52 protein-coding genes and 4 pseudogenes (1 of these 56 cut by a window edge) are annotated in these 57025 nt (G+C 59.0%); 31 read left to right on the top strand and 25 right to left on the bottom strand.

The annotated features are described in order from the left end of the window. Positions 1-999 carry the 3' portion of a xanthine dehydrogenase family protein molybdopterin-binding subunit gene (locus tag BN1800_RS19270; protein WP_425299045.1) on the top strand. The gene continues 1245 nt to the left of window position 1, outside the view, so the window shows 999 of its 2244 coding nt (coding positions 1246-2244); the start codon falls outside the window, past its left edge; it ends in the stop codon at positions 997-999. A 342-nt stretch (positions 1000-1341) separates the two neighbouring features. On the opposite strand, the gene BN1800_RS19265 is transcribed toward BN1800_RS19270, so the two are convergent. Then, entirely contained in the window at positions 1342-1584 is a 243-nt protein-coding gene (locus BN1800_RS19265) for a DUF2934 domain-containing protein (RefSeq protein ID WP_087000226.1), read from the bottom strand. A gap of 18 nt (positions 1585-1602) precedes the next feature. Further along, positions 1603-2124 carry a sigma-70 family RNA polymerase sigma factor gene (locus tag BN1800_RS19260; protein ID WP_087000224.1) on the bottom strand — a complete coding sequence of 174 codons (522 nt, stop codon included), beginning with the start codon at positions 2122-2124 and terminating at the stop codon, positions 1603-1605. Between the two features lie 472 nt (positions 2125-2596). On the opposite strand from BN1800_RS19260, the gene BN1800_RS19255 reads away from it, so the two are divergent. The 8 genes from BN1800_RS19255 (at position 2597) to BN1800_RS19220 (ending at position 9859) form a co-directional block, all read left to right on the top strand. Beyond that, complete coding sequence (locus BN1800_RS19255; protein WP_087000222.1) at positions 2597-3931, top strand: PQQ-dependent sugar dehydrogenase; 1335 nt, start codon at positions 2597-2599, stop codon at positions 3929-3931. Between the two features lie 130 nt (positions 3932-4061). Then, positions 4062-5363 (top strand): hemolysin family protein, encoded by a 1302-nt coding sequence (locus BN1800_RS19250; RefSeq protein WP_087000220.1) that lies wholly within the window; start codon positions 4062-4064, stop codon positions 5361-5363. A gap of 114 nt (positions 5364-5477) precedes the next feature. After that, positions 5478-6122: a lysophospholipid acyltransferase family protein gene (locus BN1800_RS19245; RefSeq protein ID WP_087000289.1), complete on the top strand. Its 645-nt coding sequence runs from the start codon at positions 5478-5480 to the stop codon at positions 6120-6122. Further along, entirely contained in the window at positions 6119-7069 is a 951-nt protein-coding gene (locus BN1800_RS19240) for a phosphatidate cytidylyltransferase (protein WP_087000218.1), read from the top strand. Before BN1800_RS19245 ends, BN1800_RS19240 begins: the two co-directional genes overlap by 4 nt. Then, the gene (locus tag BN1800_RS19235; RefSeq protein ID WP_087000216.1) at positions 7066-7455 is read left to right on the top strand and encodes a hypothetical protein; all 390 of its coding nucleotides are present in this window, start codon (positions 7066-7068) and stop codon (positions 7453-7455) included. Before BN1800_RS19240 ends, BN1800_RS19235 begins: the two co-directional genes overlap by 4 nt. Continuing rightward, complete coding sequence (locus tag BN1800_RS19230; protein ID WP_087000213.1) at positions 7455-8099, top strand: CDP-alcohol phosphatidyltransferase family protein; 645 nt, start codon at positions 7455-7457, stop codon at positions 8097-8099. Before BN1800_RS19235 ends, BN1800_RS19230 begins: the two co-directional genes overlap by 1 nt. Positions 8100-8214: 115 nt before the next feature. Continuing rightward, positions 8215-8847 carry a LysE family translocator gene (locus tag BN1800_RS19225; RefSeq protein WP_087000212.1) on the top strand — a complete coding sequence of 211 codons (633 nt, stop codon included), beginning with the start codon at positions 8215-8217 and terminating at the stop codon, positions 8845-8847. Positions 8848-8944: 97 nt separating this feature from the next. Beyond that, entirely contained in the window at positions 8945-9859 is a 915-nt protein-coding gene (locus BN1800_RS19220) for a DMT family transporter (RefSeq protein ID WP_087000210.1), read from the top strand. Positions 9860-9889: 30 nt separating this feature from the next. On the opposite strand, the gene BN1800_RS19215 is transcribed toward BN1800_RS19220, so the two are convergent. The 4 genes from BN1800_RS19215 to BN1800_RS19200 are packed head-to-tail and all read right to left on the bottom strand — an operon-like array spanning position 9890 to position 14359. Then, positions 9890-10966: an ABC transporter ATP-binding protein gene (locus BN1800_RS19215; RefSeq protein ID WP_087000208.1), complete on the bottom strand. Its 1077-nt coding sequence runs from the start codon at positions 10964-10966 to the stop codon at positions 9890-9892. 9 nt (positions 10967-10975) lie between these two features. Further along, positions 10976-12064, bottom strand: a complete 1089-nt coding sequence (locus BN1800_RS19210) for a carbohydrate ABC transporter permease (RefSeq protein ID WP_087000206.1) — start codon at positions 12062-12064, stop codon at positions 10976-10978. Continuing rightward, positions 12057-13055 (bottom strand): carbohydrate ABC transporter permease, encoded by a 999-nt coding sequence (locus tag BN1800_RS19205; RefSeq protein ID WP_425299044.1) that lies wholly within the window; start codon positions 13053-13055, stop codon positions 12057-12059. Before BN1800_RS19205 ends, BN1800_RS19210 begins: the two co-directional genes overlap by 8 nt. Positions 13056-13081: 26 nt before the next feature. Beyond that, positions 13082-14359: an ABC transporter substrate-binding protein gene (locus BN1800_RS19200; RefSeq protein ID WP_244564557.1), complete on the bottom strand. Its 1278-nt coding sequence runs from the start codon at positions 14357-14359 to the stop codon at positions 13082-13084. Between the two features lie 259 nt (positions 14360-14618). Here BN1800_RS19200 and BN1800_RS19195 point away from each other — a divergent pair, with 259 nt between their 5' ends. Genes BN1800_RS19195 through BN1800_RS19185 form a run of 3 tightly spaced genes read left to right on the top strand, consistent with a single transcriptional unit; the run spans position 14619 to position 17562 of the window. After that, positions 14619-15629, top strand: coding sequence for a Gfo/Idh/MocA family protein (locus BN1800_RS19195; protein ID WP_087000204.1), 1011 nt, complete (start codon positions 14619-14621; stop codon positions 15627-15629). 11 nt (positions 15630-15640) lie between these two features. Further along, on the top strand, positions 15641-16738 hold the full coding sequence (locus BN1800_RS19190) for a Gfo/Idh/MocA family protein (protein ID WP_087000202.1): 1098 nt from the start codon (positions 15641-15643) through the stop codon (positions 16736-16738). Between the two features lie 53 nt (positions 16739-16791). After that, positions 16792-17562 (top strand): FadR/GntR family transcriptional regulator, encoded by a 771-nt coding sequence (locus BN1800_RS19185; protein ID WP_087000200.1) that lies wholly within the window; start codon positions 16792-16794, stop codon positions 17560-17562. A 139-nt stretch (positions 17563-17701) separates the two neighbouring features. Here BN1800_RS19185 and BN1800_RS19180 read toward each other — a convergent pair whose 3' ends face one another. The 11 genes from BN1800_RS19180 to BN1800_RS43450 form a co-directional block, all read right to left on the bottom strand. Next, positions 17702-18466, bottom strand: a complete 765-nt coding sequence (locus tag BN1800_RS19180; RefSeq protein WP_244564556.1) for a DUF3313 domain-containing protein — start codon at positions 18464-18466, stop codon at positions 17702-17704. A 132-nt stretch (positions 18467-18598) separates the two neighbouring features. Then, positions 18599-19561, bottom strand: a complete 963-nt coding sequence (locus BN1800_RS19175) for a patatin-like phospholipase family protein (protein ID WP_342210310.1) — start codon at positions 19559-19561, stop codon at positions 18599-18601. Positions 19562-20534: 973 nt separating this feature from the next. After that, positions 20535-21233, bottom strand: a complete 699-nt coding sequence (locus BN1800_RS19170; RefSeq protein ID WP_244564555.1) for a methyltransferase family protein — start codon at positions 21231-21233, stop codon at positions 20535-20537. Between the two features lie 703 nt (positions 21234-21936). After that, complete coding sequence (locus tag BN1800_RS19165) at positions 21937-23310, bottom strand: sensor histidine kinase (protein ID WP_087000196.1); 1374 nt, start codon at positions 23308-23310, stop codon at positions 21937-21939. Further along, positions 23307-24062: a response regulator gene (locus BN1800_RS19160; RefSeq protein ID WP_087000194.1), complete on the bottom strand. Its 756-nt coding sequence runs from the start codon at positions 24060-24062 to the stop codon at positions 23307-23309. Before BN1800_RS19160 ends, BN1800_RS19165 begins: the two co-directional genes overlap by 4 nt. 559 nt (positions 24063-24621) lie before the next feature. Next, entirely contained in the window at positions 24622-24996 is a 375-nt protein-coding gene (locus BN1800_RS19155) for a hypothetical protein (RefSeq protein WP_143534017.1), read from the bottom strand. Then, entirely contained in the window at positions 24996-28073 is a 3078-nt protein-coding gene (locus tag BN1800_RS19150; protein ID WP_087000192.1) for an efflux RND transporter permease subunit, read from the bottom strand. Before BN1800_RS19150 ends, BN1800_RS19155 begins: the two co-directional genes overlap by 1 nt. Further along, on the bottom strand, positions 28070-29170 hold the full coding sequence (locus BN1800_RS19145; RefSeq protein ID WP_087000190.1) for an efflux RND transporter periplasmic adaptor subunit: 1101 nt from the start codon (positions 29168-29170) through the stop codon (positions 28070-28072). Before BN1800_RS19145 ends, BN1800_RS19150 begins: the two co-directional genes overlap by 4 nt. A 400-nt stretch (positions 29171-29570) precedes the next feature. Continuing rightward, a complete protein-coding gene (locus BN1800_RS19140; protein WP_179213827.1) occupies positions 29571-30437 on the bottom strand; it encodes a MipA/OmpV family protein in 867 nt (288 codons plus the stop codon). Between the two features lie 263 nt (positions 30438-30700). Beyond that, entirely contained in the window at positions 30701-30913 is a 213-nt protein-coding gene (locus BN1800_RS41450) for a hypothetical protein (protein ID WP_179213826.1), read from the bottom strand. Continuing rightward, the gene (locus BN1800_RS43450; RefSeq protein WP_280173962.1) at positions 30910-31038 is read right to left on the bottom strand and encodes a hypothetical protein; all 129 of its coding nucleotides are present in this window, start codon (positions 31036-31038) and stop codon (positions 30910-30912) included. The genes BN1800_RS41450 and BN1800_RS43450 overlap by 4 nt, the downstream gene beginning before the upstream one ends. Here BN1800_RS43450 and BN1800_RS19125 point away from each other — a divergent pair. The 9 genes and pseudogenes from BN1800_RS19125 (at position 31031) to BN1800_RS19090 (ending at position 37163) form a co-directional block, all read left to right on the top strand. Then, the gene (locus BN1800_RS19125; protein ID WP_087000185.1) at positions 31031-31468 is read left to right on the top strand and encodes an SLAC1 family transporter; all 438 of its coding nucleotides are present in this window, start codon (positions 31031-31033) and stop codon (positions 31466-31468) included. The genes BN1800_RS43450 and BN1800_RS19125 overlap by 8 nt on opposite strands. A 198-nt stretch (positions 31469-31666) precedes the next feature. After that, a pseudogene (locus BN1800_RS42510) lies at positions 31667-31832 on the top strand (transcriptional regulator); the annotation flags it as partial. A gap of 246 nt (positions 31833-32078) precedes the next feature. After that, entirely contained in the window at positions 32079-32876 is a 798-nt protein-coding gene (locus BN1800_RS19115) for a DJ-1/PfpI family protein (protein ID WP_087000276.1), read from the top strand. A gap of 15 nt (positions 32877-32891) precedes the next feature. After that, positions 32892-33017, top strand: a complete 126-nt coding sequence (locus BN1800_RS43445) for a hypothetical protein (protein WP_280173961.1) — start codon at positions 32892-32894, stop codon at positions 33015-33017. A gap of 29 nt (positions 33018-33046) precedes the next feature. Further along, on the top strand, positions 33047-33802 hold the full coding sequence (locus BN1800_RS19110) for an alpha/beta hydrolase (protein ID WP_425299043.1): 756 nt from the start codon (positions 33047-33049) through the stop codon (positions 33800-33802). Between the two features lie 135 nt (positions 33803-33937). Beyond that, positions 33938-34909: an alpha/beta fold hydrolase gene (locus BN1800_RS19105; RefSeq protein ID WP_210191284.1), complete on the top strand. Its 972-nt coding sequence runs from the start codon at positions 33938-33940 to the stop codon at positions 34907-34909. Positions 34910-35055: 146 nt separating this feature from the next. Continuing rightward, a complete protein-coding gene (locus BN1800_RS19100) occupies positions 35056-35364 on the top strand; it encodes a putative quinol monooxygenase (protein WP_087000181.1) in 309 nt (102 codons plus the stop codon). Positions 35365-35491: 127 nt separating this feature from the next. After that, positions 35492-36391: an alpha/beta fold hydrolase gene (locus tag BN1800_RS19095; protein ID WP_087000179.1), complete on the top strand. Its 900-nt coding sequence runs from the start codon at positions 35492-35494 to the stop codon at positions 36389-36391. Between the two features lie 196 nt (positions 36392-36587). Then, positions 36588-37163 (top strand): cupin domain-containing protein, encoded by a 576-nt coding sequence (locus tag BN1800_RS19090; RefSeq protein ID WP_087000177.1) that lies wholly within the window; start codon positions 36588-36590, stop codon positions 37161-37163. A 44-nt stretch (positions 37164-37207) separates the two neighbouring features. Here BN1800_RS19090 and BN1800_RS19085 read toward each other — a convergent pair whose 3' ends face one another. The 5 genes and pseudogenes from BN1800_RS19085 to BN1800_RS19065 form a co-directional block, all read right to left on the bottom strand. Beyond that, positions 37208-40141, bottom strand: a complete 2934-nt coding sequence (locus tag BN1800_RS19085) for an ATP-binding protein (protein ID WP_244564554.1) — start codon at positions 40139-40141, stop codon at positions 37208-37210. A gap of 426 nt (positions 40142-40567) precedes the next feature. After that, positions 40568-40675 (bottom strand): annotated as a pseudogene (locus BN1800_RS19080) (DUF736 family protein); the annotation flags it as partial. A gap of 351 nt (positions 40676-41026) precedes the next feature. After that, positions 41027-41122, bottom strand: a complete 96-nt coding sequence (locus BN1800_RS42505) for a copper chaperone PCu(A)C (protein ID WP_244564559.1) — start codon at positions 41120-41122, stop codon at positions 41027-41029. Next, positions 41119-41466, bottom strand: a complete 348-nt coding sequence (locus BN1800_RS43940) for a copper chaperone PCu(A)C (RefSeq protein ID WP_425299042.1) — start codon at positions 41464-41466, stop codon at positions 41119-41121. Before BN1800_RS43940 ends, BN1800_RS42505 begins: the two co-directional genes overlap by 4 nt. Before the next feature lie 275 nt (positions 41467-41741). Beyond that, positions 41742-42737, bottom strand: coding sequence for a LacI family DNA-binding transcriptional regulator (locus BN1800_RS19065; protein WP_087000175.1), 996 nt, complete (start codon positions 42735-42737; stop codon positions 41742-41744). Between the two features lie 175 nt (positions 42738-42912). On the opposite strand from BN1800_RS19065, the gene BN1800_RS19060 reads away from it, so the two are divergent. The 7 genes and pseudogenes from BN1800_RS19060 to BN1800_RS40425 form a co-directional block, all read left to right on the top strand. Continuing rightward, complete coding sequence (locus tag BN1800_RS19060; protein WP_087000172.1) at positions 42913-43860, top strand: sugar ABC transporter substrate-binding protein; 948 nt, start codon at positions 42913-42915, stop codon at positions 43858-43860. 125 nt (positions 43861-43985) lie between these two features. After that, on the top strand, positions 43986-45107 hold the full coding sequence (locus BN1800_RS19055; protein ID WP_087000170.1) for an ABC transporter permease: 1122 nt from the start codon (positions 43986-43988) through the stop codon (positions 45105-45107). A gap of 2 nt (positions 45108-45109) precedes the next feature. After that, a complete protein-coding gene (locus BN1800_RS19050; protein ID WP_087000168.1) occupies positions 45110-45904 on the top strand; it encodes an ATP-binding cassette domain-containing protein in 795 nt (264 codons plus the stop codon). Between the two features lie 82 nt (positions 45905-45986). Then, a complete protein-coding gene (locus BN1800_RS19045; RefSeq protein WP_087000166.1) occupies positions 45987-46790 on the top strand; it encodes a TIM barrel protein in 804 nt (267 codons plus the stop codon). Positions 46791-46829: 39 nt separating this feature from the next. After that, on the top strand, positions 46830-47822 hold the full coding sequence (iolG, locus tag BN1800_RS19040) for an inositol 2-dehydrogenase (RefSeq protein WP_087000164.1): 993 nt from the start codon (positions 46830-46832) through the stop codon (positions 47820-47822). 125 nt (positions 47823-47947) lie between these two features. Next, positions 47948-48244, top strand: a complete 297-nt coding sequence (locus BN1800_RS19035; RefSeq protein ID WP_087000161.1) for a MurR/RpiR family transcriptional regulator — start codon at positions 47948-47950, stop codon at positions 48242-48244. Between the two features lie 136 nt (positions 48245-48380). After that, positions 48381-48535, top strand: a pseudogene (locus tag BN1800_RS40425) (IS3 family transposase); the annotation flags it as partial. Positions 48536-48588: 53 nt separating this feature from the next. Here BN1800_RS40425 and fabF read toward each other — a convergent pair. Both fabF and BN1800_RS19025 read right to left on the bottom strand, forming a co-directional pair. Continuing rightward, on the bottom strand, positions 48589-49887 hold the full coding sequence (fabF, locus tag BN1800_RS19030; protein ID WP_087000159.1) for a beta-ketoacyl-ACP synthase II: 1299 nt from the start codon (positions 49885-49887) through the stop codon (positions 48589-48591). 192 nt (positions 49888-50079) lie between these two features. Further along, the gene (locus tag BN1800_RS19025) at positions 50080-50667 is read right to left on the bottom strand and encodes a TetR/AcrR family transcriptional regulator (RefSeq protein WP_027511511.1); all 588 of its coding nucleotides are present in this window, start codon (positions 50665-50667) and stop codon (positions 50080-50082) included. A gap of 98 nt (positions 50668-50765) precedes the next feature. On the opposite strand from BN1800_RS19025, the gene BN1800_RS19020 reads away from it, so the two are divergent. The 3 genes from BN1800_RS19020 to BN1800_RS19010 all read left to right on the top strand — a co-directional run bounded on the left by BN1800_RS19020 (position 50766) and on the right by BN1800_RS19010 (position 55740). Then, on the top strand, positions 50766-51878 hold the full coding sequence (locus BN1800_RS19020; RefSeq protein ID WP_027511510.1) for an efflux RND transporter periplasmic adaptor subunit: 1113 nt from the start codon (positions 50766-50768) through the stop codon (positions 51876-51878). Then, complete coding sequence (locus tag BN1800_RS19015; RefSeq protein ID WP_087000157.1) at positions 51878-54988, top strand: efflux RND transporter permease subunit; 3111 nt, start codon at positions 51878-51880, stop codon at positions 54986-54988. The genes BN1800_RS19020 and BN1800_RS19015 overlap by 1 nt, the downstream gene beginning before the upstream one ends. Positions 54989-55233: 245 nt before the next feature. Beyond that, on the top strand, positions 55234-55740 hold the full coding sequence (locus BN1800_RS19010; protein WP_179213825.1) for a TetR-type transcription factor C-terminal domain-containing protein: 507 nt from the start codon (positions 55234-55236) through the stop codon (positions 55738-55740). A gap of 178 nt (positions 55741-55918) precedes the next feature. On the opposite strand, the pseudogene BN1800_RS19005 reads toward BN1800_RS19010, so the two are convergent. Further along, positions 55919-57025 (bottom strand): annotated as a pseudogene (locus BN1800_RS19005) (hypothetical protein); the annotation flags it as partial.

Below are 57025 nucleotides of genomic sequence, written 5' to 3'. Positions count from 1 at the left end.
ATTCCCGGTCGCCCGGTACGCGTCCAGTGGATGCGCGAGCAGGAACACATGTGGGAACCTTTCGGGCCTGGCATGGTGTCAAAGGTTCGGGCATCGCTTGATGCAAACGGCAGGATCGACAACTGGACCTATGATCTGTGGAGCAATACGCACAGCACGCGCCCCGGCGATGCCGGCGCGCTGCTTGCCGGCCGCACCAAGGAGCGGCCAACGCCTCAAAAGCCGCCGACACTTAGTATCAATCCCAACGGCAGCGGCGATCGGAATGCCGATCCTCTCTACGCGATCCCGAACCGCAGGGTGCTTTGGCATTTCATTCCTGACATGCCGCTCCGGGTTTCGGCGCTGCGCGGCTTGGGTGCCTATGCCAATGTCTTCTCGATCGAAAGCACCATGGACGAACTGGCGATCGCCGCCAGGGCCGATCCTGTCGAATTCCGCCTGCGTCACCTGGAAGATGATCGCGCCAGCGATGTCGTGAAGCTCGCGGCGGAGAAATTCGGCTGGGGAAGGGGCGAAGTGCCGCAGGGCCATGGCCGCGGCTTTGCTTTCGCCCGCTACAAGAACCATGCCGCCTATCTGGCGGTCGCCATGGAAGCCAAGGTCGAGCGCGAAACCGGGCGCGTGCAGGTGCTGCGCGCCGTCGCCGCCATCGACAGCGGCCAGGCCGTCAATCCTGACGGCATTCGCAACCAGACTGAGGGCGGCATCTTGCAATCGATCAGTTGGACGCTTTACGAAGCCGTCACCTTCGATCGCACGCGCATTACCAGCACCGATTGGTCGAGCTATCCGATGCTGCGCTTTGCAAGCGTTCCAGAAAGTGTCGAAGTGCATATTATCGACCGGCCCGGTCAGCCTTTCCTCGGTACAGGCGAGGCGGCGCAAGGACCGGCTTGTGCGGCAGTCGCCAACGCGATCCGCAACGCGACCGGGAAGCGGCTGGTCGATCTGCCGCTGTCGCGCAAGAGGGTGAAGGAAGCGATCGGTCTCGGCTGAACCTGTTAGTCGGCTCATAAACCGCGAATGGAAGGGAGAAGGGCTCCGGGCGACAGCTGCAACAACCTGCATCCAGCGGCGCTGAACTTCGGCAATCGCCTTGCCCTACGGGCAAAGGAGCATGAATGCAGGTTGCGCCAGGGGGTGAAGATTTCGGCTGCACAGATATCTCCGGAGTGATCTTCACGATAGCCAAATCTCAAGCTGGAACAAAAAACTAACGCCGCCGCGCCTCCTGCATGCAGAGCCCCTTAAAGGCCCTGTTCCCGTGCCAGCGCGCGGTCGTGACTTGCCCGATTTTGCTGCCTCTGCGGCGCCTCAGCCGTCCCTGTCGCTGAATCCTCAGCCCCTCATGGCGGCGGAACCCGGCTCAGCGCGTCGCGGCGATATCGTGGTTGCAGGCTTTGGCCGGAACCGCACCAAGACCTCCTGCCCATCCGCCGAGGCGCGTGTCCGCTCCAGTTCATCGTACTCGCGGGTGGCTTGCGCCCAGTGCTCGACGTTGCGGCCATGTTCACGGCCGCATCCCTCCCAGAGTGCATAAGCCCGTTTGGCGATCCATTCGTCTCTGTTTTGGTGGTTCATCGCATCGTCCCTTTTATTTTAGTGCATCGAAGCCGCCTCGGAAGATTGCGTCTCGCCGAGCATTTCCAGAAGATGGTTGCGGGCGCGGTTCACCCGGCTCTTGATGGTGCCCACCTCGCAGTCGCAGATCGCAGCCGCTTCCTCGTAACTTGTGCCGCTCGCCACGAGCATCAATGCATCGCGATGAGATGCGCCGAGTTTGTCGATCGCCGCCTGCACGTCACGGGCTCTCAGCGACCAGTCCTGCGTCGATTTGACCGGCACCTGGCATTCGGTGAGGTCGCCGATGCAGCCGACCGGTTCGCGCTTGCGGCGTTTGTAGCTGCTACAATAAGTGTTGCGCATGATGGTGAAGAGCCAGGATTTCAGGCTCGTACCGTCCTGGAACTGCTCGATATGGCAAAGCGCCTTCGAAACCGTCTCCTGAACGAGATCCTCAGCGTCGTTTTCGACGCGCTCGAAACGCCGCGCAAAGGCTCTAAGCGCCGGAAGAAGCGAGATAATTTCTGACTGCGCGCTGCAATTTGAAACGTCCGGCATGGCATCCTCCTTCTATGGAGGACTTAATGTCCTCGCGCTCCGTGTGTTCCCGATAAAATTCGTGAGCACCTGCACATTTGATGTCGTCAAGCCGCTGTTGCGCTTTTCTACGAGCTTGTCGGATCGAGCCCGCCGGCAGCCTCAACGCACCGGCCGCGCCGTTTTCATCGACACCGGCGATGTCCATCATACGGATAGCTCACCGCCTCCTACTCGGTCACCTCTGCCGACAACCGCCTCCGGCACGTGCACCCGCTGGTCCCTCGACATCGTAGGTTCTTGCCGCCGGAATTACCGTCCTTTTGGTCGATGGAGGCTGGGCTCAGCTGTAGAGCTGCATTTGCCCGACGTGTCGTCCAGCTGTTGGCATCGTGAGCATTGTGACGTTGCTCCCAAGTTGGAACATTTCTCGGGAACGTTGAAACCTATAGCGTGCCAAGGCGTTAGCACCCGACTTGCATGGAGGTCTTCCATGAAGAAGATCATCGCTGCCGTCCTTCTTCTCATCCTTGTCGCGGGCGGGTGGATATTCGCTTTTGAGCGTGAATCCGCAACCGTCCCGATCGAGCAAGGTTACGGTGTCTCACCCGCGCTGCCCGCGCCGAACCCGACATTGATCCCGACGGTCAATGTCGCGGAGGCAGCAGGCTGGCCAGATGGCGCCACGCCAATAGCCGCGGATGGGCTGAAGGTTCAGGCCTTCGCCAAGGACCTAGACCACCCGCGCTGGATCCATGTCCTGCCGAACGGCGATGTCCTGATTGCCGAAAGCAACAGGCCGCCAAATATCGATAAGACCGGTTTCAGCCCCCGTGATTGGGTAGAGGGGCTGATGATGAGCAAAGCGGGAGCGGAGATGCCGAGTGCAAACCGCATTACCCTACTTCGCGATGCCGATAGCGATGGTGTAGCCGAGATGCGAGCGGCTTTCCTGAAGAGTCTCAACTCACCCTTCGGCATGGCGTATTCCAACGGCATCCTTTACGTTGCCAATACCGATGCGGTCATGGCTTTTCCCTATAAGGATGGTGAAACGGAAATCACCACCCCAGGCGAGAAGATCGCCGATCTGCCAGCAGGTCCGATCAATCATCACTGGACCAAGGATCTCATCGCCAGTCCCGATGGCACCAAGCTCTATGCCACCGTTGGCTCCAACAGCAATGTCGGAGAAAACGGCATGGAAGCCGAAAAGAACCGTGCCGCGATCCTCGAAATCGATCTTGCCTCAAAGGCCGTTCGCGTCTTCGCAGGCGGCTTGCGCAATCCGAATGGTCTTGCCTGGCAGCCGCGGACCGGCGCGCTGTGGGTTGCGGTCAACGAACGCGATGAGCTCGGCAGCGATCTCGTGCCCGACTACATGACCGCAGTGAAAGATGGCGGTTTCTACGGCTGGCCCTACAGCTATTTCGGCCAGCATGTCGATAGCCGGGTTAAGCCGCAGAATCCCGATCTCGTCGCCAAAGCGATCGTCCCGGACTACGCCCTTGGTCCGCATACCGCCTCACTCGGTCTCACCTTCAATACGAGCAATCTGTTTGGCCCGGATTATGTCGGCGGCGCCTTCGTCGGCCAACATGGCTCCTGGAACCGCAAGCCCCGCAGCGGCTACAAAGTGATTTTCGTGCCTTTCGCCGACGGCAAGCCATCTGGGCCGCCGCGAGATATCCTGACGGGTTTCGTCGGTCCTGACGACAAAGCCTTTGGCCGCCCTGTCGGCGTTGCAATCGATATTAAGGGCGCGCTGCTCGTTGCCGACGACGTCGGCAACACCATATGGCGGGTCTCACCGGCTTCGGCACAGTGATAAGACCAATCCGCGCGAACACATGGAAGCGTCAAAACAAAAATAGCCGACGCAAAGGGTGCAGCCCTGCTTTCATTGTCGGCGCTTTACCCCTATTTTGAGGCATTGCTGTCAATATCATAGGCTTCTTTTGTTTCTGGAAATCACAATCGTTGTGCTGCTCACGATCTTGAACGGTGTGCTCGCAATGTCCGAACTTGCCGTCGTTTCCTCGCGTCCCGCGCGTCTCAGGGTGCTAGCCGATCAGGGAAGCCGAGGGGCAGCCCAAGCTATCAAACTCGCCGAACATCCCGGACGCTTTCTCTCAACCGTTCAGATCGGGATTACACTTGTCGGCGTTCTCTCGGGTGCCTTTTCGGGCGCCACGCTTGGCGGCCGTCTCTCTGCCTGGTTGGGCGCACAGGGCGTTTCCCCTGCCGTCTCCGATGCGCTTGGCGTCGGCACGGTGGTCGTTGCCATCACCTATCTTTCGCTCATTGTCGGCGAACTGGTGCCGAAGCAGATTGCCCTGCGCGAACCGGAATCGGTCGCCAGCAAGGTGGCCCCGGCCATGGCTGTACTTTCCAAGATTGCTTTGCCGCTCGTCTGGCTTCTCGATGCCTCCGGTAAGCTTGTGCTTTCGTTACTTGGGCAATCCGGAAAAGGCAGTGATGGCGTGACAGACGCGGAAATCAAGACCGTGCTCGCCGAGGCGCAGAGTGCCGGCGTGATCGAGAGCCAGGAATCGGCAATGATCTCCGGCGTCATGCGCCTTGCGGACCGCACGGCGAGAGCCTTGATGACCCCGCGCCGCGACGTCGAAGTCATCGATATCGAAGACAGCCTTGAGGAAACGCGAAAGCAATTGCACCAGACGCGCCGCTCGCGCTTGCCCGTGCGCCGCAACAGCTCCGACGAGGTGCTCGGCGTACTCTTCGTGAAAGACTTCTATGATGCGCTGCACACGCATGGTCATGCCGATATCCAGTCCCTTGCCCATGACGTCCCGGTGATCTCGGATCTTTCGACGGCAACGCATGTCATCCAAGCAATCCGTAAATCGCCGGTCCACATGGTTCTCGTCTATGACGAATACGGCCATTTCGAGGGTATCGTTTCGTCCGGCGACATCATGGAAGCGATCATGGGCGCGCTGCAGGAAGGACCCGCTGATGAGCAGGCAATCGTTCGCCGCGCCGACGGTTCCTATCTTGTTTCTGGCTGGACGCCGATCGACGAGTTCGCGGAATTCATGAGCTTCAAGCTGGAGGATAACATTGAATTCCAGACCGTCGCCGGCCTTGTGCTGGAAGAGTTGAAACACCTGCCGGACCTTGGCGAAAGCTTCGTGAAGGATGGCTGGCGCTTCGAGATCATCGATCTTGACGGCCGCCGCGTCGACAAGATCCTCGTTTCGCGGGAGCTTTCCCAAGGTGAAGAGCGCACGGCATAGTCCGCCCGCCGCATGTGGAAATCTTTACCCGGCTCTTCGAACATCTTCCGGTTTGGCAAAAACGCAGCTACGCTCGTGTTCCCTGAATGTGGGAATACGAGCCTGATGAGGCAGATGCAAAGACTGATCGCAAAGCCAGTCGCGATCACTATCGTCCTGTTTGCCCGCGCAATCACGGCGGTGCGTGCGATCTGGGCGGGCGAAGGTCTGCCACCGCGGCGCTGCATCTATTTTGCCAACCATTCGAGCCATGGCGATTTCATTCTGATCTGGGCGGTCTTGCCGCCGCGCCTGCGCAGGCACGCAAGGCCTGTGGCCGGGGCCGACTACTGGTTGAAATCGCCGCTCACCACTTTCATTGGCCGCGAAGTCTTCAATGCCGTGCTGATCGAGCGTGACCGTGAAAAGCGCACGCAGGACCCGATCGAGCAGATGGTTGCCGCAATCGATGCCGGCTCGTCGCTGATCCTGTTTCCAGAAGGCACACGCAACCAGACCGACGAGCCGCTTCTGCCCTTCAGGAGCGGCATCTTCCACCTCGCCTCGGCGCGCGCCGGCATCGATCTCGTGCCCGTCTGGATCAACAATCTCAACCGCGTGATGCCGAAAGGCGAGATCGTGCCAATCCCTCTGATCTGCACCGTCACCTTCGGCAATCCGATACGGCTTGAACCCGGCGAAACCAAGGATGGCTTCCTGGGAAGGGCAAGGGCAGCCTTGATTTCCCTTTCTCCGAAACATTCAGGCGGCAGCGAATGAACGACGCGCGCTCCGATCTCATCACGCTGGTGCTCGGCATTTTCGCCGTGCTGATCTTTGCCTCGCTGGTCGGCTATGTCCTGCATCGGCGTCTCTCGCCGGACGGCTCGAACAGTGCCGTCGAGAACCTGAATGCCCGCATCAAGGCCTGGTGGATCATGGTGATCTTCATCGGCATCGCCTTTCTGGCGGGCCGCGCGGGCGTCATCGTTCTTTTCGCCTTCTGCTCTTTTGCAGCGCTTCGAGAATTCATCACGCTGACGAACACCAAGCGGGCCGATCACTGGGCGCTTGCCTCGGCGTTCTTCGTGGTTCTACCCATTCAATATTATCTTCTGTGGGCGGAAGAATACGGGATCTATTCGATCTTCGTACCGGTTTATGCGTTCCTGCTGATGCCGATCATTTCCGTGCTTCGGGGAGACACCGAACGCTTCCTCATTCGCATTGCCGAGGTTCAGTGGGCTTTGATGATCTGCGTCTTCTGCGCGTCGCACGTGCCGGCGCTGCTGACGCTGAATATTCCCGGCTACGAGGGCCGCAACGTTCTTTTGATCGCATTTCTGGTCATCGTCGTGCAGCTTAGCGACGTCTTGCAGTATGTCTGGGGCAAACTTTTCGGGCGAACGAGAATCGCCCCGAAACTCTCGCCGTCGAAAACCGTTGAGGGCTTTGCAGGCGGCGTCGCCAGTGCAACGCTGATCGGGGCGTCGCTCTGGTGGATCACACCGTTTACGCCATTGCAGGCAGGCGTGCTTTCGCTGGTCATCACTCTAATGGGTTTCTTCGGCGGCCTGGTGATGTCGGCTATCAAGCGTGACCGGGGTGTCAAGGATTGGGGCAATCTCATCGAGGGTCATGGCGGCCTAATCGACAGGCTCGATTCCGTGGTCTTTTCGGCACCAATCTTCTTTCACCTCGTCCGCTACTGGTGGTCGCTGACATGAGTGGCTGGATCGGACGGCTTGGGCGCAGCAGCGCCGTGCATGTATCGTTCGCCTTTCTCGCGATGGGCAGCTGGGCACTCTTCGCCAATAGCGCTCATCCGCTGCCGCGCATGCTGCTTGCCGGGTTTGTTCAGGGTGCGCTTTCTGCCTGCCTCACCTTATTCTTGAAATCGGCGGTCGAAAGCCTTTCGAAGCGCTTCTCAGGTTCTGCTGCATTCATTGCCGCGCCTCTGATCGCCTGCCTCGGCTCGGCAAGCATTCTCATTGTCATCCATACACTCAGCGGAACACCCGAAATATTAAGAACCGTTGCGGTGCCGCTTGCCGTCTCCACCAGCTATGCAGCGATTTACAACTATTCCATTGCGATCGCGAAAGGTAAGTGATGACCGACACTGAAGACCGCCGGCCACTGAACAGCCGGAACAGCTGGTGGGCAAAGGCGATCGCGCAGAAGATCGCGGCAAGATCCGTCACGCCGAACCAGATTTCGCAGGCAAGCATCGCTGCCGCTGCGATCGCCGGTCTCCTGTTCTTTCTTGCCGGACGCGACGCCGGCTACTCGCGCATGGGCCTTCTCGCTTTTGCAGCGCTCTCTTGCCAGGCGAGACTGCTCTGCAATCTCTTTGACGGCATGGTGGCGGTCGAAGGGGGCAAGGCGGAAGCGGACGGTCCCTTCTGGAATGAATTTCCAGATCGCGCCGCCGACATGCTGATCTTTGCCGGCATCGGGCTCGGCATCGGCTATCCCGGCCTTGGCTGGGCGGCTGCAGCCTTCGCCGTGTTGACGGCCTATGTCCGCGAGCTTGGGCGGGCGACGGGTCATGGCAGCGATTTCTCCGGCCCCATGGCGAAGCAGCACCGCATGGCGGTCGTCACTGTGGCTGCTGTTGTCTCGATCTGCGAGCATTACTGGGGTCTGCAAAACCATGTCCTTTGGCTTGCGCTTTGGGTCGTCCTTGTCGGTGCCGCCGCGACCGCGGGCCGGCGCAGCTTGCGCCTGATCCGGTCCATGAAACACCCGCTCTGACAGGGCTCCGGGCGGCGGGCGATAGCCACCGCTCAAAATTGTCATCCTCACAATTCCACTCTTGCGGCGTGTCAGGGGATTCTTCATCAGTAGGCGATCGAGCCGGAGATCCGCCATGCCCGAACTTCCAGGTCTGATTGCCTTTGCCCTGATCGCGCTCGGCATGGTGCTGACGCCCGGCCCGAACATGATCTATCTCGTATCGCGCTCGATCTGCCAGGGACCGGCCGCCGGATTGATCTCGCTTGGCGGCGTGGCACTCGGTTTCGTCGTCTACATGCTGTCGGCAGCGCTCGGCATCACGGCATTGGTCTTCGCCGTGCCGCTCGCTTATGATGCGCTTCGGCTGGCAGGCGCCGCCTATCTTGCCTGGCTTGCCTGGAATGCATTAAAGCCCGGCGGCCGCTCGACCTTTCAGGTTCGCGACCTGCCGCGCGATACCAATCTCAAGCTCTTCACCATGGGCTTCGTCACCAGTTTGCTCAATCCGAAGATCGCCATCCTTTATCTCTCGCTGCTGCCGCAATTCGTAAACCCGCAGGCCGGAAGCGTCTTTCTGCAATCGATCGTTTTCGGTTTTACGCAAATCGCAATCAGCGTCAGCGTCAACGCACTGATCGCCATTTCTGCCGGGTCCATTGCGCTCTTTCTCGGCGAGCGGCCGGTCTGGCTGCGGGCGCAGCGCATGCTAATGGCAACTGTGCTTGGAGGACTTGCTGTTCGCATGGCGCTAGAATCGCGCCGCTGACAACCTGCAAAGCCTCATCCTGAGCTTGACATCGGTGTTGGTAAAGCAGAAGCCGCACACGGCCCCTTGTCCGGCGGCTGTTGCAAGGAATGTCAGGATGAAGCTCAACGCAGTTGCCGTCAGTTCGAACGTGATCCTGACGGGCGTCTTGTTGATGCTGCTCGGCGATTTCCTCTTTGCGGTCAACGACGCGATGGGCAAATGGCTGGTTGCGAGTTTCACCGTCGGCCAGGTGCTGGTGATCCGCTCGGTCGGTGCTTTCATCGTGCTCGGTCCGATGATCATCCGGCAAGGCACGCGGCAGCTCTTCGTCGTCGAGCAGAGGAGGCTGCAGGTGATGCGCGTCGCAATGACGACCTGCGACGTCAGCCTGTTTTATGCCGCGGTTTCCTATCTGCCGCTTGCCGACGTCATGACCTTCTACATGGCAGGTCCGATCTATGTCGCCGCGCTTTCCCACTTCTTCCTCGGCGAGAGGATCGGCTGGCGCCGGTGGCTTGCGGTTTTCGTCGGCTTTGCCGGTGTCGTCGTTGCGCTCCGGCCATCGTCTGCAATGTTGTCCCTTCCGTCTCTTTTTGGTTTGACGGGTAGTTTCGCCTTCGCGCTAACGCTGGTGATGAACCGTTATCTGCGCTCGACAAGCGACACCACGCTGGTCACCTGGCAGACGATCGCCGCTCTTATCGCCGGGATCTTTCTCAGTATCGGCCAGTGGCGTCAGGCAACACTTCTCGATTATTCCGGCATGCTTCTTCTCGGCGTCGTCGCGTCCTGCGCCCATCTGCTGATCACCCGCTCGCTGAAGCTTGCGCCCGCCTCGCTGCTGGCGCCGCTGCAATACACCCTGCTGTTATGGGCGATCGTGCTTGGCATGATCTTTTTCGATGATGTGCCTGACATGCAGATTCTGGTCGGTGCGGCGATCATCGTCGTTGCAGGGCTTTTCATCTTCCACCGGAAGAACCTCAGGGACACGATCACGCCGGACGCCGTTCCACCGGACGGACATTAAGCGTTCAGTCGGAGGATTGTCCCGGCGGGATCAATCCGTTGTGATCCGCACGCCTTTTTCATCGAACAGATGCCAATGGCCGGAACGGGGCGCAATGTTCAGGACATCGCCGCGCGTGACCCGGCTCTGGCCTTGCTGGTGGACCAGGATAGGCTCGCCGCTCGGAAGGGTGCAATGCAGGTAGCTGTTGGCGCCGTGCTGTTCGGCAACGGCGACCTCGGCGGGCCAGCCGCTTTCGCCGGCAAGGAAATCTTCGGGCCGCACACCGAGCGTCGCTTTCTGTCCGGCCACAAGCTCGGCTCCCGACCCAAGTTCCAGCGGCGGCAGGCTGGCGCTCTCGAAGCCGAGCCTCCCATTGGTCGAAGCGCCGATTGCGCCTTCGATGAGGTTCATGCGCGGCGAGCCGATGAAGCCTGCGACGAAGGTGTTGCGCGGGCGATTATAAAGATCAAGCGGCGCGCCGACCTGCTCGATCACCCCCTTGCGCAGGACAACGATCTTGTCGGCCATCGTCATCGCCTCGATCTGGTCATGCGTCACATAGATCATCGTATTGCCGAGCCGCTCATGCAGCTTGGTGATCTCGACGCGCATTAGCACCCGCAATTCCGCATCGAGGTTGGAAAGTGGCTCGTCGAAGAGGAATATCTTCGGGTCGCGGGTGATGGCGCGGCCAATTGCGACGCGCTGACGCTGACCGCCGGACAGCTGGCGGGGGCGTCGCTCGAGCAGCGTGTCGATCTGCAAAAGCTTGCCGGCTGATTCAACCCGCCGAACGATCTCGTCCTTCGGCATCCGGATATTCTCAAGACCGAAGCTCAGGTTCTGGCGAACCGTCATGTGCGGGTAAAGCGCATAGGACTGGAAAACCATGGCGACACCGCGATCGGCGGCCGGCGTGTCGATGACGCTTTCGCCATCGATGCGGATGTCGCCGCCTGTTGCCTCTTCGAGCCCTGCGATCATTCTGAGCAGCGTCGACTTCCCGCAGCCGGACGGGCCGACGAAGACGACAAACTCGCCATCCTTGATATCGAGATTGATATCGGGGATCACCTGCAGAGGGCCGAAGGATTTGTTGACATTTTCAAGGACGAGGTTGGCCATGAACGAAACTCACTTGATACCCGTGGATGCGACGCCGACGGTGATGTAGCGCTGCAGGAAAATGAAGGCGCAGGCAAGCGGCAGCGCCGTCAAGGTCGTCATGGCGAGCAGCAGATCGTAGCGGATCTCGAACTCGCTCTGGAAAGAGTTGAGCGCCAGCTGCAGCGTATAAACCTCGCGGCGATTGAGAACGATCAATGGCAGCAGGAAATCGTTCCAGCGCGACAGGATCGAAAAGATCGCGACAACGGCAAGCGCCGGGCTGGAAAGCGGCAGGACGATCCTCCAGAAGATGCGCCACTCGCTCGCATGATCCATGCGTGCAGCCTCGATCAGCTCGTCGGGAATCGTCAGCATGTACTGGCGCAGCAAAAAGACGCCGGTCGGCGTCGCGACGGTCGGCAAAATGACGCCCCAAAGATTTCCGACAAGTCCAAGCTCGGCAACGATGAGATAGGTCGGCACGAGAACCACGGTCGCAGGGATCATCAGCGTCGACAGGATCGAGATCAAGGCGACGCTGCTGCCTGCAAAGCGGTATTTCGAAAGCGCAAACGCGGCCATGGAATTCATCACCAGCGTAATGATGGTCGCGACAGTGGTGATAAAAAGGCTGTTATAGACATAGCGGCCCATCGCCTGGCCGGAGCTTGCGACCAGGTTGGTGTAGTTCTCGGTCGCAAGCCGCACCTTGCGCACGGCGACCGCGTCGGTCACGGCGACGGTGACGCGGCCGGCGCCGGGATTTTCCGGATCGATCATCTGCGCATTCCTGCCGACACGGCGGATTTGCGCAAGCCTAGCTTTCGTGCCGTCCTTTAAGGTTACATCGAAGAGCGGCAGCGGCTGGTCGAAACCGCCAACCATGGCTGTTTCGCTGGAATAGGGCAGAATGCTCGGCGGGAATTCCTGCAGATTGGCTTGCGTCTTGAAAGAAGACAGAACGACCCAGGCAACCGGCGTGAACATGATCAGCAGGCCAAGAACGAGGAAGCCATAGGTCAGCCAATCGGAAACGTCGAGCCTGTTGCGGCCGCGCCGGGCAGAGAGGAGACCGCGCATGGAAGTTCCGGATTTGGACAAGGCGACGTCAGCCATTTTGCGAATTCCTCGATAATCGGAGCTGCAGGCCGGTGAAGATCAAGAGCACCACGCCGAGCAGCAGGGAGGCTGCGGCCGCAAGACCGAAATTGCGAGGCTGCACGGCGAAACCGACTTCGTAGATATATTGGACGATCAGCATCGTCGCAGATCCGGGACCGCCGCCTGTCAACACGTAGAGTTCGTCGAAGGTCTGGACCGAGCGAATGACGCAGAGAACGAAAACGACGAGCAGGACCGGCTTTAGAAGCGGTAGCGTGATGCGTGTGAAGACACGCCAGTTCGTAGCAGAATCCATCTTGGCGGCCTCGTAGACATCGCGCGGGATCGACTGCAGGCCGGCAAGCAGGATAATCGTATAGAAGCCCATATGCGCCCAGACAGTGACGAAGACCGACCAGAAGAAGGCCGTATTTGGAAACACCAGCCAGTTGACGGGCGAAACGCCGAGCCAGGTCAGAACGCCGTTCAGCGCGCCGTTGCGCTGCAGGATCCACTGCCAGGTCAGGGCCACGACGACAGGTGAGAGCATGACCGGAAAGAAGAAGATGGCGCGGAAGAAGCCGCGGCCGCGGATCTCGCGGTTGAGGCAGACAGCCGCAAGCAGCGCGATGCCGATCATGAAGGTGACCTGGACGGGAACGAAGACCAGGCTGTTGCCGAGCGCCCGCCAGAACAGATCACTCGAGCAGGTGGATGCATCGAGATAGTTGGTGCAGTCGAAGAGCGTTTCGTAATTGACCACGCCGACGAAGGGCCGCTCGCTCGGATAGAGCCGGTCGCTGCCGGTCACCGAATAGAAGACGTTGATTGCGACCGGAAGGAGAGAGAAGAGCATGACGGCGAGGAGGTTCGGCAAAAGAAAGACCCAGGGCATACGCTTGATGCCGAGGATTTTCTGCAGTCCCGCCATCAAAGGCTCCGCGAGCCTTGCCGGCAGCAGGATGATGCCGCCGGAAATTGCTGCAAGTCGAGCCCTTGTGCCCATGGCGCTCTCCTTCCGGATCCGTCTGTCTATTGGCCAGCCGCCTTGATGGCGAGTTCGACGTCTTGCCTGACACGATCAAGTGCTGCATCGACCTCCAGTTCGCTGTTCAGGACCTGGCTGATGCGCGTCGTCAGTGCGTTCATCATGGCACGCTGATAACGCCAGCCCTGGAAGCGGTATGCTGCCGGCGCCATTTTTGGGATCTGGGCGATGTAGGTCGAAAGCGATTCCTGCGTTCGCTGCGAAGCACCCGGATATTGCACGCCGCCCTCGATCAGTGATTTAGATGCCGGGATTTCGACGGCTGCCGAGACGATTTCCGCGTTGTTCTTGGACTGGGCGATATAGTCGATCAGCTTGCCCACGGCTTCTGGCTGTTTGGTGTGCTTGAAGCCGACGAGCGCCCCACCGCCGGGCATGACCGTGCAGGATGAAGGCCCGCAGGGCGCAGGTGCCACTTCCCAGTCGAAGAGGTCGCCGACCTCCTTGTCCATCTGGCTCAGGGTCCAGGAGCCGCCGAAATAAAGCACGGTCTTGGCATTCAGGAAGTCTGTGAAGAGTTCGCGATGCGTCGCACCGCCGACCGCTCCCCAGAGATCCATCGGCATTGTCCCGTCCTTGTGCCAGGCGACGAACTGTTCAACGGCATCTTTCAGGCCCTTGTCGATAACAGGTTTGCCCTGGTCATCGACCAGTTCTGCACCGTAACTGATGGCAAGGCTCGCAAAGCGATGGCCGGAACGGTCCATCTCCATGGCGAATTCGGTATTGGTGTCCTTGGCCACGTTTCGCGCGGCTTCCGCCCATTCAGCCCAGGTAGCGCCTTCCTTGGGAACCGGAACGCCGGCCTGCTCGAATAGGGTGAGATTGACATAGGCGCCATTGACGGTGAGCGTCGTCGGCATGCCGTTGATCGCCTTGCTCGTCGGATCGGAGCCGCGAAGCCACTGCAGCGTCTGGCTGTATTCCTTCTCGAAATTCGCCGCGTTCACATAGGGTGTCAGGTCGAGATAGTAGCGGCTCAAACCACCGAGGTCGGTTATGATAGCAGCATCCGGACCCTCGCCGGATTCGAGCTGTACCGGCAGGCTTTCGACAAGCGATTGGTAGGGAACGGTCTCCAGCTTGACCTTGACGCCCGGATTTTCGGATTCGTATCGTTTGACGACAGGATCCATCGTCAGGCAGCCGAAGCCGATATCGTCACAATAAACGGTGATTTCCTGCGCCTGGACAATACCCATCGGCGCCGTGGCCGTAAGTAGCGTTGACGCCGCCCATAAGCCAATGCGGGTGAGTTTCATATTCAGCTCCTCCAGCGATCGCAGCCGGGCCTCCCGCCCGGGTGGCGATCTGCGATAACATGTCTGGTCTTACCAGTTTGTCAACCGCTAGACTGAAAGATTTTCGGCCTGCTGGAATCCGGCAGAACTGGTGCATTTTGTCGCGATTTCGTCACAAAAACGTCCTTGACAGGCTCGAGCTTTGAGTATCTGGTTTGACCAATTACAAGGAGATGAGGGCCGCTGCTCCCGCGGCTTTTTGCAGGAGGAAGACATTAAAATGCTGAGATTTGCCGTTGTCGGGATCGACCATGGGCACACGTTCGATCATGTTAAGGGATTGCTCGCGGCGGGAGGAGAATTTGCCGGCTATTGCCCGAAGACCTCCGTTCCGGCGCTGCTCGAAAATTTCAAGAAGACTTATCCGGAGACACCGCAAATCGATCGCGAGGTGATTTTCGCCGATCCGTCCATCGACGTCATTTGCATCTCCGCCATTCCGCGCGATCGCGCCGGTCTTGCGATCCGCGCGATGAGAGCCGGCAAGGACGCAATGACGGACAAGCCGGGCGTCACGACGTTCGAGCAGTTGGAGGAGGTCAAGAAGACGGTAGCCGAAACGGGCAAGATCTTCTCGATCTGCTTTTCGGAACGTCATTGCGTTCGCTCGGCGGTCAAAGCGGCCAAACTCGTCAAGGAAGGTGCGATCGGCAAGGTCATCCAGACGCTTGGCATGGGGCCGCACCGGCTGCAGCTGCCGACGCGGCCGGACTGGTTTTTCGATCCCGAAGCCTTCGGCGGCATTATCGTCGACATCGCCTCGCATCAGGTCGACCAGTTTCTCTTCTATACCGGCTCGACAAGCGGTGAGGTGATCGCAAGCTCAATCGGCAATTTCGGCATGCCGGAGAAACCGGCCTTCCAGGATTTCGGCGAAGTGCTGCTCCGCTCCGAAAAGGCCTCCGGTTATGTCCGCGTCGACTGGTTTACGCCCGAGGCGCTGCCGACATGGGGCGACGGCCGCCTGACCATTCTCGGCACTGAGGGTTACATCGAGCTTCGCAAATACATCGACATTTCCGGCCGCCCCGGCAAGGACCACCTGTTCCTCGTGAACGGCAAGGAAAACAGCTACATCGACTGCAGCAGCGAGAAGCTCGACTATTTTGAAGCATTCACTGCGGACGTGCGCGACCGCACGGAAACGGCGATGACGCAGGCGCATGTCTACGAGGTCTGCCGCCTATCGCTCGAAGCGCAGACCAAGGCCGTCCGGCTCGGCGGACGATAGGAGGAGATATCATGACGAAGAAATTGCGCGTCGGCCTGATCGGCGCCGGCATCGCTTCCCGCCATCTCATCGGCTACGACTGGAACAAGGATCTCTTCGACGTGCCGGTGCTTTGCTCGCTGGACCAGGATCGCGGCCGCGAACTTTGCACGACGCACGGCATTGCGGAATATACGCAGAACGTTGACGAACTCTTTGCGCGGAACGATCTCGACATCATCGATATTTCGACGCCGCCGGACTCCCACTTTGAGCTCTGCAAGAAGGGTATCGAATCCGGAAAACACGTGATCTGCGAAAAGCCGCTCTTCGGCTCAATCGCCGACGTCGACGAGATGAGCCGCATCGTTGCGCGTTCCGGCGGCAAGAAACTTATGCCGATCTTCCAGTATCGCTACGGCTCTGGTCTTCAGAAGCTGAAGATGCTGATCGAACTTGGACTGACCGGGCGTCCCTTCATGACGACGATCGAGACCCATTGGTGGCGCGGGCCTGCCTATTACGAAGTCCCGTGGCGCGGAAAGTGGAAGAGCGAACTCGGCGGCGGCCTGCTTGGCCACGCGATCCATGCGCACGACATGCTGAACTACGTGCACGGCGCCTGCGCCGAAGTCTTTGCCTTTGGCGCGACGCTGGTAAACAAGATCGAAGTCGAAGATACGATGGCGCTTGCGGTCAAGATGCAGAACGGCTCGCTGGCGGCCCTTTCCATGACGCTCGGCTCGCGCAAGGAAATCTCGCGCCTGCGCTTCTGCTTCCATGATCTCGTCGCCGAAAGCATTCTCGAACCTTATACGATGGGTCGCGATCCGTGGACCTTCGTTGCGGGAACCGAAGAACATCAGAAACGCGTTGACGAAGCGCTCGCAGGCTATCACGTGAAGGAAGACGGCTATACCCGCCAATTCGAGCTCTTCCATCAGGCGATCATGGAGGACAAGGAGCCACCGGTGACGCTGCAGGACGCGCGTAATTCGCTGGAACTGGTGACGGCAGCCTATCATTCGCAGCGCACCGGCACGCCGACGCCGCTGCCGATCACCGCCGAACATCCGCTTTACCACTCGTGGCTTCCGGACGAAGAGCGGCGTATGGCAGCCAGCGCCTGAGCGCCAACAGAAATGCGCCACCCGTCTTAAGGGTGGCGCCGCAAGGAGGTATCATGGGGGCAGCCGTACCAGCGCTTCGGCTTCAGGGGCAACAGCGGCTTTATCAGATCGTTGCACGCCGTATTGCGCGCATGATCGAGGCAAACGCCAAGAACCCGGACTGGCGCATGCCTTCAGAGCGTGAGCTTGCTGAACAACTCGAAGTGAGCCGCCCGGTCGTGCGCGAGGCGGTCATTGCTCTGGAGATGCGCGGTCTCGTCGAGGTCAAGGGCAGGGCCGGCATCGTCGTCCTGCCGGTCCGCGGCAACCAGGTCAATTTCGACAAGATCAGCGCGGATGCCGGCCCCGGCCCGTTCGAGCTTCTGGAAGCCCGGCTTGCAGTTGAGGCGAGTGCCGCCGCCATGGCGGCCGAACGCGCCACGAACTACGACATTGCCGTGCTCGAAGACTGTATCGGTCAGATGGAGCATGAAACCGATGTCACCTTGAATAACGAAAAGGGCGACCGCGATTTCCATATGACGATCGCCCGAATGACCGGAAATGCCATCATCGTTTCAATCGTCGAGGCGCTTTGGGTTCAGCGCGACGAGTCGCTGATGTGGAAAAAACTGCATGAGCATATCCATGCGCCAAGCGTGCGCCCGCTCTGGATCGGCGATCACCATGCAATCCTGACAGCGCTGCGCCTTCGCAATCCTGACGCCGCCTACAAGGCCATGGCCCGCCATATCCGCAACGTCAGCAACGAGTTGATGGAAGCGGACGAACGAGGGCGGTTTGCGCCCGAGGTCGTGCAGGCAGACGACTTGAAACGCCGTTAGCCGTTTCAGGATAAGCATTCTCGATCATGTGTGCGGAAGCGTTCTCGTACATTGACTCCAACCTTGATGATCCGACCGAGTCGAGCGCCAGTGCGACGCGGTCCTCGGCGACTTGAAACATTTGCTCGTCGGTTCCTTTCTATTGGCCCTGGGCCGGACGCTGTTTGTCGGTCCAGGACGGTGGCATCCCGACCTGAGAGGCCGCGAAGTCCACCAGACCGGGCGACCGGCCAAATTTCTCGCAAGCAGGGTATTTCGGCTTTCCACCAAGACCGGACTTGATTCTCTGTCCAGACGGAATTTTTGGGAGGCCCTTGAAGGGCGTCTTGCCGGTGACGAGCATCTTGGAAAAATCACTGCCGAAGCTCGCCGCAAGCGAATAGGCGTCCCCAATCTGTGAAACGCGCGCACTGGTGGTCACGAAGTTCGCTCCCCTTGCCCATACCATCGCACCCACTTGCTTGCCTTCCCTTGTGGTTGCCTCGGCCTCCACGGAAAGACCTCCAAGCCCCATGGGCAGCCTCGGGACGGGCACCGGAGCGACGAAGTTGGCTCCGAGCGACGTTGCAGTCGAGAGGGCGGCCACCGTGGCGTTGGTCGGCACGATGCGGGTGATGGTTGCGTTAACGACCAGATCCGCATCCTCTTTCCGCTCCACAACCGCGAAACGATCGCTGACGCCAACGCAGAGGGCGCGGCTGATTACATTCGCGACTAAGGCTTGATCCGAAGATTTCTTGATGGATAGTGCAGCACCGCCTGAAACCTTCGTTGGCTCAATGTAAATCGTTTTGGTTGATACAAGATCGGTTGAAGCGACCCGATAATTTGCCTTGGTCAATCGCCCGTTGTTCGATGTCAAACTGTCGTAGGATGTCAGCGAATTTGCCCGTTCGAGTGGCACAGCGGCGCACCCACCAAGCGACAAAGCAAGGAGAGCGGGCGCAATCAGTCGATGACACGGCTGGATGCCTGCCAAGCCAAGTCGGGGGTGTAACATTTCGTTCTCCTGTTGGATGAGGGAAAGTCGGTGCGGCTATCGCCACTGTGCTGTCTGTGTGGCTGTGAGCGTGTCGGTGAACGAAGGCCTGTCTTTCCACAGGCTGTCGCTTGCCATTTTTGCGTATCCGAGGTTGTAGACCGCACGCATGTAATTGGTGTTGAATGGATCGGCCATGCTGTAGGCGACCTGCGTATCGATCGAGGCCACACGGAACCGAATGCCGTTCTTTTGGGCATAGACGTAAGTGGCCACCAGTGCGCTTCGTGTCTGTGCCTTGATGAGGGAGGAATTCGCCCTGGCCATGACCGTAAACGTGTTGTTCGTGGTGGTTGAAAATTCAGACATCAGCGCGTTATTGATGATAATGTACATGTTTAGCTTCACGCCCTTGGGCCATTCGACCCTGTCCGAATTGGCCATCCATCCCTCCGGAATCGTCAGGATTTGGGAGGCCGACCCCCCGTCGGAGTGCATTTCCTCGAACGACTGATCGCCTGATTTTGCTTTGATGAGCACCGCTGGATAAAGGCCGGGGATGCTTGCCGAGGCGATGATAATGTCTTGGAAAAGTTGTAGCGCGTCGGGCCGGCCGCTGTCGGCGATGGCGCCCATGTTCCAGATCACCGCTCTTTGGGAGTCGAGGTTCGAGGTCAAAACAAGCAGGCGCCGTCCCTTGCGATGCTCTGCGGCGATTTTCGCCAATACGTCCAGCGTCAGGTACCGTTCGACCATCGTTCGAAGCGGCTTCTGCTTTAGGAGGCTTGCGCCCAACAAACCCTGAGGCAGGAAATCTGCATCGAACAACTCTTTGGCAACGCCGCTTGTGTACAGGTCGACGAGGATGTTGTCATAGGCCGAGCCAAGAAAGGCGTAAGGCGCAATCAGCGCACCCGTGCTGACGCCGCTGACGATGTCAAATTCGGGCCGCTGTCCCCTATCCGACCAGGCCTTCAGCGCCCCGACGCTAAACGCGCCTCCGGCGCCGCCGCCCGACAAAACGAGGTAGTTGATTTCCTTGTGCCTCGGGATGGGTAGCCACGCATGCGCCTCGGGCAGATTCCGGCTCGTATCCGCATAGATACGGATATCGCCAAACCCCTCGATATTGGCGGTCGCGGCAGCCTTCGGCCCATAGGAAATACGGTCCGGCGCCATGCAGCCAGCAAGGAAAGCCAGCATGAGGATGGCAATTAGACGATGCACGTCTATCGCCTTGCGCCGGGCGACTGTTCGCAGGAGACATCGAAGTCTCTACCTGCCACACAGCAGACATCCGCGAGTTCTGTTTGCGCGCTCCATAGTCTTATGGTGAAATTTGGCAGCATAATGTAGCTTTTGAAATTCATTGTAATCTACTTTCTGGATCGTATCTGCTGAATTCAGGTTCGTCGTTGCTATGGATTTTTATTACTAAGAGTTGTTGCTCGTCCGCGACCGACATCCCATTGCCGAAGAGCAGCCGCCTCATGTGTTGCCACGGTCAGTTCGCTATGCCTGTGGCGCAATAAGCCTGTACTCCGCTAAATGTGCCGGGAGCACATTTACCCGGAAGATCGCAGGCAGGCCTCACACGCCCCTGCACGTTTTCTGCCCATGAACCGCATCGATGGTCGGATGGCGGTTTCAACCATCGCCGCCTCGATCTCCTGTCGTTTGACGGTGGCGTTGCATGGGCGGATGGCCAAGCCTCCCGATCTCGCGCGGTCTACATAAAAGTCGTCTTGAAGATTAATGGTTGAACTGACCGGACTTGGGCTGAGTCCGGCCAGTTTACCTCGGACCAATTGGGGCCAATTCGTCCGAGATAGACGACGGCAAGGAGTTTGCCTTGCGAAGATCGTGAATGCCCCTAGTAGGTTCGCGACACCGGGTCGCTATCGAACCCTAAGTCAGCTGGAATACCGGTCCTTAGATCGATCCCTTTCGATTAAACTCAGTTGCCATACCTTCGGGTTCGCCAGCGCCTTTTTCAGAAAGGCAGATGAACAAGAACTGGCAGGACTCCATTGCTTTGTCCGGCTTCGATGAGCTCAAAGACCGGCCACGGAATAAGGAAAATACAACCATCTCGTAGCGTCCTGAGAAAGATTCGGGGTTTTATTTCCAATTCGTTCGTGTCGCGCCAGAGGGATGGCTTGGGAAGCAGCCTTGGTGTTGAAGCCAAATAATCTTGAAAGACTGTCCCAAAACGTTCCCGCAGGAATTTCTCTTCCTGGGCGACGGTTGCCGCAAAGACGACGAAGGCTGTCGCGACGAAAATTAGCATCGCCAAGATACTGCCCGTTTGCGCCCCGATACCAGCGATCCCCACCAGACTGAAGAAGTAGAGTGGATTGCGCGTTACAGAATATGGTCCGTCCATGACCAAGGTGGCACTTTTCCTTCCGCCCACGTACAGTGTCGACCACATACGTCCAAAGATTGCTACAAATGTTGCGACGAGACCTGTCGAAGCCAAAATCGTGTGAGCCAAGCCATCGCTCGGCCAAGACGACTGACTGATACAAACACCCCAAAAATACAAGAATGCGAGACTTCGAAGGATGTTGATGCGGGTGAGTTGGACAGTGGAAAGCGAAACATTGTTCACCGGTCTGTCTGCCTCAAAAGTTAGCCGCCCTCTAGCCGTGCTCGCAGCTTCTGGTGCCGAGTCGTAGCGGTCGTCCATCTCGCTAAACCACCACTGGATCCCGATCCAGGTACCGACGAGGTATGGACCAAGAGCCACATTGCAAAACAAGGTCAGCGACGCCTGATGCTCTCATTTCGATCGCTGGGAGAAGAACATAGGGCGGCAGGACAGGAAGAGACCTCCCCATAAGCGAGGCGAGGAAGGCGCTACTGAGGTCAATTGTTACCAGAAGCCTGTCAACCGCTTGGCTTGGATGTAGAACACACATATGGCTCGCTCCTGAGGGCTGAAGTTTCGCTTACCCAGATAGGCGGAAGACGTGTTTCTGTGTTTTAAGACATGTTAAGTTATGCTGCGGTGACCAAAGGGAATGACCAATACGAAACCTCTTTGATGTTGACGCTCCAGATTCCCAAAAGGCGACCAATATGAATCGATGACGCAAACAGGAGGTTTGCGATGGGGTTCAGCGGTTTCTTACCGGAAAACTTTGATGGGGACAGGCTGCGTCTTCTGGCCCGACAAGCAAAAGATGCCAGGCAAGCCGTCGCTGTTGAACGCCGCTCAGCGCACGGCCTTAGCGCAAGCCTTTAAGCCCGGCCTAACGCCCTATCTCGATGGTGTCGGTACACTGGCGTCTATGTGATCTGGCCCAATGGATGTGGGAGGAATTTTGCGATCGAACCGCTCATAGGGTCGACTACCTCTCCTTGGCGAAAGCCTTTCGATCGAGTGCTTCTCATTTGGCAGCCGACGCCATGCTGCTTTGGTGTTGAACAACCTGAGCCGGCGGCAATTGTATCGTCACTCGCAGACCATGCGGCAATAAATCCTCAAGTAACAGCGAGCCACCGTGACCTTTTACGATTTCATCCGCAATCGAAAGCCCCAGTCCAAAACCGCTGTTGGAATTTAGTGACCGGGCCTCGTCAACCTTGAAGAAGGGCTCCAGGACTTTGCCGTGGAGCCCTTCTTCAAGGCCGGGGCCGTTGTCGCTCACAATGATGACCGCTCCACCTTGCGGACTATTACGCAATTCGACAGCTACCTTCGTGCCGAACCTTACCGCGTTCTCCGCGATATTGGTGATAGCGCGTATGAGAGCCTTTTGTTGACACAAATATCCAAACCGCTCAGGTCCGCGGTAAATTACGTTATGCCCGAGATCACAAAATTCCGACGCGATGGTCCGCAGAAGGCTTGAAATATCAACTTTTCGAAGCGGTTCGACTGTAGCAGTGCTACTTAAATACTGAAGGCTTTCCTCAATCATAGTGGTAAGGTTGTCAATATCCGCCAGCATCGCTTCCCTTGACGTGGGGTCCTTCGAGCGCTCCACGCGCATTCGCAGTCGTGTCAGGGGCGTCCTTAGATCGTGGCTCACAGCCGTCAGCATCCGTGTGCGATCATCGACCATTTTACGAATACGGCGACGCATGTTGTTGAGCGCCATCGCAAGCGTGCGAAGTTCCTTGGCGCCTTCGGCGGTGAACTGTTCTCCTTCGTTGCCGTCGAGGCGCAGTCTCTTTGCCGCGTCGGCAAAGCGAACGAGAGGCGACGTGATCATGCGACTTATGTAGAGCACCAGGAGCAGCATCGGCAGCATCAGGATGTTGGCTTTGGCGATGAACTCGACGACTGCGCTGAAGGATGAGGGGGAAACATCGGCACCGGTGAACCCGATGACGAGAGCACGCAGCGCGTCAAGGCGCACCGCAAGTGTACTGTGTCCCTCGCCATCCGAAGTGTTTTCAAGAACTACCGCTTCAAAATCGGCAGGCAGGACGTCCTGAAGCTCATCCGAGATGAGATGGTCATCCGTTTGACGCGCCCCTTCGCTACTGACATCGCTCCATGGCAGAATCTTCAATTCGAGACCGCTGGAGGCGCTTGCCCTCACCAGATTCTCGACTTCGGCGTCATTTCTGGCGCCCCTGACTTGATTCACGAGCAGCTCGATTTGAGCACCTTTGACCATAAGCATTTTTTCATTTTGGAAAATGAACGGCTCAGGTAGAATCGCAATAATACAGATAACCATCAACGGAACAGGAATAGATGCGAACACCATGAATTGTGTTCGTATGGACGCCTTGCGGAAGCGATCAATCATGGTGCTATCGCAACCTCCGGAGTGAAGATATACCCGCCCAGGCGCACAGTTTTGATGAATGTCGGATCCTTGTAATTCGGTTCGATTTTCTGCCGGACACGACTGACGTGTACATCAATGCTGCGTTCAACAGGTCCCGCAGAGCCTGCGTGGGTGAGGGCAAGTATTTCCTGGCGGTTCATTACCTTTCGAGGATTCTGGCAAAACACCAGCAGCACATCAAACTCCGCCGTCGTGAGCGACACATGAAAACCGTCACGGTCAGTCAATTCTCGGGTGACCGGATCAATCCGCCAGCCCGCAAACGTCATCGGTTCCTGCTTTGGCTTGACTTGTACTGAATACGACGATCGGCGCAGAAGTGCCTTTATTCTCGCCAAAAGTTCCCTGGATTTAAACGGTTTTGTGACATAGTCGTCGGCACCCAATTCCAATCCGACGACCCTGTCGATCTCTTTCGTTCGCGCGGTTAGCATGAGGATGGGTATTGTATCAAACGACCTGATTCTCCTGCATATGCTGAAACCGTCCTCACCTGGCAGCATTCCATCCAGGACGATAAGGTGGAAGTCCTTCTTTTTTAATACGCGGTCCATTTCAATCGCCGATCCGACTGCCTCGGCGGCGTAACCTGCCTCCGTCATCAGGTCGATCAGCATGCTCGCGATATCCCGATCGTCCTCGACGACGAGGATTCGGGATGAAGCTTGAGTAGGAACGTTGTACACGATGTTATTCATAGGCTTGACCATTTGTGTCGGGATCCGATTATTAGTTAGCCCGTTTCACAGTATGGTTGTCAGCAACAATTGTGTTTAATTTTGTTGCTGCGGTTCCACCACAGACTCCTTCGAACAAACACCCGCTGCGTTTAAACCGGCGTTTACCCGTCCACATCTGCCGCGAATGTGCTTCGCGAAAGCTCATCGGAACTGCGCTCAGCGGTTGGAGAACAAGCCATTGCCTAATGTGATCAGTGCGTCGGCAAAGACGCCGACGCTGCGCGTCCATCATTTCCGAAGTGCGTTGGCACATGCGTAGTTGCGCAAAATGGAAGGCGCCTTTCCAAAGTTGAAGCCGCCCGCGTAGCAAACCTATTCACCGATAGTCATGGAGAGCGGCTACTCGCTCACGAATACGGTCCGGTTGATCGTACTGATGCTGGAGCGGTTCATCGCTGTGGATGGCAGTTCTGCCAAAGCAAGACGGGGATCCTGTCGGCACACTTCAGCCATTCGCCCCACGGTTTGATAGGGTGGCGACTACCAACTGTGACATGGGCTGTTCCATCTTAACCGCAAAATCTAAAATTTACCGCTTCAACACCCAGACGGTCCTGCCGTTCTGAGAAGCCGCAATGCCGGTTTTGGTTCGCGTTAATTGAAGGCATCTTTCGTCCCCTCCAGGCTGTGGCCTTATGCAAATCCCCTCCGGAACAGCCCTCCACATCGGGTTTATGCTCACCGCGCTGTCGCTGATTGTTCCGCCGCCATCTGGGCGAAACACAAGTATGTTCGAAACCCTTCGTTTGACGATGTACATCTCCCAGGGTTTGCCGTCGGCTATGACGCCAGCGAGATTTTCTTCGGCTTGGACGGGTTCATTGGAAAAAACCACCGCGATAACGATCAGCGCTATGGAAAATCGGTAAGGAGAGCGGTGGTTAGGCAAGCGTACTGAGGACATTACGTGCTCCTTTGCGAGGGGACAACCGGTTCAAGACGGAACATCCGCTTTAAAAGCAGCAGGAAGTCGTCAACGAAGGTGAATATGACGGGGATAACGACGAGGCTGAGGACGGTGGAAGTCATCAGGCCGCCGATGACGACGATTGCCATCGGTTGACGGAAGCTTGCATCGCCGCCGCTGAGGCTCAAAGCCACTGGAAGCATGCCGCCCCCCATGGCGATCGTCGTCATGACGATCGGGCGGGCGCGCTTGTGGCAGGCGTCGACCAGGGCGTCGAACCGCGAGAGGCCGGCGCGACGCGACATGATCGCGTATTCGACCAGCAGGATCGAATTCTTCGTCACCACGCCCATCAGCATGAGCAGGCCGATCAGCACGGGCATGGAGAAGCTGATGCCGGTCAGCACCAGCGGCAGCAGCGCGCCGCCAAGCGAAAGCGGAAGCGCCATGAGGATCGTCAGCGGCTGGAGGAAGTCGTGGAAGAGTAGAACCATAACGGCGTAGATGCAGAAGACGCCGATCGCCATGGCGATGGCGAAATTGTTGAAAAGCTCGGAGCTGCGCTCCAGTTCGCCCTGCTCGACGAGCTTGACGCCGTCGGGAAGTCTCTGGAGGGCAGGCAGCGCCCGCACCTCGCTATAGACCTCGCCAAGGATGCGGCCGTTGAGCTCGACCGTCAGCGTGACGTTTCGCGAACGGTCGATGCGGCTGATCTCCGACGGGCTGCCGCCGATACGGATCTCGGCCACCGAGCCGAGATCGACGCTACCCCTGGCGCCGGCAACGCGGAGATTTGCGATGTCGTCGAGCGTCGTCCGGTCGCCGGGATCGAGCCGGACGCGGATGGGAAGCTGGCGCTGCGGCAGGTTGAGCTTGGCGAGCGAGGAGGAATAGTCTCCGCTCGTGGCCACGCGAACCGCCTCGGAAATCGCTTCTGCCGTGACACCGAGGGCCGCGACGCTGTCGAGGTCCGGGACGATCTGGACTTCCGGGGCCTGCAGGGAGGCGCTGGAGGTCACCGCGCCGATGCCCTGAAGGCTGCGCAGCTGTTCTTCGAGTGCGCCCGCCGCCTGGTCGAGCGCATCGGAATCGTCGCTGGCGAGCGTGACTTCCAGTGTCGTACCGCTGCCGCCAGTGCCCACCTCGATCCTGACACCCGGGAGAATGGCGAGCGCCTGTCGGATGTCGTTCTCGATCTCGGCCTGCTTGCGGCTGCGTTCGCCGATCTTCTTCAGGTCGACGACGAGCGAGGTGGTCGCCGTATCCATGGTTGTGGCGGAATGGGTCAGGTCATCCGACGAGGCGCTTCCGACGGCGGAGAACACGCGCGTGACGTCCGGCAGGCGGGAAACGATATCTGCCGCCCGCCGCGTCATCGCGTCCGTTTGTTCGATCGAGCTGCCGGGCTGCAGCGTCAGAGTGACCTGCGTCTGCGAATCGTCCGAAGGCGGCAGGAAACCGGAGCTGAGCATGGTAATCGTCGAGAGCGAGAGCCCGAGGAATATGCAGACGCCGAGGATGGTCAGTTCACGATAGCGCAGGCAGGTTTTGACGAAGGCCATGTAGGCGCGCATGATATGGCCGTCCCTTACCTCGATGGGATGCGACTTCATCATGTGGGCGGCCATCATCGGCGTCAGCAGGCGCGCGACGACCAGTGAGGCGAGAACCGCCACGGCTGCCGTCAAGCCGAACTGACGGAAGATCAGGCCGGGAATACCGCTCATGAAGGCGGTCGGCAGAAAGACCGCGACGAGCGTCAAGGTCGTTGCGATGACGGCAAGGCCGATTTCATCGGCTGCCTCCAGCGCAGCCTCCTTCGGCGGTTTCCCCATTTGCAGGTGGCGCGCGATGTTCTCGATCTCGACGATCGCATCGTCGATGAGGATGCCGACCACGAGGGAAAGCGCAAGCAGCGTCACCATATTGAGGCTGAAATCCGCCAGATACATCACGAGAAAAGTCGGGATGACCGAGAGCGGCAGCGCCACCGCCGAAAGCAAGGTCGCCCGCCAGTCGCGCAGGAAGAGCCAAACCACCACGACCGCCAGGAGTGCACCCTCATAGAGCATGTGCATGGAGCCGTCGTAGTTTTCGATAATCGGCCCGACCGTGCTGTAGGCCTGGACGATCTCGACATCGGGGTTGGCCGCGGCAAAGTCCTGCATGGCCGCTTCGATGGCGGCCGCGACGCCGGTATCAGAAAAGCCGTTGGATCGTTTTACCTCGACAGCGATCACGGGTTCGCCATCGAGATAGGCGATCGACGACCTGTCGGCAAAGCTGTCCGTTACTGTGCCGATCTCGTCCAGCCGCACCAGCTCGCCGCTCGGAAGCGGGATTTCGAGCGCCTTCAGTTCCTCTATCGAGGAAACCGCGCCGAGCGTGCGAATCGCCTGCTTGCCGCCGCCGATCTCGGCTCGACCGCCCGAGGCGTCTGACTGCACGGATTTGAGCTGAGAGGAAACGGTCGCGGCGCTGAGACCGAGCGCGCTCATGAGCTGCGGGTTGAGGTCGATATGCACTTCACGCTCGATGCCGCCGATCCGGCTGACCTCGCCGACGCCGGATACGGCGAGCAGGGCCTTCGTCATGTCGTTGTCGACGAACCACGAGAGTTCCGTCTCGTTGAGTCGGGCGGAGCGCACCGCATAGGTGAGGAGGGTGGAGCCCTGCACCGTCACCTTCGTTACGCCTGGCGTCTGCATCTTGGAAGGGAGGTCTCCGCTCGCGCTGTCGACGGCATTGCGCACTTCGTTCAACGCTTCCTCGCTGTTCTTTCCCAGCTGGAACGAGACATTGATGGAGACCGACCCGTCCGTGACCGTCGTCGTGATGTGGTCGAGAAGGCCCAGCGAGGCGAGCCTATCTTCGATCTTGCGCGCGACTTCTGTTTCGAGCTGGGCCGGCGCGGCACCTTCGAGCGTGGCGCTGACCTGAATGGTCGGCAGGTCCATGTCGGGAAAATTCTGCACCGCGAGCCGGTTGAAGGCGATGAGGCCGCCGACAGTAAGCAGGATGAACAGGAGTATGGCAGGAACCGGATTGCGGATTGACCAGGCGGAAAAGTTCATCGCGATTCTCCCTCTTCTAGCTCGACGAGCGCGTCTCCCGTCACCCGGACGAAGGCCTTGTCCGAAAGGAAAGCGCTGCCCGTCATCACGACCTCGGTCGAGCGGTCGAGGCCCGAGAGGATTTCCACTTCGCTGCCATTGCGGCGGCCGGTTTCCACACGAACGCGTGACGCGCGCTTGTCTGCATCCACGGTGAAGACGTAAGCGATGCCGTCACGCAGGACGAGCGCCGTCTCGGGTACGGTGAGCGCCGCCGTGGTCTCAAGCTCGATCTGGCCGGTGACGTAAATGCCGATGGGCGGGTGCGCCTCCGCCGGCAGCGCCACATAGGCGAGCGCCCGTCCGGTATCGGTGCTGACCGTTGGTCCGACAAGCCGAACGATTCCTTTGACGCGTCGGTCACCAGGACCTACGATCGTGGCGGTCAAGCCTTCCTTGATGCGAGGCAAATAGCGTGCAGACACTTCCGCCTGCCATTCGACGCGCTGCTCGCGAATGAGGCGGAACAACTCCGTGCCGGAGGAGACCACGGCGCCGAGCTGGGCCGAGCGGGATGTGATCAGCCCGTCGTCGGCGGCCAGGACAGTCGTCTGGGCAAGCTTGATCTTCTGGCTTTCCAGCAAGGCTTCGGCGGATTCGACACCCGCGATCGCCGTCTGCTCGGCGATCAGGTATTCGTTGATCTTCTCGTCCGAAAGAGCGCCGCTTCCCTGCATCTTGCGTGCCCGGCCGGCATTCGCCCTGGCCTTGGCGAGGTCTGCCCTGGCACTTGCCAGCGCGGCCCCCTCCTTACGCAGTTCTGCGCGTACAGCCTCGTCGGCAAGCCGGACGAGGGCCTGCCCCTTCGAGACAACCGATCCGACATCGACAAGGACATCGGTCACACGAAGGCCGCCGATTTCCGCGGCGACGACCGCTTCGTGCCAGGGCTTCAGCCAGCCGCTGGTCGGTACCGTCTCGGGCCATCGGCGTTCTGCAGGCCTTGCCACGGCGACGGTAAGCGCTGCTGCCTCGTTCTGTTGCGCGAGCACAGGCTCTAACGCGGAAACAAGGTTCACGCTTAAGAAAAGAGCAATAAGAAGGGGCTTCGCTCGCATCAGAGCTGGTTTCCTTTTGGTTTTTTCTGGAGAATTCCAGGAGTGGCGGCGCGCTCGCGCTCCAGCCGCCACCGAGTGCTTTGCAGAGGGCGATCCAGTAGCGCAGGGAGTCGCGACGGATTCCTGCGCCGAACGCCGGGCGTACTCGCGGTCGAGGAGGCTCGCGCCCCGCCTTCCAGTTCGGATCGACGGCGTTGAAATAGGCGCGGTAGTTGTGCACCGCGACCGTAGCGTCGCCGATGCGCCGTCGCGTGCTGTCGATCCGCACGAGCACGGTCTCGACCGCATCGAGCACGCCTGGTTCGTAGGCGGCTACCGCCACATCGTAGGTTGACGCTGCGTTTCGCACTGCTGCGCGTCGTGTGCCGCCGTTGAAGAGCGCGAGGCGAAGGACCAAGCCCTAGAATTTGTAACCGACGATCAGCATCGCAGATGGTTGTACGTCGTTCTGAACGATCGGGCTGCCCTTCGCGTCGCCGGTCAGAAAACCGACACCTGCCTGGCCACGGATAACCCAGTGCTCCGTCGCCATGTATGTTACCGACGCCTCGATATCGAAACGCTTCAATCCCGCGCTTGCCTCATATTGCCGCAATCCCGATCTTGCAGACTGCGCAGCGGTTACCCCAAAATAACTCTCCATATGATTGTCATCGGCAAATGTCGCGGAAGCGCCTGCGGAAAGGATGAAACGATCATAGTGATGCGAGACATTTGCTCCGACCTGACCGACCTGACCGTCGCTGCCCCCAATTGTCTTGTCGACAGAAGCATAGAATTCCAGTGGTCCCATTTCATACGCGAGCTGGGCTCCGACGACAGCGCCGGCGTCGATGTCACCCAGACCCTTCAGGTGATCGGAATCATCCTCATCGCGCCCGCCCGCCAAGTCGTAACCGCCCTTCACCGACAACCTAAATCCGTTGGACTTCAGCACATCGACTTCCAGCCCGCCCGGATCGATCGTGACGCGATCACCGAAGGTCGCGGAGACCATAGGAATGGGGACCAGTTCGAACTCGTCCGATCCTTCGAATTTCGGTGCATATGCGACTCCGGCGCCGACCATAACGTTCCAGTCGGAAAGCTTCTGGCGTATGCCGCCAAACCGCCCCTTGTCGAAGTTCGCTGTCGCGGGGATAGCGGCCTCTTCGCCCTCATAAGGGTCGGCAGCGCGTGCCTGGGTTAGGGGGCAAGCAACAACTGCGAGCCCCGCAGCGATGGCAGCACGCCGCGGACGGCTTAAAAAGGACTTGGTCAATGACATTCGAATTGGCTCCAGGGATCCGATAGAGAGTTTTTACGTGTACAAGTGTGAAAGCCCGACGCGCCGGCCTCTCGCGGGTCGCACTGTCCCAGACGACGTCGTTAACTTGGGTTTTGTGATGTTAAGAAATGTTATCCCGGTCGATGCCGCTAACCCGCGGGCCTAGGTGGCGGTGGCTGCGCGCCCCCGCAACCACGATGCCGTTCGCTCTGGAACGCCTCCCTACGCCGCTTTGCGAGCGCCGTTTCGGTCAAAAACCATGCTCATTCTCCCGCGCTCGAAGGCGCGACCGGTGCGAAGGCTTGCGTGTTCTTCTGCACGAACTCCCGAACGCTCATCGGAGGTATACCGGTCAGCCCCTCGACATCTTCACTGAACCGATCGTACCGGTTGTCCCGGTGGAGCCGCGCCATCGTCACGACGTGCGAGATAACATGAGATGGCATCCCGAAGGCGGCGAGTTGCTCCTTCATCATTTCGGGGGAACGTCAACATATGTGATCGTGCGGCCAGCTTCGTCGCCGGCACGGTCGGCGGCGCGCTCGGCTTCGCGGATCTTGGTCAGTTCTTCTTCGGCATGATTCTTCGGTTGGCTGGCCATCGAATCTGTCCTGCTGCATCGGCTGTTCACCGCACCGAATACGGCGAGCGCCTTAAGGCCGACGCTCGGCATCCAGTTGGCGCCGCCGGTGGTTGGGGGCAGTCGCGCTAATCGCATGGCGCCGCAGGCGCCATTCCTGTTGGCGCACAGCATGATCGGGTACGGCGTCCTTCAGGCCCTGATCCTGCTGAGGCTGCTGCCGTGGATCCGCAAGGAACCCACCTCCCCGTCCTATTGGGCGTTCACCTTCGGCGCGACGGCGCTCGCCATCGCACCGATCCGCCTCGTTCTCCTGGGCGACGAAGGCGTCATCCGCTTTCTCGCCCCGGTCCTATTCGGGATCGCGAACCTGGTCGTGATCATCGTGTCGGTCGGTACGATCTACCGTCTCCTTGAAGGGCGCCTCCTACCGCGCCCCGCTGCTCAGTAGAGCGGCTGAATCTATGCTCACGCGTACGGCCCGGGTGCGATTGATCTGGGATAGAAGGTCGCGAGCCAGCGCTGCTTGGGCTTGGCGAAGGCGAAGCATGTCGATGTTATCTCTTCCCCGGAGCAAATTGGGCGATACAAATCCTCGGATAATAGATGTCATACTCCGAGCCTACGCATCTTGCCCGAACACACCGTGCTGAGCGCGCGCGGCATCGTGCGTCTAGCGGAACTGCGCGCGAAGGGGGTGACGGCGGGCACCATGAGCCGTATGGAGCGGGATGGCGAGGTGCTACCACAGCCTCGCGGAGGCAGCGAAACGCGTGCCCAAGGGTGTGGTCTGCCTCGTCTCGGCCCTCGCGTTCCGTTAGCTACCAACTGTGCGGTCGTGCCGCCAATATCCCCATTTTATAGATTTCGTCCGTAGATGTCCTCTTCTGGCGATCGCGCCACATTGAGCGGTGCGCGCCCGGTGCCATCGAACGACTTTACCGGATCAAGGACCGTAAAAGCACCTTACCGGATTTAACCGCACCTAACCCCGTCGAGAGCAGGAAAAGTATAAGAATTACTCCATCGCTGCACTCGTAATGCAAGGCACGGAGGAAGTCATGAGTAAGGGAAAAGTCGTGGTTCTTGGGTCCAACGCGACCCGGATCGAGACAAAAGGCGGCTATTGGGGTGTCACCGGCCAATATCTCAATGAGACGGTCGTGCCGGCGATGGCCCTGATCGAAGCCGGCTATGAGGTGGTGCTCGCGACGCCGGACGGGGCACCGCCGACGATAGACCGGGCGTCGGACGCAGCCGCACATTTCGGCGGAGACGAGGCGGCTTATGCCCGCGCGAAGGACTACTACGCAAACGACCCGTCGATGAAGGCGCGCACCCTGCGCTCGGTACTCGATGAAGGACTGGACAGCTATGTCGGCCTGCACATTCCCGGCGGCCAGGCGCCGATCGTCGACCTGATGCAGGACCAGGAGATCGGCGAGATCCTGCGCCACTTCCATGAGCATTCTAAGCCCACCGCGATGCTATGCCACGGCCCGATCTCTGCCGTTGCGGCAATGCCCTATGCGCGCGAGTTCCGCGCGGCGCTGATCGCCGGCGATCCCGAGAAGGCGAAGGAATGGGCCAAGGGCTGGCAATATGCCGGCTACAAGATGACGGTCTTCTCGGCGACCGAGGAGAAGGTCATCGAGGACACCATCCTGCACGCCAAGATCTATTTCGACATGCCGTTTGCGCTAAACCTTGCGGGCGGCATCGTGAGCACCACGCCCGTCGACTTCGAACCCTATGTGATCGAGGATCGCGAATTGATCACCGGGCAGAATCCTCGTTCGGATCATCCGATTGCCGCGGCCCTGATCGCTGCATTGGACCGGAAGCGCGCTGCAGCCTGACACGGCAGTGGCGCCGTGGCCGCTCCGAAGCTTCCCGATGGCGACGGCTATCTCGCCGCGCTCATCAACTACCGCTTCATGGCCAGTGGCGTGTGGAGCACCGACGAGACAGTCGAAAAGCTCCTCGCCGCGGCCGGCTAGGCGCAGTTCAGAGATTGATGGAGACACTGATGAAACGGTCAATTTGGAGGTTACTCGCTGCCATGATTGCTCTTGCTCCGGTCGCCTCAGCCGCCGCGGAGAAGCCAGTCTCGATCGTGCTTGTGCATGGAGCGTTCGTCGACGCCTCCGGTTGGCAGTCTGTCTACAACATGCTCTCGGCCGACGGCTATGAAGTCCTGGTCGTCCAAAATCCGACGATCACCTTGGATGGCGATGTTGCGGCGACCAGGAAGGTCATCGCCAGTGCCACGCATCCAGTGGTGCTTGTCGGCCATTCCTATGGCGGGGCCGTAATCACCGAGGCGGGTGGCGACGCGAAGGTCAGAAGCCTTGTCTACATCGCCGCCTTCGCACCGGAGGCCGAAGAATCGGTAATCGATCTGGCAACTGCACCACACCCCGGCGAAGAGGGGGCTCCGCTGCTCCCGCCAGAAGACGGTTTCATCCTCGTCGATCCCGCGAAGTTTCCCGCCGCTTTCGCCGCCGACGTCGATATCTCGACGACGCGGTTTATGGCTGCAGCTCAGGTGCCTTGGGGGCTCGGGGCCGTTCAGACCAAGATAACCAGCCCAGCCTGGAAGCAGAAGCCGAGCTATTTCATGGTGACCGCGCTGGATCGCATGGTTCCACCTAGCGGACAGCGCTCCATGGCCGCGAGGGCTGGCGCGAAGGTTATCGAAATCCAGAGCAGCCATGCGGTGATGCTGTCGCATCCCAAGGATGTCGTCGACTTCATCACTAGCGCTGCGGCCGGGACAAAATAGCTATGGCACCCGGACTACTGCCGCCGTGCCGCGACGAGTGGAGCAAGACGGTCGTCTTGGAGCAGTGCGAGGAGATTTCCTTCCAAATATTGGAATCGGCCTCGCGCTCAGCCTCAACAAATTATGGAGATGACAATGAGACTGATCCTTTCCGTGATGCTGGCAACCGTCAGCTTTGCTCCCTTTTCCGAAGTCGCAGCAGCTCCTGCCAAGCAGGTTGCGATCACCCAGCAGGTGCCGGTGACCGTGCACTATCGTTCGGCCAAGATCGATGGCGTCGACATGTTCTATCGTGAAGCCGGCCCGGCCGACGGCCCAGTCGTCCTGCTTCTGCACGGCTTCCCAACATCCTCGCACATGTTCCGCAACCTCATTCCGCTGCTGGCAGATCGCTATCGCGTCATCGCACCCGACTATCCGGGCTTCGGTCAGAGCGATGCGCCCGATCACACCAAGTTCGCCTACACCTTCGGCCACTACGCAGACATGGTCGACACGCTGATGACTGAGCTCGGCGCCAAGAAATATGCCATGTATGTCATGGATTACGGCGCACCGGTCGGCTACCGTCTGGCTCTCAAGCACCCGGAACGAGTGAGCGGGTTGATCGTCCAGAACGGCAATGCCTATGAAGAAGGCCTGCGCGAGTTCTGGGATCCGATCAAGGCCTACTGGGCCGACGACTCCACGGAAAAGCGCGAGGCCCTGTCCAACCTCGTGGTCCTCGAAACCACCAAGTTCCAGTACACGGACGGCGTCAAGGACCTCACCCGCATCAGCCCCGACAACTGGGTTCACGATCAGGCCCTGCTCGACCGGCCGGGCAACAAGGATATCCAGCTCGATCTCTTCCACAATTACGGCACGAATGTTCCGCTCTATCCGCAGTTCCAGGCCTTCTTCCGCGAACGCAAGCCGCCGACGCTGATCGTCTGGGGCAAGAATGACAAGATCTTCCCCGAGGAAGGGGCGCATCCTTACCTGCGCGATCTTCCGGACGCTGAATTCCATATCCTCGATACCGGCCATTTCGCTCTGGAGGACAAACTCGATGAGATGGCGCCGCTGATTCGCGATTTCCTCGATCGAAAAGTCGCAAGGCGTTAATCGAGAGTCATTAGCCACGCCCTGGCGGTCATTTCAGGCGGACACTGCAACACTTCCGCTCGCTTTGGACGCTGGCCAACCGGGGGCTTGGGTATCAGCTGCCGTAGCCTTGATTGGCTTATGTCGGAGATTGAAAGGCTTCGTCCATGTCATCGCACGTTAAGATCACCGCAATCCTCACCTCTCGTCCAGACAAGGCCGAGAAGCTGCAGGCACTGCTTCTCGGAATGGCGTCGGATTGCCGAGCAGAGCCGGGCAATCTGCGATGGGATATTTGGCAGGACCAGTCTCGTCCCGACCGGTACGTTCTCGATGAACTGTATGTGGATGGCGCAGCCGTCGCAGCACATCGTGAGACCCACCACTATAAGAACTATCTCGCGCAGATCGGGGATCTTGCAGACCGCACGGCGTTGGTGCTGAGTCCGATCGAGGTCGGGCATGCGCGCGTTTAGCACCATATTTGCGAGATCGGGACGCGCCTTCCAGAGGCGTAACACGGCAAATGCATGCTTAATCTCACGCTCGATCTCCGATACCTGAGAATGGGAATGCTAGCCGCTATGCCATGGGGAACAAGCGATGAACTGGCACCGGGTGCGATATAAGAAGGTCAATCTCGGTGAGGTGGAGATGTTCTATCGCGAGGCAGGTGCTGAAGCAGCGCCTGTTCTGCTGCTGCTTCACGGCTTCCCGACGTCAAGCCACATGTACCGCGATCTCATTCCCCAACTCGCGGACAGACACAGGGTGATAGCGCCGGACCTTCCAGGGTTTGGGTCAACAAAGGCGCCAGCGCGTGGTGCATACGCCTACACGTTCGGCAATCTCTATAAGGCTGTTTTGGCGTTGGTGGACACGCTGAAGCTTGAACGGTTCGGACTGATGGTCTTTGACTATGGCGCGCCCGTCGGTTTTCGTTTAGCCGCGGCATATCCGAACCGAATTTCCGCCATCATCACGCAAAACGGCAATGTCTACGAGGCGGGATTAAGGGAGGCCACCATACAGCCCATGCGGGCCTATTGGGAAAATCCCAGCCCAGCGAATCGCGACGCGCTGCGTTCGTTCCTCACTATAGACGCCACACGTTTTCAGTACACGCACGGCGTGCCCGAGGAAAAACTCGAACTCGTGAGCCCGGATGCGATCGCGCACGATCAGGCCATTCTCGACCGCGATCCGGAAGTGCAACTCGACCTTTTCTGGGACTCCAAGTCCAACATCGCGTTGTATCCACGCTGGCAAGAATATCTGCGCGCGACAAGGCCACCCGTTCTGGCTGTGTGGGGAAATGGCGATCCCTTCTTCGCCCCGGCTGGCGCATATGCCTTCCGCAAGGATGTTCCTGACACAGAGATCCATCTCTTCGATACAGGGCACTTCGCCCTGGAGACGGACGGGCCGGCAATCGCAGCGGTGATCAGGGATTTTCTAGATCGCAAGTGGCGCCAGGAATTTGAGCATGAGCCGCGCACGTGAGGGACGATCAATGCATCAGTGGGGACCGAAAGATAAGAAGTTGAAGCTCTGCGAAGAGCTCTTTCATGATCCGTTCAATGTTTTTGGCAAGGAAAAGGCAACCGCCGATACTATCGCCTGTGTCGTATCGAGACTCTAGAAATACTGGACCTCTCTTCGCTACTATGTCGCACTACAGTCCTCAAGGAGCATATCCATGTCCTATCCTGCAATTCACCGCGTCGTCACCGGACATGATGTCGATGGCAAGTCTATCGTCGCGATCAACGGCCCGCTGCCAACAGTCGTCGAATTGAATGCTATTCCCGGGATGATCTTCCATGAGGTTTGGGAGACGCACGGCACGCCGGCGCAAGTGGACAATGGTGCCGATCCGACCACCGGTGCGCTGATGCACCAGCCGCCGAAGCACGGCACCCGCATCCGCTTCGTCGACATGCCGCCAGACGCCGAATACCTTGCCGATGGCACATTGCAGATGAAGGAGCTGTTCAACGAGGTCAATGATCCCGGCGGCTTGACTGTAAAGGCAGATTCGCCGCACCCGATGATGCACCGGAGCGAGGCGGTTGACTATGGCATCGTTGTCGAGGGCGAGATGACGCTGATGCTCGACGATTCCGAAGTGCTGCTCAAGCCCTACAGCGTCGTAATCCAGCGCGGCACCAACCACGCTTGGGCGAACCGCTCTGGCAAACCGTGCCGCATGTTGTTCATTCAAATAGACGGACAATATGAGCCGTCGATTGCTGCGGCGCTTGCGCGTCGATAAGCCGGCGCCGATGCTCTGCTCTTGCGCGGGCTGGGGGAAATTTTTTAGCAAGGAATCGAAGGCAGGCCGCTCCGAGGTCGGATTACGACCGCGCCCTTAAGAGCGGCCTTGGTGTCTCCGGAGAGCGATGCGAGCAGGTCAGCGGCGACAGCAAGATCGTGTGTCTCGAACCCCTCGATGAATTCGCTGAATATCGGCAACAGCATCTTGTAGGCATCGTCGGCCCTTGACCCAGCGCGCCAGAGTCGTGCGAGGTCGTTGGCTGCACGCAATCGCCACGACAACGCACCTATTTCCTGCGCAAGCGCCATCGACTTGATGAGTTGCACCTCTGCCCTGACCGCCTGGCCTTGAGCAAGCAGAATGGAAGCGTCGACTCGCAAGACCTCGGGCAGGCACCACAGGTCATTTTTTGCATCTGCTCGGTCAAGCGCGGCTCGGATCGTGGTTTCGGCGTCGTCAAGACGGCCTTGCTCGGCCTGGAAGTCCGCCAGGACGCCCAGGTAGAACGGCAATCGCGCCAAATGCTTCGTTCGGTGGAAATCCGCAATGGCTCGCTCGAGCTCGTCAACTCCCTGGGCCTCGGCGTCGCCTTGCGCGCACGCTAGCGCCGCACGATAGAACATCGCGACTGGACGCCGGACGTCGAATCCGTGCCGTCTCGCCTGGTCGTCGAGCATGGTAACATAACGACCACACTCCTCATAACGTCCAGTCCAATAGAATACCGGGCAAACCCACGAAAGGGCATTGCCCAGTGAAAGGTGATGCTTGGTCTTCAATGCGTATTCGACGGTCGCCCGCGCGGTGTTCAAAGCGGTGTCTGGTGAACCCGTCAACCACTGTACGTGCGACAACACATTCGTCACATCGACGATCCTATCGGAGAGGTATCGCACGTGCCGCCGCAGGCGCTGGGAGTCGTTGATGTCTTCCAGATTGAGTTCGTGACGGCGTTCGAAGCGTTGCCGGACGTCGTGGAGCTGACCGATGAAGAGTTCGCCGATACCGAGGGCCACTTCGGCCTCCAACACGGCGGAAGGGACCTCCGCGGCTGCAACCGAGGCGAAGGTCTCAAGCGTGCGGACCGCAGCGTCATTCTCACCACTGAATAGTTCAAACACTCCGATCAACCGAAGGCAGCGAACACGGCAATCGGTGTCGCCAATCTGAACGGCGATGTCCAACGCCCGTTGCATGGCGTCTCTCGCCTGAGGCATGAGGCCCTGCGTGAACATGGTAGCGCCACCAAGCCACACCTGAAGCTGCATCTCAAACACGCTGCCGGCGAGTCCCGCCGGGCCAAGTTCTTCAATCGCCTGCGAAACATGAACGCGGCATTCTTCGGTGAGCGACAGATGGTTCCAGAGCAGGAGTCCAGCGACGGTCAGCCGGATGCGCAGAGACCGGTTTACCGTATCCTGAGCTGCCCACGCTAACGCACCACGCAAATCGTCGAGTACACGCCCATAGGCGGCTTCCCATTCACGGGCAGGGCGCTCAGCCCATTCGGCCGTGGCCCGCTCGAGCACCGTGCACACATGCTCCGCGTGGCGTTGGCGAATTATCTGATCCTCGCCGCTGACCCGCAGTCGTTCGAGACAATAAGCTCGCGTTGTTTCAAGGAGACGATAAGCGACGCCGTCGGTGTCGACATCAAAGGCAAGCAAAGACTTCGCCGCAAGCTGTGCCACGGCGTCCGCCGTTTCGGCGGAAGCGACGTTCGACACTGCCGAAGCGCCTTCGATATCGAAAAGACCTGCGAAAACGGATACAGCGCGTAGCAGCGCGGTCTCGCTTTCCGTCAGCAGGCCGTAGCTCCAGTCGAGCGTTTCAATCAGGGCGCGATGCCGCTCCGGGCCCGCCCGCCGCCCGACAAGAAGGCGGAATCGATCATCGAGTTGCTTCAACAGACCGCCGACTCCGAATGCATCGATGCGTGTCGCGGCAAGTTCTATTGCAAGCGCCAGACCATCAAGTCTCCGGCATATCTCGGCAGCGGCCGGCGCATCGACGTCATGCAGCTCAAACAGTTCGAAGCTGTCGGTTGCTCGGTCCACAAAAAGCTCAATGGCAGGGAATGACAGTGCTTCGGCGGCGCTCAGCCGAGACGAGCGCGGCGGCGCGCCGAGTCCCGATAGCCTTCGCACGCGTTCCCCTTTCACTCGAAGCGGTTCTCGGCTGGTGGCGAGGATCCTCACGCCGGAAACTTCAGCTAGGATGCGGTCTGCGCAGGACGCCGCAGCGTCAATGATGTGTTCGCAACTGTCGAGCACGAGCAACACCTCGCGATCGCGCAAGGATTCACACAGGCTGGCAAGGGCGTCTGCAGAATGGACTGCCAGGCCGAGTGCCGTCGCTATGGCGTTGGGCGTTAGGGCCGGGTCCTTCAGAAGCGTCAGATCAACAAGCCAGACGCCATCCTTAAACGCCTTAAGTTCGTGCTCGGCGACAGCGAGCGCTACAGTCGTCTTTCCGATACCGCCGGGGCCAACGACCGATACCAGGCGGGTTTCTTCCAGATCCCGTCGAATAGTCTCGATCGTATCTGCTCTTCCAAAGATCGTCGACGTCGCAATCGGCAAATTGTGATTGCGTGGTGTTGGCGAACGAAAGGGCTCCGCAAGGCCCGATGATCCATGTCTCTGGACTGGAGAAGTGAACTGATATCCGCGCCCAGTCACGGTTGCGATATATTTCGCGGCGCCGGGTCCGTCCCCAAGCGTTCGCCGCAACGCCGCCATGTTGACCTTGAGGTTACCTTCGTCAACGATGATGTTTGGCCAAGCGCGAGCCATTAACTCGCGTTTGCTTACAAGTTCGCCAGGCCGCTCAACTAGTGCCGTCAGGATGTCCAGCGCGCGGCCTCCTATCCGAACGGGCGCCTCGCCTTGCAAGAGCAGTTGGCGCTCGGGGATCAGCATGAACGGCCCGAAGGAGTAGGACCGCGAAGGCCGCTCGGCGAGGTCGCTTGTCATAGTTCCTTTCCTTCGAAAATTCCCTCTTGGTACGAATGAAAATTTAAATAGCACTTCGGTGAACGGTCATGCAGGGGGCAAACCAACATCTCGCCACATCTGGAGCTATACGGCTCATAAGGCCATTCGCGTTCCCCCTCTGAGTATCGATGCGATAAACCCGGTCGATCGACTAAGCGAGGCCACGGAGTACGCTACCAATAGGATGGCCCGGCGAAGAAGTATTCCTAAGTTCTTGATGAAATGAAGCCAGAATTTTCCGCGTTTTGGTAGAGATGAATTCGTATCAAAAGCGATCCAACTACAATAGTCGCCCTACGGCGTTTTGACTAGATTTCTGATGGAGCAGGCGCATGGCTTTATTGTCTGTCGTGGCTCGAGGAATCCCCGTACTGGCAAGCTGAAGGCCCCGGCCTTGCGCGGGCCTCAGTCGCCGCGCCGCCCGTTGGGGCGGGACCAGATCAGCGAGAAGCCTTCGCCGTCCTCGTCGTCGTCGAGGTTGGCGTAGATCGGGGCGTTGAAGCTCGGATCGTCGGCCGAAGCTGTCGAGCAAGTTGGAGTTCCTCTCTTGGCGGCAATCCGTTCAAACGCTTCAACACGCCGCAGGGACGTTTGGATAAATCTGGAGCCAGGCCTTATAAGCAAATTCATGGTCGAAATAATGATCGAGACGCCCCACTCCTAAATCTCGGCAGTATCATGCGGCCAGCTTTGGGATAGCATACTCGACCAATCGCAGGAATCGGGTGTTGCGAGCCCTCGCAGCCACGCTGAAAATCGTCAACTTACGACGGTGCGCGAAGCGACACGAACATGCACGAAGGCTGAGTCATCGTCGGCTTCGTGAAAGATGGGATCATCGGAAACAGCCGGCCCGACCTGAAACTAGACTTCAACAGCACCCGCCTTTTCAAAAGTGAGCGCTGCTTTGACCATTTCACCTTCCTTGAATGGCTGGACATGATAACCGCCGGGCTTCAGTTCGACGGTGGCGTTTGCCGGAACGGCGATACCGTCTTCAACTCACGCATTACCATGATGCCGTGGTCAGTCTTCATCTCGCGAAGCTGGACGCCAGCGGCCCCATCCGTTTTCACACTCACCAGACGTCGACTGGAGTGAATTGGATTAAAATAGTCCTCTTTTAGAATTAAAGCGTTGGCGAGATTCTTCTGGAGGAGATCGCCACGGCGACAGCCCGCAAGATCGCAACTGTCTTCGGGGTCCTGGCCGTTCTGGCCGCAGGGACCGTCTATGCCCACGTCACGAAGACGATGACGGTCAAGGATGACCGCGGCGTCGAGGTCAAGGTTCCGGTTCACCACGCGGATTGCCGCGATTTCCTAATTTGCCGACGACGTCGCGCTTGCGCTCGGCATCAAGCCCGTGGCCAGCACCTACATGGTGGCCGACCGTCCGCCGGAGTTCCTGCTCGGTCTCACCAAGGAAATGATGCAGATCAGACAGCGCGCGAAGCCGAACCTCGAGCTTCTCTCGGAAGCGCCGGTTCACATTGGTTCAAGGCGGCTCTTTAGACGCCCTTCGATCTTGGTCAGAAGTGCCGCGCGCAGGGTGCTTCTTGGACGATCCTTGGGACACTTCATGCCGATGACCTCGGGACAAGTCGCCCCTGCATGACAACCATCTCGGCGTCGCGCATGCCCGTTATCATTGCGACCATGGCGTTGATCATCTCGTCAGTGGGCTGTTCGTAGCTGGTCAGTTCGTAGGCCGGAGCCCCGCCGAGTTCGATATTGTCGAAGCCGACGACTGCCAAGTTTTGTGGAACCCCAAGCCCGAATTCGCTCCGGGCGACATCCATCGCTCCCAGCGCCAGAATGTCATTTTCACACATCAAGACGTCGATGCGCGATGCGGGCGACGTAGCGCTCAAATATGCGCGTGCCGCTTCGGCCCCGGCCTGCGCGCTATATCTTTCCGCAGCCAATTCTGTGACGCCTTCGATGCCTTTCCGTCGCCAGAAATTTGCGTAGTGATGCCGTCTGCCCAACGCCGTCGACAGGGTTCGCGCTCCCGTCATAAAGCCGGGACGGCGATATCCTTTGTCGAACAGGTAGTCGACGATTTCGCTCAGAGCGAGTTCGGCATTGCAGGCGATTGCGGGAACGCCGGGGATTTGGCTGTCTCTCGCCAGGACGAACATCGGCGGGAAACCTGGGCCAAGCCGTCGATCGCCCAGCGTTTCCTCGCGAAAGGCGGTGCCGAACAGGATCACGGCGTCGAATTGTCGTTGGTCGGCATTGATCAATGCGTGAACGTGATCGAAATGGCGGTTGATGTTGATCAATACGGTCAATAGACCCTCCGCCTGTAGGCGCTCGGTCAACCTCTCCAGAACCGGAAGCTTGTGCGGGTTGGCGAAGTCGTCGACGAAGACGGCGACCTGATGGGTGGTGTTGGTTGCAAGGCTGCGGGCAAGCAAGTTGGGCGAATAATTCAGGGCCTCGGCCGCCTGAAGAACCTTTTGCCGGCTGGCGTCCGTAATGGATGCACCAGGCGTGAACGCACGGATGACGGTCCATTTCGACACGCCGGCGGCTTCCGCCACCTCTTTCGCCGTCGCCCGTTTGCGCATGACCCGTCTCCTCCTGATTGGAATGAATATTCCACAAAAAAATAAAAATGGAATGGATGCTTGATTTTTGTCGACAGTAAAGTAGTTTTATCGAGCTTGCTACCGGGTGCAAAGGAAGTTGCAACCGGTAGCATTGGGAGGTCTGCGTAGAGCGGACTGTTTTTGGGAGGGTAGAATGAAATTCGGTTTGAAATCACTTCTCGCGGGCGCAGCCATGGCTGCTGCACTCATGTGCTCTTCGGCAATCGCCAATGCCGCGGAAATTCGCATCGTCGCCGTCACCCACGGCCAGGCCAATGATCCTTTCTGGTCCGTCGTCAAGAACGGCGTCAACGCAGCGGCGAAGGACATGGGTGCCAGCGTCGATTATCGCGCTCCGGAAACCTTCGACATGGTGTCGATGGGGCAGCTCATCGATGCTGCCGTCAATCAGAAGCCCGATGGACTGATCGTCTCCATCCCGGACGCCTCAGCACTCGGTCCATCGATCAAGAAGGCTGTCGCCGCCGGTATCCCGGTTATTTCCATCAATTCAGGTTCCGACGTTTCAAAGGAGTTGGGAGCGCTGCTGCATGTCGGCCAGGACGAATATACCGCCGGCAAAGCCGCCGGTGCGAAACTGCATGAGCTGGGTGGCAAGGAAGGCCTGTGCGTCAACCAGGAGGTCGGCAATGTCTCGCTCGATTTGCGCTGCAAAGGCTTCGCCGACGGCTTCGGCGGCAAGGTGACGGTTCTACCCGTCAGCAATGATCCGGCCGATGTCCGCGCGAAGGTCAAGGCGGCGCTGAGTTCAAATACGGCTGTCGACACCGTCATGGCGCTCGGTGCCGGCACGGCCGGTGAGCCGTCGCTCGCGGCCGTCGAGGATGTCGGAATGACCGGCAAGATCAAGGTCGCGACATTCGACCTTTCAGCCGATTTCCTGAAGGCCGTGGCCGACGGCAAGGGAGCTTTCGCGATTGATCAGCAGCAGTTCCTGCAGGGCTTTCTACCCGTGGTATTTTTGGCCAACTACGCCAAATACGGGCTAATTCCGGGGGGTAATGTCCCATCCGGCCCGAACCTTATCACCAAAGAAAAGGCCGCCCAGGTTGTGGATCTTTCCGCCAAGGGCATTCGCTGACCGGAACTGCCGAAAGGCATTCTCCCGGAACCTCCTCCCCACCAGTGGGGAGGGGGTCTGGCTGACCCAGCGCGCTGCCGAGCAGCGCCGCCGCTACCCTCAATTATGATCCCGTGGGAGGAGTTATGGCTTCGCTTGAGCAGAGAACGGCGGTTGCGCCGAAGGCCGATGAGCGCGTCAAACAAGTGAGTTTTCTGACGCATATGATGCGGCGGCCCGAGCTTGGTGCCGTGGCAGGCCTTGTTCTCGTCATCGTCTTTTTCTTTCTCACCGCAGATTCGACGATGTTTTCGCTTTCCGGCCTGATGACCATCATGGCGCCGGCATCGCAATTGGGAATCCTTGCGATTGCAGCGGCACTTCTGATGATCGGAGGAGAGTTCGATCTTTCGATCGGCTCGATGGTGGCCTTTGCGGGATTGATCTTCGGCGTCATCCTGACGAATTTCGGTCAGCCGCTTTCGGTTGCCATCGTCATGACGATGCTGTTTGCCGCGTTCATGGGCGCGATCAATGGGCAGATCGTCATTCATACGCGCCTTCCGTCCTTCATCGTGACCTTGGCATTCCTCTTCATACTGCGCGGCCTGACGCTCGTCGGCCTGAAATGGGCAACAGGTGGCTCAACGCAGCTTCGCGGCATCGGCGACCGGGTCAGCGACAGTCCGCTGCTTGGCCTTTTTTCCGGCGATGCGCTGAAGGGCACTTTTGTCTGGCTTGCGGATCATGATCTGATCGACAAGTTCCCCAACGGCATGCCAAAGGTCACGGGCATTCCGGTCTCCGTATTGTGGTTCGTTGCGCTTGCGCTGGCTGCGACCTGGGTCCTGCTGCGCACCCGCATGGGCAACTGGATCTTTGCCGCCGGCGGCGATCCCAATGCGGCGAGAAACTCCGGCGTCCCGGTCCATAGGGTCAAGACCGGCCTGTTTGCGCTGACGGCATGTGCGGCGGCTCTGGTCGCGATCATCACCGTGCTCGATGCCGGCTCCACTGACGCCAGACGCGGCTTTCAGAAAGAGTTCGAGGCGATCATTGCCGCCGTCATTGGCGGGTGCTTGCTGACGGGCGGCTATGGCTCGGCGATTGGCGCCTTCGTCGGCGCGATCATCTTCGGCTCGGTTTCGATCGGCCTGACCTACACCAAATTCGACTCCGACTGGTTTCAGGTCTTCCTGGGCTCGATGCTGCTTTTGGCCGTCCTCTTCAATAATTTCATTCGTCGCAAGGTTACCGGGGAGCGCTGATCATGTCTGATGTCAATATTCGAACGCCGATCATCGAAGTGGCCGATATCATCAAGCACTACGGCTCTGTGATTGCGCTCAACGGTGTGTCGATGGAAGTGTCGGCCGGAGAGGTGCTTTGTCTCCTCGGGGACAATGGCGCGGGCAAATCCACCTTGATCAAGGCGCTCTCGGGTGTCGTCCGCCCAAGCGGAGGTGCGCTCCTGGTCGAAGGCAAGCCGGTCAATTTCCGCAGTCCGCGCGACGCGCTCGATGCAGGGATCGCGACCGTCTATCAGGACCTTGCCATGATCCCGCTGATGTCGATCACCCGCAATTTCTTCATGGGGCGGGAGCCTCGCAAAGGCTTCTTCCCTTTCCGTCACCTCGACCTCGCGCACTGCAACGATGTCACGCGTGAAGAGATGCGCAAGATTGGCATCGATATCCGCGATCCCAATCAGGCGGTCGGCACTCTTTCGGGGGGCGAACGCCAATGCGTTGCGATTGCGCGTGCGGTCTACTTCGGCGCCAAGATTCTCATTCTCGATGAGCCGACTTCGGCCCTCGGCGTGGCGCAAACCTCGATGGTGCTGAAATACATCCACCAGGTTCGACAGAACGGATTGGGCGTCATATTCATCACCCACAATGTCCGCCATGCCTATGCGGTGGCGGACCGCTTCACCATCCTAAATCGCGGCCAGACGCTTGGCACCTTTGCCAAGGCGGACATCGCGATGGATGAGCTTCAGAACCTCATGGCCGGCGGCAAGGAACTGCAACAATTGTCCGAAGAGCTCGGCGGTACGATCTAGCCGGCGTGCTTCCGAGCCGGCGATCGCTTGGTTTCAAGGGCCGTCGCCCCTTTCACTCAATCATCAACCATGGAATACGGTCATGAACGACGGCTGGTCGAATGCCTCATCCCCCTTCACGCTCGCGGTCTGCGCCGAGATGGTCTTCAAGTCGCTTCCTGTCATCGACAGGCTCAAGCGCATCACCGAACTCGGCTTTCACGCCGAGATCTGGGACTGGACGAAACATGACGTCGCCGCCCTTGCAAGATCAGGAGCGGTCTTTTCGTCGATGACGGGCTACGTCACCGGCACGCTCGCCGATGACGACGGCGCCGACGAATTGCTGCGAACCGCGAAGCAATCAATCCCGATCGCCAGGGAGCTCAATTGCCCGCGCCTCAACCTGCACGGGACCGGTCTTGACGGCCAGGGCCTGCCGGTGGTCAAGGCCGACAAGGTGACCGGCGCCATGTGGCTCAAGGCGCGCGACACGCTCAGCCGCATCGCCGACCTCGGCGAGAAAGAGGGCGTCACCTTTGTGCTCGAAAACCTCAACGAGGCCGTCGATCATCCCAAAACACCGTTTGCCAAGGCCGAAGATACGCTTGCGCTCGTCTCGTCGGTGAACAGACCGGCACTGAAGCTCAATCTCGACCTCTATCACGCCCAGATCGGCGAAGGAAACCTGATCGAGCTGTGCAGGCGGGCACTGCCTTATATCGGTGAAATCCAGGTGGCGGATGTTCCCGGCCGCATGGAGCCGGGCACCGGCGAGATCAACTACAAGGTAATCGCCGGCGCGCTCAAGGACATGGGGTATCGCGGCACGATCGGCATGGAGGCTTGGGCCTCCGGCGACGACGAGATGGCGCTTGGCCGCTTCCGCGACGCCTTCACGGTTTGATTTCGATAGTCAACGCTTACATACAATGGAGAGACATCAATGATCAGGTTTGGAGTGATCGGCGCCGGCCGCATAGGCAAGGTGCATGCCGCGACCATCGCGGCAAATCCGAAGGCGAAGCTTGCCTATGTGGCGGATGCCTTCAACGCGTCGGCGGCGACGCTAGCCGCGCAGACGGGCGCCGAGGTGGCCGACGCGGAGGATGTCATCAAATCCTCAGGCGTCGATGCGATCCTGATCGCGACGCCGACCCCCAGCCACGCGGAGCTTATCGAGGCGGCCGCCAGGGCGGGCAAGGCAATCCTCTGCGAGAAACCGGTGTCCCTGTCGGTCGAGCGGATCAATGCCTGCCTCGATGTCGTCGAGAAGAACGGGTCGACCCTGATGATCGGCTTCAATCGCCGGTTTGACCCGAACTTCGCGAGCGTGGAAGTGCGACTGCGCCGAGGCGATATCGGCGAAATCGAGATCGTGACGATCACCAGCCGCGATCCCGCGCCGCCACCGGCCGATTACGTCAAATCCTCCGGTGGGCTGTTCCGCGACATGATGATCCATGACTTCGACATGGCCCGCTTCCTCATCGGGGAAGAATTCGTCGTCGTGAATGCACTTGGGTCGTCACTCGTCGACAAGGCAATCGGGGCCGAGGGCGATGTGGATACCGCCGCCGTGCAGATGCAGACGGCTTCCGGACGCATTGCCGTCATCACCAACTCGCGCCGGGCAACTTACGGCTACGACCAGCGCATCGAAGTCCATGGCGCTGCCGGCATGCTTGCGGCGAGAAATATCCACGCAACCAGCGTCGAGCTTTCAAACGCGAACGGTGTCAGCGGCGATCCCGTTCAATATTTCTTCCTTGAACGTTATGCGCAGGCCTATGCCAACGAGATCAATGCCTTCATCGACGCGATCGACAGCGGCAACCGCTCGCCAAAGCCAGGCGGACTTGACGGCCTCCAGGCGCAGAAATTGGCGGAGGCCGCCACTGTCAGTTGGCAAACCGGCAAGCCGGTTGAGATCGACTGACAGGGTTCGACGCGATGCGGCTCTGCTTTCGCGTTGCCGCATCGCACGGGGTGAAGCGCATCTTTGCGCTGCTGTCTGCGCCGCGATCCGGAGATGGACGTCAGCGCTTTGGGGGATAAAGCGCAATGCTACAGGATATACAGGATCGGGGTCGTCGTCCTCCCGCGACACTGCAGGAACTGAAGTACCAGATCGCCAAGCGGCAAATTGTCTTTCCCGATCGTCTGGAACAGGTTGCAAGGCTGATCATAGAACGCCCGGAAATGATTGCTTTCGAAAGTGCTGCGACGATCGCGCGCAATTGCAGGGTTTCTCAGACGACGGTTCACCGCCTTGCACAGCACATTGGGTTTCAAACATTCGGCGAGTTTCGCGCGATGATAAGAAATCATCTTCGCAAGACTGCCGCAAATCGCCGCTAGAGAGACAGCGCGTTGTCGGCTGTTGCCATTAGGGGAGAACCTGCCGGGAACTGACGCTGGAGAATGATTTTTTATCCGGTGCGCTCGGCCTGCAGGGTGGAAAGAAATGATCAATCGCGAGCACAAACTGTCCATCGTTCGCCAGGGGTTCGTCTATCTCTGCGCTGTCGTCGATTGGCTCAGCCGGAGAGTTCTGTCGTTGCGGCTGTCGATCACGGCGGCTTTCTGTTTAGAGGCGGTCGAGGAAGCCCTTGCCCGATACCTGACATCTTCAATGCCGACCAGGGATCAGTTCACATCCACCGACTTACTTCAATGCGCTGACGTGGGGGCGAGAATTCGCTTCAGCTAACGGGAGGGTGAGCGGCCGATGCCCCTTCTGTCCAGCGTCGGAATACGGCGCTGGCATTGACCCCGCCAAAACCGAAGCCATTGGATATCGCGTAATCCATCTCGACGTGCCGCGCGGCGTTCGCGACGAAATCGATACCGTCGGCTTCCGGGTCCGGAGCATTCAGGTTCAAGGTCGGTGGTGCGATCTGGTTGCTGAGCGCCAAAATCGTGAAGATAGCTTCCAGCCCTCCGGCCGCACCGAGCAGGTGTCCCGTTGCTGATTTCGTCCCGCTGACAGCGACCGTATTGTCGGAACCGAAAACACTCTTGATGGCCCTGATTTCACTGAGATCTCCGACCGGCGTCGAGGTGGCGTGCGCGTTCAGATGACCAATTTCGCGCGGGGCTATTCCAGCTTGCGCAATGGCGATCTCCATGGCTCTGCGCGCACCATTGCCGTCTTCGGGACCGGAAGTAATGTGATGGGCGTCGGCTGTGGTGCCGTATCCAACGAGTTCGGCAATCGGGGTGGCGCCGCGGGCAAGCGCATGGCTCAGGGCTTCGATGACAAGAATGCCGGCTCCCTCGCCCATGACGAAACCATCACGCATCATGTCAAAGGGGCGCGATGCCCGGCTCGGCGTTTCGTTGAAGCCCGTCGAAAGAGACCGAGCTGCGGCAAAACCACCAAGGCTGACGATATTCATGCATGCTTCTGTTCCGCCGCATACCGCGATATCAGCCTCGTTTGCACGGATAAGTCTGGCTGCATCGCCGATCGCCTGAACGCCGGCCGCGCACGCTGTCACAGGTGCGCCAATGGGACCTTTGAAGCCGAAACGGATCGAAGCTTGCCCCGCTGCGAGGTTGACGAGAAACGACGGCACGGTGAAGGGCGAAAGACGACGTACACCGCGTTGATCGACGGTGCGAACCGCTTCGGTTATCGCTGGAAATCCTCCGATGCCCGAAGCGATAATCGTCGCGGTACGCAGCCGGTCATCACTGGAAATTGGCTTCCACCTCGCCTGGGTGAGTGCCTCGTCAGCGGCCGCCAGTGCAAAGAGGATAAATCGATCGACCTTGCGTTGATCCTTCGGAGCCAAGACAGTATCCGGATCGAAGCCCCCTTCGGGGTCTTCAACGATTGAAGGGACCACCCCGCCTATTTTGGACGGGAGATCTCCGACGACATCTTCCCCCAGTCGCCGAATGCCGCTCTGACCCGCGAGGAGGCGCGACCACGAGATACCGACGTTCGCTCCAAGAGGACTTACAGCTCCCATTCCTGTAACAACGATACGACGCATACGTTTTCCACCTGTCTTGTCATTAATATTACGCACGACATTGAGCTTTCTGACCTGTGATACGGCTAGTGCCGGTTCTCGACATATGCAGTTTGCTCAGGCTCACGAAGAGCGTTCTTCGCCCGCACATTCGGGCGGTCTATCCTCTTGTTGGCCAAGGACCGCCGCTAGATAAACGAACCGGCTGCGCCATCAGGCGACATCTTCACCGGTTGCAATACGCCTGACTTCCCCGGCGGCTACGTCGAGGAACCCTTGCGACAAATTCTCGTCCTCCATGATGCGGGAGAGCGTGACGGCACCCACCATGAGAGACAGTATCGCCATTGCCTTGGTTTTGGGATCCGAGCTCCTGGGGTCGTCCATCAATTCATCCAGGACCTGGAGATGGGCTTTAATTCCATCTTCAAACGGACGCCTTACTTCCTCACTTTGACGCGCCGCGTCAGATCCTAGCGCTACGAGAGGGCAACCGTCTGCCTTTTCCCCACGATGGCCCATTGAAAGATAGAACGACACAACGGCCTCCAGGGGATCGGAGCTTGTCGCTGCAGCTGTCGACCATCTGCGTGTGGCGCTTTCCATCGCTCGCCTGGATGCTTGGGCAGCAAGATCGTCCTTGGACGAGAACTGCTTATAGAATGCGCCCTGCGTCAGGCCGGCGCCCTTCATCAGGTCCTTCAGGCCGATCCCATCGAAGCCGTGCTCTCGAAATAGGCGGCTTGCGACGTTGATCACAGTTTCCCGATTTTCCTCAGCTTGTGCGCGGCTCACTCTCATGTCGATCTCCAATTAGATTTCACTTGACATCTATAACGCAAATAGAGTTTGATCGCAATCTAATTCATCCGGTTCGCTGGTCAAGAAGAGAACGCAAAATGAAACGCAAACATGTCCTGACTTTTCTGGGTCTGGTAGGAGCGGCGGCGGCCGCTGCTTTTTTCCTCGTTTTCGAAACGACTGAACGGAAAGCCGAAGCCGCAGATCCGAGGACCGTTCCACCGCTGGTAAAGGTGGCCGAGGCGGAGAAGACTGAAACAGCGGAGCGGTCCTTTACCGGCACGGTCGCTTCGCGAGTACAGAGCAACCTCGGGTTTCGTGTTGCCGGCAAAATCGTGCAGCGGCTGGTCGATGTGGGTCAACAGGTGAGACAAGGCCAGGCCCTGATGCGCATCGATGAAACAGATCTCCACCTCGCGCTTACGGCAAAGCGCAATACGGTCATTGCAGCACGCGCCGTCCTCATCCAGGCAGAAGCAGATGAGAAGCGCTATGCGGCGTTGGTGAAAAATGGATTGGCCGCCACGCCACAAAGATATGAACAAGCGAAAGCAGCCCTCGACACGGCCTCGGCTCAGCTTGCCGCGGCTGAAGCTGACGCTAAGGTCGCAGAAAATGAAGCCACCTATACCGTTCTTTTTGCAGACTCGGATGGAACCGTCGTCGATACGCTTGGAGATCCCGGACAGGTCGTGACTGCAGGCCAGACGGTCGTTCAACTCGCACAGGCAGGGCCGCGAGAAGCCGTTGTTTGGCTACCTGAGACTTTGCGACCCGACATAGGATCGGAAGCGGGGGCCAGTGTCTACGGAGGCAACGATCTCAGCGGAAAAGCCCGCCTGCGACAGATTTCCGATGCTGCCGATCCGCAAACACGCACTTACGAGGCGCGCTACGTTCTCGATGGCGCCGCCGCCTCAGCCCCACTCGGCTCGACGGTGACGATTAAAATCCCGGACGCGGACAGGCAGTCGGAGGTCGCCGTTCCGGTAGGTGCCATCCTGAACGACGGTAGCCGGACAGGTCTGTGGGTTGTCAACAACGCCACGTCCACTGTGAAGTTCACTCCAGTCGAAATCAAACGGATCGGCGAGGAGACGGCATTTGTCACCGGCATTGGAATCGGTGAGCAGGTTGTCGCTCTGGGCGCGCATCTTCTGGAAAACGGCGCGGCTGTCAGGATTGCCTCGCAGCAAGAGGTGACAAAGTGATGAGCTTCAATCTCTCAGCCATCGCGGTTCGCGAACGCGCCATTACCTTATTCTTTATCGTTCTGTTGGCTGCCGCCGGAGCTTATGCATTCGTCAAGCTAGGACGCGCCGAGGATCCCTCCTTCACCATCAAGACCCTGACGGTCACTTCAGTTTGGCCGGGTGCCACTGCGCGTGAAATGCAGGACCTTGTCGCCGAACCTCTCGAAAAGCGCATCCAGGAACTGACTTATTATGACCGTGTCGAGACAACGACACGGCCAGGCTACGCCTTTCTAACCGTTACGTTAAAGGATAGTACGCCACCCGGTGCGGTCGAGGAAGAGTTCTACCAGGCTCGCAAAAAGCTTGGCGATGAGGCTCGAAATCTCCCTCCAGGCGTCATTGGTCCCTTTGTTAATGATGAATACTCCGACGTGAGCTTCGGCCTGTACGCGCTGAAGGCGAAGGGGATGCCGATGCGAGACCTTGTGCGGCAGGCGGAGGTCATCCGTCAGGATCTCCTGCATGTTCCGGGCGTCAAGAAAATCAACATCCTCGGGGAGCGCCCCGAACAGATCTTCGTCGAATTTTCCTATGCCAAGCTCGCGACACTTGGGATATCGGCCCAGGATATCGCCGCAGCTTTGCAAAGACAGAACACAGTCACGCCAGCCGGCTCGATCGACACGCGTGGGCCGCAGGTCTTCATCCGTTTCGACGGAGCCTATAAAAGCGTGCAGGCGATTGCCGATACGCCGATCGTGGCGGCTGGACGGACGTTGAAGCTCTCCGATTTAGCGGATGTGCGGCGCGGGTATGAAGATCCGGCGACTTACATCATCCGCCATGAGGGCGAGCCGACAATCATGCTGGGTGCCGTGATGCAACAAGGCTGGAATGGTCTTGATCTCGGCAAGGCACTTGAAGCGCGGTCCGTTACGATCGCCCAGACACTGCCGCTGGGCATGACGCTCACCAAAGTCAGCGATCAGGCCGTCAACATCGACGAGGCGGTCGGCGAATTCATGCTCAAGTTCGCGATGGCGCTTGGCGTCGTGCTGTTCGTAAGCCTAATCGCTCTGGGCTGGCGCGTTGGCATTGTTGTGGCGCTTGCTGTGCCGCTGACGCTCGCCGTCGTCTTCCTCATTATGCTGGAAACCGGCCGGTTCTTCGATCGTATTACGCTCGGCGCGTTAATCCTTGCGCTGGGCCTTCTCGTAGACGACGCCATCATCGCCATTGAGGTGATGGTGGTGAAGATGGAGGAGGGCATGGACCGCGTCAAGGCGGCCGCTTATGCCTGGAGCCATACGGCGGCGCCAATGCTGTCCGGCACCCTCGTCACAATCATCGGGCTGATGCCCGTGGGCTTTGCAAGATCGACTGCAGGTGAATACGCCGGCAACATTTTCTGGGTCGTGGGCTTCGCGCTGATCGTTTCGTGGTTTGTTGCAGTGATCTTTACGCCGTACCTCGGCGTCAAGATGCTGCCTGACATCAAGCCGGTCGAAGGTGGACATCACGCGATCTATGATACTCCAAACTACCGTCGCCTGCGCTCCCTCATCGAGTTCGCGGTTCGCCATAAATTTGTGACCTGCGCCGTGGTGGGCATCACGATGGCTGTTTCGGTCGTCGGGATGGGAAGCGTAAAGCAGCAGTTCTTCCCGACATCGGATCGGCCCGAGGTGCTGGTCGAAGTTCGAATGCCCGAGGGTACGAGCATCGAAACCACGACAGCCGCAGTGGAGAAAGTCGAAGGCTGGCTGCAAACGCAGCCGGAGGTAAAAATCGTCACCAGCTATGTGGGGCAGGGGGCGCCTCGCTTCTTCTTCGCCATGGCGCCTGAATTGCCTGACCCTGCCTTCGCCAAGGTGGTGGTGCTCACTCCGGATGCGCATGCGCGCGAGGCTTTGAAGCACCGCCTTCGAGCCGCCGTTTCGGACGGGCTTGTTCCTGAGGCATCCGTGCGCGTAACGCAGCTTGTATTTGGGCCCTACACGCCGTTTCCGGTCGAGTTTCGGATCATGGGACCGGATCCGGATGAGCTCTACAAGATTTCTGAACAGGCCCTGACAATTATGAAAGCTGTGCCTGATGTCCGACAGGCTAACCGGGATTGGGGCAACCGAACCCCGGTGCTGCGGTTTGTCCCCGATCAGGGTCGGCTCAATCTGATCGGTCTTTCACCCTCTGAGGCAGCCCAGCAGATGCAGTTACTGCTCAGCGGCATCCCTGTCACCCAGGTGCGCGACAACATCCGTAACGTGCCCGTTGTCGCACGTAGCGCAGGTGACAACCGGCTTGATCCTTCAAGGCTGGGCGATTTCTCGCTCATGAGCAGGGATGGCCGTCAGGTTCCACTCGATCAGATCGGGCATTCCGAGATCCGGTTTGAGGAACCAATCCTGAAACGTCGCGATCGAACGCCGGTTATCACGATACGAGCCGACATCAACGAGGCGACGCAACCCCCGGAGGTCTCACAGCAAGTCATGAAGGCACTTCAGCCACTCATCGCATCGCTCCCTGTTGGATATCGCATCGAGATGGGTGGAAACATCGAGGAATCGCTCAAGGCCAATGTCGCACTCGTCCAAGTCTTCCCCCTTATGATTGCAGCCATGTTGATCGTCATCATCCTCCAGGTGCGCAGCCTGTCAACGATGACCATGGTCATGTTGACCGCACCCCTCGGACTTGCCGGGGTGGTCCCGACGTTGCTTCTGTTCAATCAGCCCTTCGGCTTCAACGCCATTCTCGGCTTGATAGGATTGGCGGGTATCCTCATGCGCAACACCCTGATCCTGACAGAGCAAATCAAGGAAAATCAAGCTGCCGGTCTTGACGACTATCACGCCGTCATCGAAGCGACTGTGCAGCGGACACGCCCTGTCATCCTGACCGCGCTTGCAGCGGTCCTGGCCTTCATACCGTTGACCCATTCGGTGTTCTGGGGATCGATGGCCTATACACTGATTGGCGGAACGGCGGCGGGCACAGTGATGATCTTGCTCTTCCTTCCGGCACTGTACGCTGTGTGGTTCCGGATCAAGCCAACGAAAGAAGACAGCCACGGGGAGACGATTGAAGGACTGGAACCACCGGCAGCAATGGCCGCCGAATAGGGGCCTTCGTGTGCAGGACAATCCTCCGGTTTTTCAGTGGCCGCTTCCGTTCCAACCGGCACGCGTCAGGGAAGCGGGTCGCCGGCAAAAATCGGAGACGTCTAGGAACGCCAGTTGGTTAGACTTCGCGCTGGAGATGTCATGAGGCGCCGTACCCCTATGGAGATTGACGTCGACCTCTCGCGGGAGCGCATTCTGGATGTGGCGGAAGAGCACTTTCGCCGCATTGGTTACCAAAAGACTCGATGGCCGACATTGCATCCTGCCTCGGAATGAGCAGCGCCAATATCTACCGTTTTTTTCCCTCAAGGGCGGCAATCAACAGGTCGATCTGTGGCCGCTTCTTCGCGGAAACTGCTCAGTTCGCAGATTCGATCGCACGGATGCAGGTGCCGGCTCAGGAGAAGCTCGTAAGTCTTTTGAATATCCTCCACCAGAAAAGGAGAACGACGTTCATCCAAGAGAAACCGGTCCACGATCTGATCGTCGCCGCAACGGAGGATAACTGGGCGATCATCAGAACCCACAGAGACCAGCTCGTGGCGATCATCGGGACGATGGTAGAAGAGGGGATCGAAGCAGGCGAGTTTAGTGTTGATGATGCCGCGCAAGCCGCCCGAAGTGTGATGAACGCGTTCACGCCGTTCTACCACCCCGTTCTCGTCGAGCAGCGCGTCCAAAACGGCGAAGATACAGAAGAAGGTCTGCATGAGCAGATCCGCTTCATTCTGAAAGCTCTCGGCGGGTTCTGACTAGCATTGTCCGCCTATCCGCCCGTATCGGCACGCGCCGTACCCCGGCGCGACTGAAGAGACTTCGACAGCTGCAGGCTCAGCAAACCGCAACGGATGCCGCTTCAGCACAGTCCTGGACGGGCGATGACCTATGTCGTCGACGGAAATATCCTTCATCTGCACGTCCGGCTGGTCTTTACTCTGTTTGGGTGGACTCAATGGCGATGCCCAAGGCTCGCAGTCCGCTGAAGAATTTGTCCTGATCTTCCGGCCGTTGCAGGCGAAGGGAGACTTCCCGGCGGATGTTGTTCATCAACTCGGGCGCGTTGGCGTTGAGCCAATCCTGTTCCTGCTTGGCGTCGGTCGCCTTTCCTTCCGCGCCAAGGATCGACAGGAGCACGAGGCGATGCATGGGATTATACTGCAAATCGGACATGCGGGACCACAGTTCCGCAGCCTGAATGTCGTTCCTCATGAGGGCGCATAATGCCATGCCAACTTCGTAATACCCCTCAGGGCTGGCGTTCTTGTTGATCGCGCTGGAAACCAGCTCGCAGCCTGATTCCCACTTTCCGGACATTGCTAGCCGCAAGCCGTACTCACCGGCGACTTCCGTGTCGTTGGGGTTGATGGCATAGGCCGCCGCGCCGGTCTGCAAAGCTTTTTCGATGTCATCCCTGAAGAAGCTCACCAGCATAAGGGCCTGGAGGACCCGCGCATTATTGGGAGCAAGCGCTGCCGCGCGCTCTGCGGCACTGGCGGCGAGTTCGAGCGGGTGGACTGTGGACGATGTGCCGAGCTTATAGCGAAATCTCATCTCATCCAGATAGGTAAGAGACAGAAGTGCCCACGACGTGGCGCTCTTGGGAAACCCCTGCGTCGCTCGTTGCAGGCAATCGCGTGCCGTGTCGTGACTCTGAGCGTTCATCGACCGGCGATAGCTGTAATAGGCTAGGGTGCAGGCGTAGGCGTCCCAATCTCCGTTCTGCGGCTGCTGGGCGATTGTTTCGGTGTCAGCCTGGAAAATGGCACCATATGGCTGAGCAACGGCCCTCGCGATCTGCCCTGCGACGTCGGCCTGAATCGCGAGTTTGCTCTGAGCACGAAGATCCGCATCATAGTTGTTGGCCCAGATGACGGCGCCATCCGATCGACGCACCAGTCGGGCGACGGCACGCAGCCTTTCGCCGTCTAGTTGAATACTGCCTTGCAGCGCGTAGCCAGCAGTACCTGCACGATCGGCCTTGGATGGATCCGCGATCACGACGATGTCATCGAACTTTGCGAGTTGACCAATAACTTC

The organism is Rhizobium sullae (assembly GCF_900169785.1).
Taxonomy (GTDB): Bacteria; Pseudomonadota; Alphaproteobacteria; order Rhizobiales; family Rhizobiaceae; genus Rhizobium; species Rhizobium sullae.
Note: the sequence above shows the minus strand (reverse complement) of the source record. Positions and strands in the feature narration are given on the sequence as shown.

What these genes read in the sequence shown, in the direction of transcription:
- BN1800_RS19265 (WP_087000226.1), bottom strand. Translation starts at nt 1,584, where the DNA reads ATGAACCACCAAAACAGAGACGAATGGATCGCCAAACGGGCTTATGCA.
- BN1800_RS19260 (WP_087000224.1), bottom strand. Translation starts at nt 2,124, where the DNA reads ATGCCGGACGTTTCAAATTGCAGCGCGCAGTCAGAAATTATCTCGCTT.
- BN1800_RS19255 (WP_087000222.1), top strand. Translation starts at nt 2,597, where the DNA reads ATGAAGAAGATCATCGCTGCCGTCCTTCTTCTCATCCTTGTCGCGGGC.
- BN1800_RS19245 (WP_087000289.1), top strand. Translation starts at nt 5,478, where the DNA reads ATGCAAAGACTGATCGCAAAGCCAGTCGCGATCACTATCGTCCTGTTT.
- BN1800_RS19240 (WP_087000218.1), top strand. Translation starts at nt 6,119, where the DNA reads ATGAACGACGCGCGCTCCGATCTCATCACGCTGGTGCTCGGCATTTTC.
- BN1800_RS19235 (WP_087000216.1), top strand. Translation starts at nt 7,066, where the DNA reads ATGAGTGGCTGGATCGGACGGCTTGGGCGCAGCAGCGCCGTGCATGTA.
- BN1800_RS19230 (WP_087000213.1), top strand. Translation starts at nt 7,455, where the DNA reads ATGACCGACACTGAAGACCGCCGGCCACTGAACAGCCGGAACAGCTGG.
- BN1800_RS19225 (WP_087000212.1), top strand. Translation starts at nt 8,215, where the DNA reads ATGCCCGAACTTCCAGGTCTGATTGCCTTTGCCCTGATCGCGCTCGGC.
- BN1800_RS19220 (WP_087000210.1), top strand. Translation starts at nt 8,945, where the DNA reads ATGAAGCTCAACGCAGTTGCCGTCAGTTCGAACGTGATCCTGACGGGC.
- BN1800_RS19215 (WP_087000208.1), bottom strand. Translation starts at nt 10,966, where the DNA reads ATGGCCAACCTCGTCCTTGAAAATGTCAACAAATCCTTCGGCCCTCTG.
- BN1800_RS19210 (WP_087000206.1), bottom strand. Translation starts at nt 12,064, where the DNA reads ATGGCTGACGTCGCCTTGTCCAAATCCGGAACTTCCATGCGCGGTCTC.
- BN1800_RS19205 (WP_425299044.1), bottom strand. Translation starts at nt 13,055, where the DNA reads ATGGGCACAAGGGCTCGACTTGCAGCAATTTCCGGCGGCATCATCCTG.
- BN1800_RS19200 (WP_244564557.1), bottom strand. Translation starts at nt 14,359, where the DNA reads ATGAAACTCACCCGCATTGGCTTATGGGCGGCGTCAACGCTACTTACG.
- BN1800_RS19195 (WP_087000204.1), top strand. Translation starts at nt 14,619, where the DNA reads ATGCTGAGATTTGCCGTTGTCGGGATCGACCATGGGCACACGTTCGAT.
- BN1800_RS19190 (WP_087000202.1), top strand. Translation starts at nt 15,641, where the DNA reads ATGACGAAGAAATTGCGCGTCGGCCTGATCGGCGCCGGCATCGCTTCC.
- BN1800_RS19185 (WP_087000200.1), top strand. Translation starts at nt 16,792, where the DNA reads ATGGGGGCAGCCGTACCAGCGCTTCGGCTTCAGGGGCAACAGCGGCTT.
- BN1800_RS19170 (WP_244564555.1), bottom strand. Translation starts at nt 21,233, where the DNA reads ATGGACGACCGCTACGACTCGGCACCAGAAGCTGCGAGCACGGCTAGA.
- BN1800_RS19165 (WP_087000196.1), bottom strand. Translation starts at nt 23,310, where the DNA reads ATGATTGATCGCTTCCGCAAGGCGTCCATACGAACACAATTCATGGTG.
- BN1800_RS19160 (WP_087000194.1), bottom strand. Translation starts at nt 24,062, where the DNA reads ATGGTCAAGCCTATGAATAACATCGTGTACAACGTTCCTACTCAAGCT.
- BN1800_RS19155 (WP_143534017.1), bottom strand. Translation starts at nt 24,996, where the DNA reads ATGTCCTCAGTACGCTTGCCTAACCACCGCTCTCCTTACCGATTTTCC.
- BN1800_RS19150 (WP_087000192.1), bottom strand. Translation starts at nt 28,073, where the DNA reads ATGAACTTTTCCGCCTGGTCAATCCGCAATCCGGTTCCTGCCATACTC.
- BN1800_RS19145 (WP_087000190.1), bottom strand. Translation starts at nt 29,170, where the DNA reads ATGCGAGCGAAGCCCCTTCTTATTGCTCTTTTCTTAAGCGTGAACCTT.
- BN1800_RS19140 (WP_179213827.1), bottom strand. Translation starts at nt 30,437, where the DNA reads ATGTCATTGACCAAGTCCTTTTTAAGCCGTCCGCGGCGTGCTGCCATC.
- BN1800_RS41450 (WP_179213826.1), bottom strand. Translation starts at nt 30,913, where the DNA reads ATGATGAAGGAGCAACTCGCCGCCTTCGGGATGCCATCTCATGTTATC.
- BN1800_RS43450 (WP_280173962.1), bottom strand. Translation starts at nt 31,038, where the DNA reads ATGGCCAGCCAACCGAAGAATCATGCCGAAGAAGAACTGACCAAGATC.
- BN1800_RS19115 (WP_087000276.1), top strand. Translation starts at nt 32,079, where the DNA reads ATGAGTAAGGGAAAAGTCGTGGTTCTTGGGTCCAACGCGACCCGGATC.
- BN1800_RS19110 (WP_425299043.1), top strand. Translation starts at nt 33,047, where the DNA reads ATGAAACGGTCAATTTGGAGGTTACTCGCTGCCATGATTGCTCTTGCT.
- BN1800_RS19105 (WP_210191284.1), top strand. Translation starts at nt 33,938, where the DNA reads ATGAGACTGATCCTTTCCGTGATGCTGGCAACCGTCAGCTTTGCTCCC.
- BN1800_RS19100 (WP_087000181.1), top strand. Translation starts at nt 35,056, where the DNA reads ATGTCATCGCACGTTAAGATCACCGCAATCCTCACCTCTCGTCCAGAC.
- BN1800_RS19095 (WP_087000179.1), top strand. Translation starts at nt 35,492, where the DNA reads ATGAACTGGCACCGGGTGCGATATAAGAAGGTCAATCTCGGTGAGGTG.
- BN1800_RS19090 (WP_087000177.1), top strand. Translation starts at nt 36,588, where the DNA reads ATGTCCTATCCTGCAATTCACCGCGTCGTCACCGGACATGATGTCGAT.
- BN1800_RS19085 (WP_244564554.1), bottom strand. Translation starts at nt 40,141, where the DNA reads ATGACAAGCGACCTCGCCGAGCGGCCTTCGCGGTCCTACTCCTTCGGG.
- BN1800_RS19065 (WP_087000175.1), bottom strand. Translation starts at nt 42,737, where the DNA reads ATGCGCAAACGGGCGACGGCGAAAGAGGTGGCGGAAGCCGCCGGCGTG.
- BN1800_RS19060 (WP_087000172.1), top strand. Translation starts at nt 42,913, where the DNA reads ATGAAATTCGGTTTGAAATCACTTCTCGCGGGCGCAGCCATGGCTGCT.
- BN1800_RS19055 (WP_087000170.1), top strand. Translation starts at nt 43,986, where the DNA reads ATGGCTTCGCTTGAGCAGAGAACGGCGGTTGCGCCGAAGGCCGATGAG.
- BN1800_RS19050 (WP_087000168.1), top strand. Translation starts at nt 45,110, where the DNA reads ATGTCTGATGTCAATATTCGAACGCCGATCATCGAAGTGGCCGATATC.
- BN1800_RS19045 (WP_087000166.1), top strand. Translation starts at nt 45,987, where the DNA reads ATGAACGACGGCTGGTCGAATGCCTCATCCCCCTTCACGCTCGCGGTC.
- iolG (WP_087000164.1), top strand. Translation starts at nt 46,830, where the DNA reads ATGATCAGGTTTGGAGTGATCGGCGCCGGCCGCATAGGCAAGGTGCAT.
- BN1800_RS19035 (WP_087000161.1), top strand. Translation starts at nt 47,948, where the DNA reads ATGCTACAGGATATACAGGATCGGGGTCGTCGTCCTCCCGCGACACTG.
- fabF (WP_087000159.1), bottom strand. Translation starts at nt 49,887, where the DNA reads ATGCGTCGTATCGTTGTTACAGGAATGGGAGCTGTAAGTCCTCTTGGA.
- BN1800_RS19025 (WP_027511511.1), bottom strand. Translation starts at nt 50,667, where the DNA reads ATGAGAGTGAGCCGCGCACAAGCTGAGGAAAATCGGGAAACTGTGATC.
- BN1800_RS19020 (WP_027511510.1), top strand. Translation starts at nt 50,766, where the DNA reads ATGAAACGCAAACATGTCCTGACTTTTCTGGGTCTGGTAGGAGCGGCG.
- BN1800_RS19015 (WP_087000157.1), top strand. Translation starts at nt 51,878, where the DNA reads ATGAGCTTCAATCTCTCAGCCATCGCGGTTCGCGAACGCGCCATTACC.
- BN1800_RS19010 (WP_179213825.1), top strand. Translation starts at nt 55,234, where the DNA reads ATGGCCGACATTGCATCCTGCCTCGGAATGAGCAGCGCCAATATCTAC.